The organism is Kribbella sp. NPDC058245, from assembly GCF_042882005.1.
Classification (GTDB): Bacteria; Actinomycetota; Actinomycetes; order Propionibacteriales; family Kribbellaceae; genus Kribbella.
This window is the reverse complement of sequence record NZ_JBHVWY010000006.1, coordinates 411486-468763: the sequence shown is the minus strand read 5'-3', so window position 1 is coordinate 468763 and position 57278 is coordinate 411486. Positions and strand designations below refer to the sequence as shown.

Sequence of the window (57278 nt, the reverse complement as noted above, 5' to 3'; positions counted from 1 at the left end):
TCCGCGCTACCGGTCGCTGGCCCGGTGCGGGCGGCGTAGCCGTCCAGGTTGTGGCCGGGCGGCGGTGTGACGTCCAGGGACGTCGCGGCCAGCAGTAGATCCGTCACTTGAGGGCTCCTGCGGTCATACCGGCACTGATCTGCCGATGGAAGACAAGGTAGACCGCGAGGACCGGAAGGATCGAGATCGTGAGTCCGGCGAACAGACCGGAGTAGTCGGCGTGGTATCCCTGGGTGACGGCGATGTTCGCCAGGCCCTGGGTGACCAGGAAGCGGCTCTCGTCGGTGTTGAGAACGAGTGGCAGCAGGTACTCGTTCCACATCCCGAGGAACTGGAAGATGCCGATGCTGACCAGGCCCGGCCGGGCCAGCGGCAGCATGATCCGGAACAGCACGCCCCAGTGCGAGCAGCCGTCGACGAGCGCGGCCTCGGCGAGCTCCTTGGACTGGGTCTTGAAGAACGCGGTCAGGAAGAACACCGAGAACGACATCCCGCCGGTCGCGTAGACCAGGATCAGGCCGAGATAGGTGTTCATCAGCCCGAGGTTCTGGACGACGAAGAACAACGGCACCAGGGCCATGAACCCCGGGAACACCATGCCGCCGACGAAGACGTAGTACAGGGCCTTGCTGCCCGGGAACTCGAACTGCGCGAGCACGTACGCGACCGCGGCCGACAGCAGCAGGCAGAGCACGACGCCGCAGGTCACCACGACCAGGCTGTTGAAGAAGTAGCGGCCGATGTGCGACTCGCCCCAGGCCCGGCTGAAGTTGTCCCAGTGCCAGACCGCCGGCAGCTTCCACGGGCTCTGGAAGATCTCCGAGTCGGTCTTGAAGGAGCTCACCAGCGACCAGAGCAGCGGGAACAGCACCATCGCGCCCCATACGAGCGCGAAGCCCTGGGTCGCCCCACCCAGCAACCGGCCGCCCACCTTCTGCGGCATCGAAGGCTCTTCCACACCGGAGAGCGGTGTCAGGTCCACCCGGGGCGGCTCTGTGACTGTGGCCATCAACGCACCTCCTTAGTAGACGACTCGCTCGCGGCGGGTGAGCCGGAACGTGAGCAGGGTCAGGATCATGTTCAGCAGGAACAGCGTCACGCCGATGGCCGACGCGTACCCGAACTTCCCGTACGTGAACGCGTTCGAGTACATGTACAGCGAGATCACCTGGGTCGCGTTGTCCGGGCCGCCCGGCCCGACCGACAGCACCTTGATCAGCGCGAACTGGTCGAGCGCACCGATCACCAGGAACGCGATCGCCACCTGGACGGTGTTCCAGATCAGCGGAAGCGTGATCTTGAAGAACGCCTGCACGGATCCGGCGCCATCCAGGAGTGCGGCCTCGTAGAGCTCCTTCGGGATCGCCGCCATCGCCGCGGTGAACAGCACCACGTAGAACCCGACACCGCCCCAGACCACCACCGCCATGATCGAGGCGAGCGCGGTGTCACCGTCACCCAGCCACGACTGAGCGAGCGCGTCCAGGCCGACCGCACGCAGGAACCCGTTCAGCAGACCGCCGCGGGGCTCGAAGATGAACTGCCACAGCACGCCGACCACCGCGATCGACAGCACCGCCGGGAAGAAGTAGACGATCTTGTAGACCTTCGCGCCCGGGATTCCGCCGCGGTGGTTGAGCACCGCGGAGAAGAACAGCGAGAGCGTGACGATGATCGTCGGCAGACTGACCAGCAGGAACAGGTTGTGCCGCATCGCCGTCCAGAACACCTCGTCGTGGAACAGCGCGACGAAGTTGTCGAACCCGATGTAGTCGTACGTCGCCGACAGGCCTTCCCAGTCGGTGAACGCGATCGGGAAGGCCTGCACGTACGGCGAGACCACGAACACGGCGTACAGGCCGAGTGGGATCAGCAGCAGGCCGATGACGAAGCGGTACTTACCGTGGTGCATGTCAGACGTGGAACTTCTTGATCGACGGGTCCTTCGCGGTGGCGTCGGCGTACTTCTGCATCTTCTTGCTCCACTCGTCCGGCGTCACTTCACGGTTCATCAGCGCCGCCATCGCGCCGTCGGAGTTGTCCAGCAGCTTCTTGTACCAGAGCCGGAACCCCCAGTCGGTGAACATGTTCGAACCGGCCGCGGCGATCGCCTTCTGCATCGACTCGGCGGCGTGGGTCAGCTTGACGCCGTCGGTGCCGCCCTTCACGACCACCGGCGAGTTGGTCAGACCGGCGAAGTTCTGCATGCACTTCTTCGAGAGGATGATGCGCAGCAACTCCAGTCCACCCTGCGGGTTCTTGGCCTGCGCGGGCACGATCAGCGCGCCGCCGGGGCCGCCGGTCAGCGTCTCGAACGGCGCCTTGTCGTCCTTCGACCAGCCGGGCACCGGCATCATCGTCATCGCGAAGTCCTTCGGCGCGTCCTGGCCGGACTCGTTCTCCAGCCAGCCACCGCAGGGGATGAACACGGCCTGGCCCTTCGCCCAGAAGGCCTGCGACTGCTTGTGGTCGATGGCCTGCGAGCCCTCCAGCAGGTAGCCCTTCGCGGCCAGCTCCTGGTAGCCCTCGGCGGCCTGGATCAGCGCGGGGTCACGCCAGGCGTTCGGCTCCAGGTTGTCGATCTTCTTCTTCAGCTCCGGACCGGCCGCCTTGTACGCCGTCATCAGCATCGGGCTGGTCAGGTACCCGGGGTACTTGCCCTGGTAGGTCCACGGCGCGATCTTCGTCGTCGTCTTGATCTCCTCGCAGAGCGCGAGCATCTCCGGCCACGTCTTCGGGTAGGTCCAGCCGTGATCGTCCATCAGCTTCTGGCTGAACCAGATGCCGCCGGTACCGATCACGTACGGCATCTCGTACTTGACCCCGTCGTACACGCCGGCCTCGGCGACCCCCGGCAGCAGCGTGTCCTTGAACTTCACGCCCGGCTGGTCGTAGGCCTCCATCTCGAGCAGCGCGCTGATGTCCATGACCTGCTTCTTCGCAGCCAGGGCGGCGCCGTCGAGGCCGACGTTCTCGATCAGGTCCGGCGGGGTGCCCTGGATGAACCGCGGCTGCAACTGCTGCTGGAGCTGCTGCATGCTGTTCAGCTTCACGTCGGCCTGCGGGAACTCCTTGCGGTACAGGTCGAGTGGCATCTCGGTCCACTTCTTGCCGTACCCGCCGTCGAAGTTGACGAACTCCAGCGCCTTGCTGCCGTCGACCTTCGCACCGACCGACTGCGCGGGTGCCGACTTGTCCACAACGGGCTTCGCACAGGACGCCAGCGCACCGACGGCAGGCGCGGCGAGCGCGACGCGGAGAAGGGTACGGCGGTCGACCTTGCCGTCTGTGCTCATGAGACGCGTCCTCTCCAGGGGATGGGTTGGGACATGGATACGCCCGCGCGACCGGACTGCGGAAGAGCATTCGACCTGGATCGACAAGGTGGAGTAGACCACTCCGATGGGTTATGAAACCTGGATCGCGCTGACCAGACGGGCGGTGATGTCCATCGGATTGGTGATCGCGTAGCCGACCACGACGGCGTACGCGCCCGCATCACACACGGCACGGACGTCGTCCGGCGTACGAACCCTGCCCTCGGCAACGACCGGGCAGTCCAGCTTGGCCACCAACTGCCGGACCAGCTCGACGTCTGGTCCGCTCGGAGTGTGGCCATTGGTATACCCGGACAGCGTCGAGGCGACCAGGTCGGCACCGCTGTCACGCGCTGCGATCCCGGCCTCGAGGGTGTCCACATCGGCCAGAACCGGTACGCCGAGCTCCGCGTGGATGCGGGTGATCTGCTGGTCCAACCGCTGTCCGTCGGGGCGCGGGCGGAGCGTGCCGTCCAGGGCGATCAGGTCCGCGCCGGCCCGGACGACGTCGATGGCGGACTCGAAGGTCGGGGTGATGAACACCCCGGCCGGGTCGCCGACCTTGTTGATCCCGATGATCGGGAGGTCGGTGACAGCGCGGATCGCAGCCACGTCGGCGGCGCCGTTCGCGCGGATCGCTCCGGCGCCACCGGCCTCGGCGGCGCGCGCCATCAGGGCCATCGACTCCGGAGCGTGCAGCGGATTGCCGGGGGCAGACTGGCAGGACACCACCAAGGTGCCCGGGGCAAGGACTCTCATAGCTTCCTTTGGATGACGGTGAGGGCGGTATAGGGTCCGGGATCGCTGGTCGCCAGGCGCTCGGCGCCGTCCAGCGCTGAGCCGGCAGCTTCGATCAGCTGAGCTCGTGCGGTCAGTAGCGCGCGGACCGGGCCGAGCAGTTGGTCTCCGGCACCGGCGAACAATCCGCCGACGCAGGCCACCGGGACCGGGCCGGTTCCGGTCAGTTTGTTGACCGCGGCATCGATCGTCTCGGCGATGTCTTGGGCCGCGCCGGTCAAGATGCCGTTGGCAACTACATCGCCTTCGGCCGCACACCGCAGTACGTCGGGAGCGAACCGCGCCACGTCGTCGACCAGCGTTGGCGATCGGTAGAGCGTGACGGGGTCGAGTGTGGTCTCGGCCAGCTTGGTCCCCGGCCCACGACCGTCCCTTGCCTTCTGTACGGCGGCCAGCCCGGCTCGGCCGATCGCGAAAGCGCTCCCGGCATCACCGAAGAGGTACCCGTGACCGTCGAGCTTGTGCCAACTACCGTCCCGATCGACCGCCAGGCACACCAACCCAGTGCCCGCGGCAACCACTACGCCGTACCCAGCAGGTAGAGCACCCGCGTGGGCCGTCACCATGTCCTGGGTCAGCCGCACCTCGTCCGCATCGAGCAGGTCGCGAACCCGTACGGCGAACGCCTCCGCGGCCCCCGGTGCTGCTGCGGGAAACCCGGTGAGCCCAAGCGCTGCGACGCCAATGCTGGCTTCGCCCACCCCCGCCTCGGTGACTGCTTCGCGGATCGCTTCCAGCATGTGGTCGGCGGCGTCGGCACCGTGGATGTAGCCGGGGCCGGTGCCTGTTTCACCCGTTGGGAGGACACGAAGGCGGAGGGCCGATTGGCCACCGTCGATCGCCACATTGATGCTCATGCGGTGATCCAGTGGGAGTAGTCCTGCCACGGCAGGTGCCAGCGGTTGACCTTGTGGGTACGGCGATCCTGGCCGGCGGTGTCGTTGGCGACCAGGCGGACGGTACCGAGCGTTTCGTCGTACATGACGGCTGGGGAGCCGGTGAAGTGCAAGGTGCCGACCTGCTCCCACGGGGTGTGGCCGCCGCGGACGTCGATCATCGAGCAGTGGTGGATGTGGCTGTCCTCGCCCAGGACGTAGACCTCGATCGCGTTGGCGCCCGGGTTGAACGCGGCGATGGGCTCGTCGGCCAGAGTGAGCTCGCCGATTTGTTGCCAGCGGCCCTGACCGACGCGGTCGTCGAGATACGTGTGGTGCAGGTGACCGTCGGCGCCGCGGACGTAGATCTCGTAGGACCCGACCGGTTCGTTGCGCGCCCAGACCGGCTCCCCGGCGGCAATCAAGTCCCCGAGCACTGCCTGTACGCCGTCCTGGGTCCGGATCACCCGGCCATCCTCGCGACGCGCGAAGTGGACCGGTACCGGCTGCCCAGCCTGGATCGCGTCGAATTCCGCCCGAATCGACGCGGGCAGGGTGGACAGACCGGCACCGGGTTCAGGGGGCGGCGGGAAGAACGTGTCGCCGGTCAGGTAGAGCATCGCGCCGATGATCGACGGTGCGACCGACCAGCCGGTCTCCACGCAGTACGGGCCCCAACCGAGATCGGCGTTCGAGCCGAAGTACTCCCAGGAGTCGAAGTCGAAGGCGCGTTGCCAGGTCCCGTCGAGCTGCTCGTCGTCCGGGTCGTCGATCTGGATCCGGCTCAAGTAGTCGAGCACACCGTGCGCCAACTCCTGGAACACCGGCTCGCCTGTCACGCGGTACGCCAGCGGCAGCGCCCAGGCCGCGAACGGCGTCCCGTACAGCTGGTCCGTGACGCTGTCTCCGTTGACGGTGAAGATCGAGGCCTCGTCCACGCCGTACGCCTCGTTGCTCGGCGGGCACTTCCCGTCCCACTCGGCGAACCCGCCGTCCGGGCCCTGCCTGCTCTTCAGGTAGCCGGCCAGCGACCGCATCGTCTCGAGGTACAGCGGCTTGCGGGTGTAGTGGTACGCGCCGACCAGCGGCAGCAGGAAGCGCCCGGCTTCACACGTCCGGCTCGTCTCCAACCGGGCTCGCGGGTGCTGCCGCGCCATGTGATCGAGCCCGCGCGTGGCCGTGTCGAGGTAGCGCTGCTCGCCGGTCAGGCCATAGGCGTAGAGATAGGCGCTCTGCGCCGAACTCTGCCAGTGCGACGTGAGGTCGAGCCCGTCCCAGATCGGCGACTGCGAGATCTCCTCCCATCCCTTGACCAGGAGCGTGGACGGCGTCCGCCACGGATCGACCTGCAGACCGAGCTCGGCGCTCGACGTACGGATCAGTGCCTCGACCCCGCGCAGACCGGACTCGGTGTGGCCCGACATCAGCGCGAACAGCGAGATCCAGCCGTTGTCGTCGGCAAACAAGTTGTTGGTACCGGTCAAGTCGGTCCGCGCACCTCGCGGTTCGAACGAGCCGAAGAGCTGGTTGCGGTCGGTGAGCTGCTCCTCCTCGACGACCAGCCGCATCAGGTTCGCGGCGATCGTCTTCCCGCGCGGGAAGTCGGCGAGGTCGGCGTACATCCGGAACGCGTGCGCGGTCTGGGTGAAGCAGTCGCCGCGCGGTACCGGCCGGAACGGAAGCTTGCCGTCGGCATCGATCTCGTTGGAGAACCCTTCGGCGACACCCTTCGAGCCGTCCGGTGCGTCGTAGAACATCCCGGCGCGGTCGTACCAGGCGATCGCCCGGTCGACCATCCGGCGGTACCGTTCCGCGCGCGGCCCGACCGCGACGGTGACGTGGTGGTCGCCGACCGCGAAGGTGTGCTCGCCATCGGCCAGGTACTGCGGATCTGACTCGAACCGGCCGGGTTGCGTCTCGGCCAGCTCCAGGTCGGAGGCCGGTGGTTTGGTGTCCGAGCGGACCACGAGCTTGACCGGCTCACCAGTGGCGACCCAGACCCGCGGCTCGGTGAACACCTCGATGTCCTCGGCAAGCTGTACGCCGGTCAGTTGCCCGACAATCACCTGCAGGAGGCGACGCCAACGCCGTACCGGCTTGTAGCGGCCCTTGATGTGGTGGCTGAGCGCGGTCGTCGCGTAGAGCAGCCGGCCGTCGCCGGCTGGGATGTCGAGCAGCGCTGGGAAGGTGACCTCCGACGGGCCGAAGACCGCCTCGTGGGTCCCGGCGACCGAGCCGTAGCTGCACAGCTCGACAGCGTTGCTGGGGGCAACCACCTGCTGGGCGCGCGAGGAGTGCTCGTCGAGGAGGTGCAGCGGTTCGATCCCGGGCAGCGCGGCGGTCGTGAAGATGCGTTCGATGTGCGCGGTGCGCAGCTCGCCTTGCGGGAGGAAGCCGGTGTCGTCGAGGGCGAACTCCACGTACGCCGAACCGCCCGCGCGCACGTAGTCGGCCAGGCCGGTCACGTCGAGGCGGTCGGGTTCGGGGTAGCCGGCGGCCACCACGATCACCGCTTGGTACGGCGAGAGGTCCACGGGCAGGGCGTCGTACCGGACGGAGGCGAGGCCTGCCTGGTCGAGGGCGGCCGTGAACGCGGCGGCCGGCTCCGGCGGCCCGATCACGGCGACAGGCGCAGATGCGGTCACCGCATTACTGTCCCCGACCGAGGGCAGCCGGTAAAGCACCTCAGGTAGACCACTGGGGCAGATCGGTCCACGGTGCGCCGGGTAGGTGGCAGGCTGAGGGAATGCGATTTGGACTGAAGGTCAATCCCGCCAGCTGGACCGACGCCACCTACTGGGCAAGCGTCGCCGAAGACGCCGGCTTCGACGGGTTGTGGACAGGTGACAACCTGCGGAATCCGCGCGATGCAGGCATACCCGTTCACGATGGGCCGACGGTGATCGCCGGCTGGGCAGCGACCACCCAGCGGATTCGTGTCGGCATCCTGATCGCGAACATGGTTTTCCGGCACCCAACCGTCCTGGCGAAGACCGCCACCACCCTGGACCACGTCTCCGGCGGCCGCTTCGACCTCGGGATCGGCTCCGGCGTGTGGCCGACCGACCACGGCATGGCCGGTACGCCGGTCTGGACGGCGCGCGAGCGGACCGAGCGGCTGGCCGAGTTCGTGGCGGTGGTGGAGCGGTTGCTGTCGGGTGACGTGGCCGACCACGACGGGCCGTACTACCCGTACTCGCTGGCGGCGATGGCGCCCGGGACTGTGCAGGAGCGGTTGCCGCTGATCGTCGCGGCGAACGCGCCGCGCGCCCTGGCCGTGGTCGCGGCCCACGCCGACGGGTGGGTCACGTTCCCCGGCGCGGCCTCGGAGGAGGAGTTCTACGCGAAGTCGGCCGAGCGGTCGCAGGCCCTCGACGCGGCGCTGGACGGGCGGAAGATCCGCCGGTTGCTGCTCGGGTACGGCGAGCTGGATCCGTGGGGTTCCGAGGACGGGTTCGCCCGGCTGGTCGAGCGGTACGCGGGGATCGGGTTCGACGAACTCGTGCTGTACACACCGAAGGACCACGAGAAAGTGGTCTTCGAGAAGGTCGCCAACAGGCTGGACAGCTACCGCTAGCCGCCGCCTAGGTTTGGCCCCATGGGTGACTTCAACGGGCTCGACGTCCATCTCGGGAATGTGGCGCGGCTGTCGCCGGCTCGCACGTTCTCGATCAGCGCGGAGAATCGGGACGGTGCCAAGGGCGGTGGGGCGCGGGCGACCGAGGGGACGATGTCGCGGCAGGCCCGCGACCTCGGCGTCGGCTGGAAGATGTCGCCGTGCATCCCGCTGCCGGCCGGCGCGACCACCACGCTGGCCGACATTCAGGGTTCTGGCGCGATTACGCATATCTGGATGACTGTCGACAAGTTGGTCTGGCGGTCGCTGATCCTGCGGGCGTACTGGGACGGTGAGGAGACGCCGTCGATCGAGGTACCGCTCGGCGACTTCTTCTGCAGCGGCTGGGGTGAGCACGCGCAGATCAGCTCGGTGCCGATCGCGGTGAACCCGTCGGGCGGGTTCAACAGCTACTGGCAGATGCCGTTCCGCGCCGGCGCCCGGATCACGATCGAGAACCTCCAGGAGGTCGACGTACCGGAGCTCTTCTACCAGGTCGACTTCGTGCGCACCGAGGTTCCGGATGACGCGGCGTATTTCCATGCGCAGTTCCGCCGGTCGAACCCGGTTCCGTATGGAGAAGTGCACACCCTGCTGGACGGCGTCCAGGGACAGGGACAGTACGTCGGGACGTACCTCGCCTGGGGCTGCAACAACACCGGCTGGTGGGGTGAGGGCGAGGTCAAGTTCTACCTGGACGGCGACGACGAGTTCCCGACCATCTGCACCACCGGGACCGAGGACTACTTCGGCGGTGCGTGGGGATTCATCCACCCGGAAGGCGTCTACGCGACGTTCACGACGCCGTACCTGGGGATGCCGCAGGCGATCCAGCCGGACGGGTTCATGAGGAACCAGCAGCGGTTCGGGTTGTACCGCTGGCACATCACCGACACCATCCGCTTCACGTCGGACCTGCGGGTCGAGGTCCAGGCCCTCGGGTGGCGGCGCGACGGCCGGTTCCTCCAGCTCCAGGACGACCTCGCCTCCACGTCGTTCTGGTACCAGACCGAGCCGCACGCGCCGTTCCCAGCGCTTCCCGACCGGGACTATCTCGAGGTCATCTAGCCCTCGATGTTCGACATCACGTGCTTGATGCGGGTGTAGTCCTCGAGGCCGTACATCGACAGGTCCTTGCCGTGGCCGGAGTTCTTGAAGCCGCCGTGCGGCATCTCGGCGACGATCGGGATGTGGGTGTTGATCCACACACAGCCGAAGTCGAGCCGTCGCGACATCCGCATCGCGCGACCGTGGTCCTTCGTGAAGACCGATGACGCGAGTCCGTACTCGACGCCGTTCGCCCACCTGAGCGCTTCTTCCTCGTCGGAGAAGCGCTGGACGGTGATCACCGGGCCGAAGATCTCGTCCTGGATCGCCTCGTCGTTCTGCTGCAGACCGGACACGACCGTGGGCTCGAAGAAGTACCCCCGGTCCCCGATCGCGTGTCCACCAGTCTGTACGGCGGCATGGTCGGGAAGGCGGTCCACGAATCCGCGCACCCGTCCGAGCTGGTCGGCGTTGTTCAGCGCGCCGTACGCGACGTCGTCCTCGGGCTGACCGGTCTTGGTCTGTTTGGCCTGCTCGGTCAGGGCGGCGACGAAGTCGTCGTGGATCCGCGGACCGGCGAGCACGCGGGTGGCCGCCGTACAGTCCTGTCCGGCATTGAAGTAGCCCGCACCGGCGATCGCCTCTGCGGCTGCCTCGAGGTCGGCGTCGTCGAAGACGACGACTGGCGCCTTGCCGCCGAGCTCGAGGTGGGTGCGCTTCAGCTTGCGTGCGGCCGACGACGCGACCTCGCGCCCGGCGCGGACCGAACCGGTGATCGCGACCAGCTGCGGGATGTCGTGCTCGACCAGCGCGCGACCGGTGTCGCGATCGCCGCAGACTACGTTCAGCACGCCCGGCGGGAGGAACTCGTTGCACACCTCGGCAAGCAGGACGGTCGAGGCCGGGGTGGTGTCACTCGGCTTGAGCACGATGGTGTTGCCGGCCGCGAGGGCGGGCGCGATCTTCCAGATCGCCATCATCAGCGGGTAGTTCCACGGCGTCACCTGGCCCACGACACCGATCGGCTCGCGCCGGATCCAGGAGGTGTGACCGGGCATGTACTCACCGGCCGAGCGACCCTCCAGGACGCGGGCGGCACCGGCGAAGAACCGCAATTGGTCCACACAGGGCGGTACTTCCTCGCTCGCGGTGAGCGCCAGCGGCTTGCCGGTGTTGCGGCTCTCGACCGCGGTGAACTCGTCCGCGCGTTGCTCGATGGCGTCGGCGATCTTGAGCAGCGCCCGCTGGCGATCGGCCGGCGTACTGTCCCGCCAGCTCTCGAACGCGCGCGCGGCCGCGGTGTACGCCTGGTCCACGTCCTCGGGCCCGGACAACGGCGCCTGGGTGTACTTCTCCCCGGTCGCGGGCGCGATCACGTCGTACGTCGCACCGCTCAGCGCGGCTACCGGCTTGCCGTCGACAAGGTTGGTGAGGGTCATGAGCGTCCTATCTGGTCGGGGCCGAAGACGAGCTCGCCTTCGACATAGGTGGCCCGGACTCGGGCGGTGTTGATCTCGTCGGTCGGGGCGGTGAAGAGGTCGCGGTCGAGGATCGCCAGATCCGCGAGGGCACCGACCGCGATCCGGCCGGTGTCGTCGGCGTGGTTCACCCAGGCGCTGCCTTGGGTGTAGGCGCTCAGCGCGGTGGCGAGGTCGATCGCCTGTTCGGGGAGGAAGGGATCATCGTCTGCGTCAGTACGGCGGTTGACGGCTACGTGAATGGCTTCCAGCGGGTTGGGACTGGACACGGGCCAGTCGGAACCTGCCACCAGCCTGGCTCCGGCCGCCTGGAGAGATTTGAACGGGTACTGCCAGCCCGTGCGCTCGGGACCGAGGAACGGGATGGTGAGGTCGTTCATCTGCGGTTCGTAGACGGCCCAGAGTGCCTGCATGTTCGCGGCGACGTTGAGCTTCGCGAATCTGGGGATGTCGTCGGGGTGGATGACCTGCAGGTGGGCGATGTGGTGCCGGTTGTCGTTGGATCCGTTGCTGGCTTGGGCTTTCTCGAACGCGTCGAGCGCCTCGCGGGCGGCGCGGTCGCCGATCGTATGGACGTGGATCTGGAAGCCTGCGGCGTCGAGGTCGGTCACATGCTGCTGGAGCTGGATCGGGTCGACGAACGAGATCCCACTGTTGCCGGTGCGGCAGCCACAACCATCGAAGTACGGGTCGAGCATCGCGGCGGTGTGGTTCTCGGCGACGCCATCCTGCATGATCTTCACGGTTCTGGCGCGGAACCTCGGATAGTTGAGTTTGTCGCGACGGTGAATCAGTTCAGGGATCTGTTCGGCGCCACGATCGCGTTCCCACCACAGCGCGCCGTTCACGCGCGCAGTCAAGCGACCATCCTCGGCGAGCTCGACGTACGCGGCAGTGGCGTCGCCAAGGTTGGCGTACGCGCCGAGGATCGCATCCTGCCAACCGGTGATGCCGAACGAGTGCAGGTAGGCCTGCGCATCGAGGAGCGCCGCGACGGCCTCGGAGTGATCGGCCGGCGGGAGCAGACGGCTGACCAGGCGCATCGCGCCCTCGTGGAGCGTGCCGGTGGGGTTGCCGTCGCGGTCCCGCTCGATCCGGCCGTCGGGTGGATCGGGAGTGGTGGCGTCGATGCCGGCTAGTTGCAGGGCTTTCGAGTTGGCCCAAGCGCCGTGATGGTCGGCGTTCACGAGGAACGCGGGGCGGTCGCCCGTCACCGCGTCCAGGTCGGTGGCGAACGGCGTACCGCCAGGAAAGTCTGGTTGCTGCCAGCCGCCGCCTTCGATCCAGGGGCGCTCTGGGTGGGCGGCGGCGTACTCGGCGATCTTCTGCTGGTACTGCGGGAGTCCGGACAGTGGGGAGAGATCGCAGTGAGCACGTTCGAAGCCGCCCTGGAGCGGATGGACGTGGGCGTCGACGAACCCGGGGAGCAGCAGGCCGCCGTCCAGGTCGACGATCTCGGCGCCCGCGCGCTGGCCGATGTCCGGGCCGATCGCGGCGATCCGGCCGTTCTTGACCGCGACCGCGAGACCACGGCGGTAGGTCGTGCCGTCGAACACGGCGCCGTTGACGAACAGGGTGTCCACGCGTCGGCCTCTCGTCGTACGGAATCCGAACCGTTTGAGCTTCTCGGCTGATGACATCGACACCCTATCGGCTCCTTGGGTACGAAATCACTTGCCAGAGAAGATTTTGCCAGGCAGGATGACGGGCAACGACCACGCTCCGAGACGAGGGATCCGACATGTCGTCCGACACGATCGGCGATGCCGAATTCGCCAAGCTGCAGCAGTCGGCGCGCGACCACCTGTGGATGCACTTCACCCGGATGTCGAGCTACGACACCGCCGAGGTGCCGGTGATCGTCCGCGGCGACGGCGCCTACATCTACGACGCCCACGGCAAGCGCTACCTGGACGCCCTGGCCGGCCTCTTCGTCAGCCAACTGGGCCACGGCCGCACCGAGCTCGCCGAAGCCGCCGCCAAGCAGGCGTCCGAGCTGGCCTTCTTCCCGCTCTGGTCGTACGCGCACCCGAAGTCGATCGAGCTCGCCGAGCGCGTGGCCGCTTATGCACCTGGTGATCTGAACCGGGTCTTCTTCACCAGCGGTGGCGGCGAGGCCGTCGAGACCGCGTGGAAGCTCGCGAAGCAGTACTTCAAGCTGACCGGCAAGCCGCAGAAGCACAAGGTCATCAGCCGCGCGATCGCGTACCACGGCACCACGCACGGCGCGCTGTCCATCACCGGGCTGCCCGACCTGAAGGCGCCGTTCGAGCCGCTGGTCCCGTCGACGTTCAGAGTGCCGAACACCAACTTCTACCGGGCACCCATTCACGCCGATGACGAGAAGGCCTTCGGCCGTTGGGCCGCCGACCAGATCGCCGTCGCCATCGAGAACGAAGGCCCGGCCACGGTCGCCGCCGTCTTCCTCGAGCCCGTGCAGAACGCCGGCGGCTGCTTCCCGCCGCCGCCCGGCTACTTCGAACGCGTCCGCGAGATCTGTGACGAGTACGACGTCCTGCTCGTCAGCGACGAGGTCATCTGCGCCTTCGGCCGCCTTGGCCACATGTTCGGCGCCGAACGCTACGGCTACCAGCCCGACATCATCACCTGTGCCAAAGGCATCACCTCCGGCTACTCACCCCTGGGCGCGGCCATCGCCACCGACCGCCTCTTCGAACCCTTCGCCAAGGGCGACACCACGTTCGCCCACGGCTACACCTTCGGTGGCCACCCCGTATCCGCCGCGGTCGCGCTGGCCAATCTGGACATCTTCGAGCGCGAAGGCATCAACGAGCACGTCCGGGATCACGAGGGGGACTTCCGGGCCACACTCGACAAGTTGCTCGACCTGCCCTTGGTCGGTGACGTCCGCGGCGCCGGCTTCTTCTACGGCATCGAACTCGTCAAAGACAAGTCCACCAAGGAAACCTTCAACGCCGACGAGTCCGAGCGTCTGCTCCGAGGTTTCCTCTCCAAAGCCCTCTTCGACGCCGGCCTCTACTGCCGGGCCGACGACCGCGGCGACCCCGTCATCCAACTCTCCCCACCCCTGATCTGCGACCAGTCCCACTTCGACGAGATCGAGCAGACCATCCGCGCAGTCCTGATAGAAGCCGAATCCAAGCTGTAGAAGGAGTTCTCCGGTTGCTCTCCGGCTAACGCCTGGCGGGATTGCCCTGCCGCGCACGAGATCGGCTGATCCCCTTCAGAGCGACGAAGGCGCCGGGGGGGCACCACGTGCACTCGCCGACTGGCGGTTCTCACGATTTGCGTGCAGCTACTGCCACAGACAGCCTGCCGAAAATTGAGGGGATCTCCAGTCAATGTGACCCTTCTCCCCTCTGGTCATATTTCGAGGGGAGAACCAGCAACTTGAGCGGAGCTCCCCTCATTTTCCGCGCAGCCCCACGGCCGGGTTCGCGGGCTTCAGGGGCGGTGGGCGAAGCCGGTTTCGTAGGCGACTACTACGGCTTGGACTCGGTCGCGGACGTTCAGTTTGGTGAGGACTCGGGCTACGTGGGTTTTGACGGTGGTCTCGGCTACTACGAGCTCGGCGGCGATCTCGGCGTTGGAGAGGCCGCGGGCGATCAGGCGCAGGACATCGCGTTCGCGTTCGGTCAGGGCGGTGAGTTCGGCGGGTAGGGCTTGTGGGGCGGTTGGTGCGACGAACTGTTCGACGAGGCGGCGGGTGATGGCTGGTTCGATCAGGGAGTCGCCGGTGGCTGCGGCTCGGACGGCTGCGATCAGGCGGGTTGCCGGGGAGTCCTTGAGGAGGAAGCCGGCCGCGCCGGCCCGGAGGGCTCGGTAGACGTACTCGTTCTGGTCGAAGGTTGTCAGCACGATGATGGTCGGCGGGTTCGGGCGCCGGCGGATCTCCTCGGTCGCGGACAGGCCGTCCAGCTCCGGCATCCGGATGTCCATCAGGATCACGTCCGGCTGGACCAGCTGCGCCTGCCGGATGGCCGCCGTACCGGTGTCGGCCTCGGCGACCACCTCGATGTCGCCCTCGGCCTCCAGGATCACCCGGAAGCCGGTGCGCACGAGGGTCTGGTCGTCGGCGACGAGCACACGGATCACACCGTGATTGTGCCCTCATCCGTACGGCGACCGCGTCATCCTCACGGAGGACGGGCGGACCAGAGAGTCGTCCTTGCGGCAGACGTGGACGACGGGCGCCGAAATCTACCTTCGCTGCATGGGTCAGGGAGGCCCGATGCGAAAGGACAATCCGATGAACGAGATCTTCAAGGGAATCCGGCCCCTCGACTACGTCCTGGCCGGGGTACTGACCGCGGCCGGCGTGTTCCTGATGTACGAGAACACCTCCGGGTCGAGCACGGACCTGGCCCATCCGCTCTCGACGACCACCGGAGCGATGATTCCGGCGTTCCTGCTGGTCACGCTGCCGATCCTCTGGCGCCGACGCAACATCCTCGGGGTCATCGCGATCACCGCCGTGACCACGCTGGCGCACGTTCTCGCGTTCGGCTGGATCACTCGGTGCGGTGTGCTCCTCCCGCTGGCGTTTGCTCTCGCGTACGGCGTCGCCCGGTTCGCGGGGTCGCTTCGGAACCACCTGATCGGGCTGGCCGGAATCGTCGTACTGGTGGTCGTGATGCTGGCCAGGGACGCCTCGATCGACACGGTCCTCGACGGCCTGATCATTGCCCTTCCGGGCACTGCGCTCTTCTACGGCATCGGTCTGCTCGTGCAGAATCGAGTCACCAAGCAGTCCGCGAGCATGGCCCCGGCCGACCAGCGTATGGCCGCCTGAGCAGTTGCTGCGAGGAGGAGCCGGCGATGGATGCGATCCAGCAGCAGCGAGGTCGGGGGATCAGGCCGGTCGACTGGCTCCTCGCGGGCGGGCTCACCGTGCTCGGTGCGCTCCTGATGCGGGAGAACGTGCAGATGTCCGACGCCGCGGTTCAGCAGGCCATCGCGGAGGGGTCGATGGTTCACGGGATGAGCTCGCATTCGCTCTGGATGATCCCGGTGTTCGCGGGTGCCACGGTTCCGGTGCTCTGGTGGCGGCGAGGCATCCTCGCCGTCACCGGCGTCTCGATCGCCGTGATGGCGTTGCACGTCGTCCTCTTCGGTTGGGTCACCCGCTGCGGTGCGGGTCTCCCGCTCGCCTTCGTTCTCACGTTCCTCGGAGCGTTGACGGCCAAGCGGTCGACAGCGTGGATCGTCTGCGGGCTCAACGTCGTACTGACCGGGCTGGTCCTGGTGGTCGACGCGACCACCGGCGCGGGCGCCATGCTGCTGGCCGAGCCGGTTGTGGTGATCGTCTTCGCCGTCGGGCTGGCGGCTCGGCATCGCAGCGTGCTGAATCAGGAACTCGCGAACCGTGAGGCGGAGCTGCGGCAGTTGCGTGACGAGCGTGCGGCGCTCGAGGTCGCGGACGACCGGGCCCGGCTGTCCCAGCAGCTCGACGGCCTCCTGCAGGACCGGCTCGGTGAGTTGACCACCGCTGCGGAGTCGGCCGACGGTCTTCCGCCGGCTGAGGCGAAGGTGGTGCTGGAGTCGATCGAGTCCGACAGCCGACGGACGTTGGACGACATGCGCGAGATCGTCGGGCTGTTGCGGGGTGACGATGTGGCGTTGGCACCGACGCCGACGGTCGCTCACCTCGACACCCTGCTCGCGCGACTGCGGACGACACACTCACGGTTGAGCGTGACGGGTGATCCGCGGTCGCTACCGGCCACGGTCGAGCTATCGGCGTACCGGATCGTTGAGCATCTGATCGCGGCGCTCGCCGATCATGCCGGTGCCCCGATCGAGGTCGCGGTGCGCTTCGAGGCTGATGCCCTGGAGATCCGGGTGAACGGGCAGGTGAATGAGAAAGCTGACCTGAAGGCTGCCGTGGCACGGGCGAAGGAGCGCGCGCGGCTGCTCGGGGGTTCGCTCGAGGTCAAGGTGAGCAAGGGCCGTGCCGGCGCCATTGCCCAACTGCCGGTCGTCGGCTGATCCGAGATGACGGCCGTGCGGAGGCTCGAGCAGTTGGCGATCGCGGCACTGGTGGTCGCAGCGATCGCGCTGCCGACGGCGTACCACGGCTGGCCCACGACTCTGATCGGCAACGTCTTCACCGCGTTGCTGCTCGGCTGCGGACTCACGCTGATCTGGTGGCGGACTCAGCCACGGCTCGTTGCCTTGCTCGGCGGGACGTTCTTGCTGGTGACTGCATTGCTTGGCAACTCCGGGTGGTTTCCGGATAGCGCGTTCGCGATCATCGCGCTGTTGACGCTGGTGGCTGCGCTGGGCTGGTCGGGCCGCGCCGCCTGGGTGGTGGCGGCGGGCCTGGTGGTCTACCTGTCGGTGCTTTGGCGGATTCTCGGCGACACCAGCGAGGTCGCGCTGGTGATGTTCAGCGTGCCGAGCTTCCTGGCTGGAACCGTCCTGCGGCTTCGCCGGGAGACGGCCGACGAGCTCGCGCGCCGGGGGCGCGAGCTCGAGGAGGAACGCGAACTGTTCGCGGAGATCGCCGTCCGCCATGAGCGGGCCCGGATCGCGTCCGAGCTGCACGACATCGTCGGGCACGCGATCAGCGTGATGGTCATCCAGGCCGCGGCGGGGCAACGGCTGATCGATCGCGACCCGGTCCAGGCCGAGCAGGTCTTCGCGGGGATCGCGGAGTCGGCGCGGCAGGGTCGTGACGACCTCCAGCGGCTCGTCGAGCTACTCGGCGGGACCGAGGTCGGCGGACCGGATCTGTCGCTGATCGGCGAGGTGGTGACGCGGGCCGCTCGTGGCGGACTCGATGTGTCGTGCCGCTTCGAAGGTGAACGCGACGGCTTCGCGGCGCCCACGGCTCACATCGCCTTCCGGGTGGTGCAGGAGAGCCTGACGAACGCCTTGCGGTACGCGCCCGGCGCCGCCGTACGGGTTCTGGTGAACGGGTCCGGTCGCGACCTGACGGTCAGCGTCGAGAACGATCACGCGACCCGTGAACACCCGCGGTTGGCGGGGACGGGTCGCGGGCTGGTCGGCTTGCGGGAACGCGTGCAGGACCTGGGTGGTCGGCTCGTCGCCGGACCGATCGCCGGTGGCGGCTGGCGGGTCGAGGCGACCCTTCCCGGCGGGCACTCCTAACTCAACATCGTGCGGCGTAAAGGCAGTTGCGATGGCAGCATGAAAGCGGGACAGTCGCCTCTATGCCAGCCATTGAGCCCCGCGATGCCGTCGACAACCCAGGGGACGAGACGGACCAGGGGACGATCCTCCGGGTCTACGACCAGCACGCGGCTGCGGAGTATGAGCGGCTGGGTCGCTCGCTGCTGCATCGAGTGGAGTTCGTTCTCACGGCCGAGTTGCTCGATGAGTTCGTCGTGCCAGGCGCCGAGGTTCTCGACGCAGGCTCTGGTCCTGGCCGGTACGCCGAGTATCTGCTCGGCAGGGGGTGCAGGGTGGGCCTGACCGACCTTTCGGCGGACTCGCTGCAACTGTTCGAGGAGCGGATCGAACCGCGACTGGCCGATCGGGTTCTGTTCTGCAGGCAAGGCACCGCAACGGACCTGGGGTGGTTGCCTTCGGGCTCGTTCGACGCGGTGCTGCTGATGGGACCGCTCTATCACCTCGTAGGGCACGACGAGCGTCGTACGGCGCTGCAGGAAGCCCGGCGCGTCCTGCGCCCCGGAGGAGTCCTGGTGGCCGCATACATCTCGCCGTACCGGCCTCTCATGCAGGCGGTCGAGGAGGGTGACCAACGCGAGGTCGAGCACCTTCGCGCTGGCGGCACGACGGTCCATCTGGGCATGCAGCAGCACCGGAGCTGGCCACGCGAGGCGCGCGCGGAGTTGGATGCGGCCGGCTTCGAGATCCTCCGGACGCGGAGCTTGCAAGGCCTTGCTGCACTGATGGACCGCGACACGATAGCTGCCCAGGACCCCGAGACGTTCTTCGCGATGCTCCGTGCCACGTGCGAGGTACCCGACTTGCTCGGGGCAACGTTGCACTTCGTCTGCGTCGCGCGTCGCCCGCCGGCCTGACCGGGCAGCCCCGTAGGGCGGGGCCACAGGGTTTCGGTGGGGGCGTTGACATCGTTGTACTGCGTGCGATGGTGGTGGTGCAGTCTTCCGCGTCCGCCCCCACTCTTTGCGGAGATCACATGCGAAAACTCTTTGCTGTGCTGGTTCCTCTCGCCCTTTTGCTGGGCCTTCCGGCGCCGGTCGCCGCGATCGCGGCGGATCATGCGCCGGCGACGATTCATACCGTGACGTTCGTCAACAACTCCGGGCAGACCTTGTGGGTCGGGGCTGCGGTGAACGCGGACAGTTCGGTCAACATGAGCGGGCTGCCGACGTTGGCCAACGGGCAGTCGGCGACTGTCACGATTCCGGAGGGTGCTTGGCCTTATCACTGGCGGGGGAAGTTCTTCGGTCGCCAGGGATGTACCGGGCAGTCCGGGTCCACGTTCAAATGCGCGGTGGGGGACTGCGGTCCGTATGCGGATCGGTGCAGTCTGGGTGAACAGCCGACGAGTTTGGCGGAGTTCAACTTCGATCAGAACGACGGCCTCGCCCCTTGGTACAACGTCAGCTATGTGAATGCGTTCTCGGTGCCGATCACGATTCGCGCCAACAACGCGCAGGGGTCACCACCTGAGTGCGAGACGATGGGGTGTCCCGAGAACCTGTTGCCCTATTGCCCGCAGGTCAACAAGCGGGTCGGCACGAACGGCACCACGCCGTACTGCCTGAATCTCGATCGCGACCACAAGACGCCGTACAGCGACGCTCTGAGCTCGCGGTGCCCGAAGGCCTACGCATGGTCCAAGCAGGACGCGGAAGGCGGGAACCAGACCGTGCGTCAGTGCCGCAACTGCAGCGGCTTCACGGTCACCTTCCACGCCGTGTAGTCACTCAGTCGGCTCGTCCTCCTGGTCCGCGCCCCCGGCCGGGAGGACGAGCTTCCCGTGCGCGTGGCTGCGACCGCCATCACCCACCAAGTGCGCGACACGCCGAGCGAACGGGGTGATCTGTCGGCGTGTCGCGAAGTTGGACGGTGATGGCGGTCCGCGTTCAGAAGTCGAAGCCGAGGCCTAGGCGGTCGAGGGTGCGCAGCCAGAGGTTGCGGTGGCCGGCGTGGGCGTCGGCTTGGGACATCGACCAGCGGGTCAGATGGATGCCGACCGAGCGGATGGGTTCGGGCGGGAAGGGGAGCGGGCGGGTGCGGACCATCTGGAGGGCGGTGCGCTCGGTCTGCTCGCGGTACAGGTGGTCGAGGATCACGTCGGCGCCGAAGCGAGTAGCGGCTACACCTAGGCCGGTGTAGCCGAGGGCGTAAGCGGTGCGCCCCGCGTGCGCCGTACCGAAGAAGGCGCAGAAGCGGGTGCTGGTGTCGATCACGCCGCCCCAGCGGTGGGTGAAGCGGAGGCCTTCCAACTGCGGGAAGGTCGTGAAGAAGTGTTCGGCGAGCATCGAGTGGATGGACGCCCGTTGCTCGTACGCCGGATTGATCCGGCTGCCGAAGTGGTAGAGCGGGGTGTATCCGCCCCAGATGATCCGGTTGTCGCGGGTGAGTCGGTAGTAGTGGAACAGGTTCGATGCGTCGCCGACGCCCTGGCGGTTCTGCCAACCGATGCTGGCGAGCTGCGTCTCCGACAGCGGTTCACTAGCTAGAACCAGGTCATAGACAGGAACGGTGAACAGCCGCAGGCGACGCAGCAGAGATGGGAACGCATTCGTAGCGAGCGCGATTCGGCTCGCCCGCACCGATCCCGACACGGTTGTGAGCCGTCCGGAATGGATTGCAGTGACTCGCGTGTATTCATGGATGCGAACGCCGAGGTCCAGGCAGGCCTGTCGCAGCCCCCACGCCAACCGCGCAGGCTCGACGAGTGCGGTGGCGTGTGGATCGGACAGCGCGCCGAGATACGTGGGCGAGTTGAGCTCCGCCCGTACGGCGTCCTGATCCAGCAGCACGGATCCTGGCCGGGTCGACACCTCCTCGGCCAGTTCGGCCAGGTGATGAGGTGAGGTGGCGACCGTCAGTTCGCCGGTACGGCGCCAGTCGCAGTCGATCCCGAGTCGGGCGATCGTGGCACCGATCGCGTCCAGGTTCTCGTTGCCGAGCCGCTCGATCGTGGGTAGTTCGTCGGGCCAGCGGGCCAATCCGTTGCCGTATCCGTGGGTGAGACTCGCGTCGCAGAATCCGCCATTTCGGCCACTCGCCGCAGAACCGCAGGTGTTGGCCTCCAGCAGAACGACGTCCAGGTTGGGGAAGCGTTCCTTGGCCCGGAATGCCGTCCACAGACCTGTATAGCCACCGCCGACGATCGCGAGGTCGGCGGTGATCGGGCCGGTGAGCGGAGGCATCGGGTCGGGCGCGGCGGGGTCGTCGAGCCAGAACACCTCGGGCGCGGCATCCGCCAGCGCCGGGTGCTCCACCCCGGGCATCATCTCCGGGCCCGGCTGCGGCGAGCGACCTCACCACCGAGGACGAAGATGAGGGCGAGCAGGAACATCGCCGTACCGACGACGTTGATCTGTGGCGGGATGTCGCGTTGGGCCGAACCCCAGACGTACATCGGGAACGTCACCGTGGTTCCGGCGTTCAGGTTCGTGATGATGAAGTCGTCGAACGACAGCGAGAAGCTCAGCAGCGCGGCCGCCATGATGCCGGGGAACACGAGCGGGAACGTGACCCGCCAGAACGTCTGCCACTCGTTCGCGTACAGGTCCATCGCCGCTTGTTCCAGCCGGCCGTCCATCCCGGCGAGCCGCGCCTTCACGGTCACCACCACGAACGACAGGCAGAACATCACGTGCGCGATCAGGATCGTCCAGAACCCGAGCTTGCCGCCGAACCCGCTCGACACGAACAGCGCCAGCAAGGACGATCCCAACACGATCTCGGGCGACGCCATCGGCAGGAAGATGAACAGGTTCGTCGCCGACCGCCCGCGGAACCGGTGCCGCACCATCGCGAACGCCATCAGCGTTCCCAGCGCGGTCGCCACAACCGTGGCAAGCAATCCGATCCGTAGCGACGTGCTGACCGCGTCACACAGTCCATAGGGCTGGCACGGATGCAGCCAGTTGTCCCAGGTGAACCCGTCGAACGTGTACGACAGCCGGCCCTTCGGCTTGTTGAACGACATCAGCATCACGACGACGATCGGCGCGAACAGGTACAGCAGCACGATGAGCCCCAGCACCATCACCAGGTGCCGGCCGATGAACCGCCCGAGACGCGTCATACGAGCTCATCCGTTCCAGCGCGGCGGACGTAGATCAGGACCAGTACGACGATCGCCGCCATCAGCGTCACAGACAGCGCGGCCGCGGTCGGGTAGGCGCCGGCTGCGAACAGGCGCTGAATGTCGTTGCCGATCATCCGCTGCTTCGGCGTACCGAGGAGCTGGGCATTGATGTAGTCACCGGCAGCCGGGATGAACGTGAGCAGCGTGCCCGCGACCACTCCCGGCATCGACAACGGCAGCGTGACCACCCGGAAGGTCGTCATCGGCCCCGCGAACAGATCGCCACCGGCCTCGATGAGGCGCCGGTCGATCTTCTCCAGACTCGCGTACAGCGGCAGCACCATGAACGGCAGGAAGTTGTACGTCAGGCCAGTCACCACCGCGGCCGTTGTCGCCAGCAACCGTCCGTCCGGTCCGAGGAGGTGCAGCCACTGCAACGTGCCCACGACGAACCCGTTGTCGCTCAGCAGCAGCTTCCAGGACAGCGTGCGGATCAGGAAGCTGGTGAAGAACGGCGCGATCACGAGTGCGAGCATCAGGTTCTTCCAGCGCCCGGCCTTCATCGCGATCGCGTAGGCGAGCGGGTACCCGAGCAGCAGGCAGAATGCCGTTGTCAGCAAGGCATACCAGAGCGAGCGCAGGAACGGCCGGGCGTAGTCGGCCATCGTCGTACCGAAGTTCTGCCAGTGCCAGGTCATCGAGAAACCGTTCTCGATCGACCCGTTCGGATCGTACAAACTTGCTGCTAGCAACGAAACCAGCGGGACGACGAAGAACAGCAGCAGCCAGAGCCCGCCCGGGAGCAACAGCAGGTACGCCGTCAGTCGCCGCCCGGACCGTTCGGGTGGCGGAGCGGGGGCCGCCTGACTCGCGGCGCCCAGCTGACCGACGGCGCTCATTCCACCTCCTCGACCCCGGCCAACGCATCCTGCGCGGCATCGAGCACGAAGCTGTGAGCCGGTCGCCAATGGAGGTCGACCCGGTCGCCGGCCGCGAACGCGTCGCGGGCGCCGGTGTTCTGCTCGAAGACCGTGAGCTCCTGCCCCCACGGGAGCTTCGCCAGGTACTGCGTGCTGACACCGACGTAACTGACATCCGTGACGACCGCACCGCGGAGCTGGTTCACGCCATCGCCCTCGTCCGAGCCGGCCGCGGCGAGGAACACCTTCTCCGGCCGGATCCCCAGCCAGACCTCGCCTTCGCTGACCCGGCAGCGCGCCGATGGGACGATCACCTTACGACCCTGGACCTCGACGATCAGGTTCTGATCGGAGTGGCCGATGATCGCGCCGCGGATCAGATTCGACTGGCCGAGGAAGTTCGCCACGAACGTGGTGGCCGGCAGGTCGTACAGCTCGGTCGGACTACCCAGCTGCTCGATCCGGCCGCCGTTCATCACCGCGATCGTGTCGGCCATCGTCATAGCCTCTTCCTGGTCGTGCGTGACGTGCACGAACGTGATGCCGACCTCGGTCTGGATCCGCTTCAGCTCCAGCTGCATCTGGCGGCGAAGCTTGAGGTCGAGCGCACCGAGCGGTTCGTCGAGGAGCAGCACCTGCGGCCGGTTGATCAGCGCGCGAGCCAGGGCGACTCGTTGCTGCTGGCCACCAGATAGTTGCCCGGGGCGCCGTTTCCCGTAGTCGTTGAGCTCGACCAGGTCGAGCATCTCCTGGACCTTCGGCTTGAAATCCTTGATCTTGCGGCGTTTCAGGCCGAAGGCAACGTTCTCGAAGATGTCGAGATGCGGGAACAGTGCGTAGTTCTGGAAGACTGTGTTCACCGGGCGCTTGTACGGGCGCAGGCCGGTGATCTCGTCGTCGCCGAGCCGGATGGTCCCGGCGGTCGGCTCCTCCAGACCGGCGATCATCCGCAGCGTCGTCGTCTTTCCGCAACCGGACGGACCGAGCAACGCGAAGAACGTCCCGGCGGGAACCGTCAGGTCCAGGTCGTCGACGGCGAGGTGACCCGCAAATTGCTTGCTGATGCCGGTGAGGACCAGGTCCCCCGACCGGGGCGGTGGGGTGGGGTCGGCAATGTTGACAGTCATCTATCAGCCCCCGATCGCGAGGTTGAAGTCGGTCTCGTAGAGCTTCGCCTTGGCCGTGTCCAGCGGCATGAACGACGACGTCTTCGAGAGCATGTCCTGGTCGGGGAAGACCAGCGGGTTGTCGACCAGGTCGGGGTCGATCTTCTCCATCTCCTGCCGGGCGCCGTCGACCGGACAGATGTAGTTCACCCAGGCGGCCAGCGTGGCCGCGACCTCCGGGTCGTAGTAGTAGTTCATCAAGGCTTCGGCGTTCGCCTTGTGGGTCGCCTTGTTCGGCACCAGCATGTTGTCCGACCAGAGGTTGAGGCCCTCTTCCGGTACGACGAACTTGATGTCGGGGTTGTCCGCCTGGAGCGCGAGCACGTCACCCGACCACGCCATACAGGCGGAGATGTTGCCGTCGTTCAGATCCTGGACGTAGTCGTTCCCGGTGAACTTCCGGATCTGACCGGAGCCGACGGCGTCCTCGAGCTTCTGCAGCGCCTTGCTCCACTCGGCGTCGTTGAACTTGCTCGGGTCGGCGCCGACGAGGCGGAGCATGAACGCCATCGTGTCGGGCATCTCCGACAGGAGGGTGATCTTGCCCTTGAACTCGTCTTTGCTCAGCAGGTCGGCGTAGCTGCCGACGCCCTTGGTCACCTTCGCGTTGTAAGCGATGCCGGTCAGCCCGCTCTGCCACGGCACGCTGTAGTCGCGATGCGGGTCCCAGCTCGGCGACTTGAGCTGCTTGAGCAGATGCTTTTCGACGTTCGGTACGGCGGCGTGGTCGAGCTTCTGCAGCCAGCCGAGGTTCACCATCCGGCCGGCCATCCAGTCGGTCAGCACGAAGATGTCGCGGCCGGTGGGCTGGCACGAGCCGAGCTGGTCGCGGACCTTGGCGTAGAACTCGGAGTTGTCGTTGACGTCGGCGGTGTAGGTGACCTGGATACCGGACTTCTTCTGGAACGCGTCCAGCGTCGGCAGCACCGTCTTGCCGTTGACCTTCTCGTCGGACTCGTCCATATAGCTCGGCCAGTTCGAGAAGTTCAGCGCCTTCTGCGTCCCTGACTGATCGGTGCTGAGGCACTGGTCCGCACTCTGCCGCGCCGGCGGGATACCGCACGCGGCCAGTGCGCCCGCACCCAGCGCACCCAGGCCCAGACCGCGCAGAACTGCCCGACGGCCGACGACCGGGGTAGGACGAGTTCGCACTGGAACCTCCCAAAGGCATGCCATCTCAAACGGCACTGACGCGGTGGATACTGTCAAACCTCTGGGATCGAGACAAGGGATTCCGTAGCAAACTTGGATTTTCACAACGAATTCCGATTCGGTAGCTTGCCTGTGCCCCGGTTTCGCTGACAGGATCACCGGGTGGCAGTACGAACGGGGCACCCCGAGAAGAACCAAGGTCTGCTCGACGAGACCTCGAAAGCGATCATCGAACAGCTGCAGGTCGACGGGCGACGCTCGTACGCCGCGATCGGTAAAGCGGTCGGGCTGTCCGAGGCCGCCGTCCGGCAGCGCGTCCAGCGCCTGACCGACGCCGGCGTGATGCAGGTGGTCGCGGTCACCGATCCGCTCGAGCTCGGCTTCGACCGGCAGGCGATGATCGGGATCAAGGCCGAGGGCGCGCTGGAACCGATCGCGGATCAACTGGCGGCGATGGACGAGGTCGAGTACGTCGTGATCACGGCCGGCTCGTTCGACCTCCTGATCGAGGTGCTGTGCGAGAGCGACGAGCACCTGCTGCAGGTGCTGTCCGAGCGCGTCCGCCAGATCGAGGGCGTCAAGAGCACGGAATCATTCGTGTATCTGAAACTCGTCAAGCAGACGTACTCATGGGGCGTCCGCTGAACCTCTGGAGCTCCGATCCGCAGGTGACCCGATCCCCGTTAGCTGGGGACCGGGACGCCGACGTGGTGATCGTCGGCGCCGGGTACACCGGGTTGTGGACGGCGTACTACCTGGCGAAAGCCGACCCGTCGCTGCGGATCGTCGTACTGGAGAAGGAGGCCGTCGGGTTCGGGGCATCCGGACGCAACGGTGGGTGGTGCTCAGCGCTGTTCCCGGCATCGGCACGGAAGCTGGCCGCGCTGCCGGGGTCGAGCCGGTCGGCGGCGATCGACATGCACCGGGCCATGCAGGATTCGGTCAACGAGGTCGGTCTGGTCAGCGCCCGCGAGGGGATCGACTGCGACTATCACAAGGGCGGCACGATCGTGCTAGCTCGCTCCGCGGCACAACTCGCCCGGGCGCGAGCTGAGGTGGCGGAGGCCCACGAGTGGGGTCCGGGTGATCTGCGGTTCCTCTCACGGGACGAGGTCGAGCAGCAGGTGCGCGCGACAAAGGTGCTGGGGGCAACGTTCACTCCACACTGCGCGGTCATCCATCCCGGCAAGCTGGTCAGGGGATTAGCCGCGGTCGTCGAGGACCTCGGCGTGACGATCCACGAGCAGACGCCAGTCACCTCCCTTGAGAGCGGACGAGCCATCACCCCGTACGGCGTGGTGCGGGCGGACGTCGTCGTACGGGCGACCGAGGGCTTCACGCCAGGACGGGTGGTCGCTCCGGTGTACTCGTTGGTGGTGGCAACTGAGCCGCTGAGCGACGCCACCTGGGAGCGGATCGGGCTGGCGGATCGGCCGTCGTTCTCCGATCACCGGCATCTGATCATCTATGGGCAACGGACGGCGGATGGGCGGTTGGTGTTCGGCGGACGCGGAGCGCCGTACCACTTCCGGTCGCGGGTGCAACCGTCGTACGACTCGGAGCCTCGGGTGTTCGCCAAGCTGCAGGCGACGCTGCGGGACCTCTTCGGACTGTCGGACGTGCAGTTCACGCATGCGTGGGGCGGCGCGCTCGGCGTACCGCGTGATTGGTGCGCGTCGGTCGGCCTGGAAGGTGGGCTGGCATGGGCTGGTGGGTACGTCGGCGACGGCGTCAGTACGACGAACCTCGCGGGCCGCACGTTGACCGACCTCATCCTCCGTCGCGACACCGCGCTGACCCGCCTCCCCTGGGTCGGTCATCACTCCCGCCACTGGGAACCCGAGCCCTTCCGCTGGCTAGGCATCAACGCGGGCCTCCGCGCCATGACCCTCGCCGACGCCGAAGAACGCCTGACCCACCGCAACAGCCAAATAGCCCGCCTGATGTCCCCCCTCCTCGGCCACTGACCCAAGCCGATTTCCCCCCACCCGCGCACTCCCGCCGGGCGCTGGCGCCATTTCAGGGGATATCCCCTCAAAGTCCCGGTTCTCCCGTCAAAATTTGAGCAGAGAAGGGTCAACCTCAGGGGAGATCCGTTCAAATTCCGGTACGCCGAGGGGCGGGGCGCGCCGCGGCGTGAACAGGAACCGGCGGCCCCGAGCGGCCGCGGACCTTGACTCAGCCCCGCCCGCCCTCACCCAGAACCGCGGTCGGACGCCCGAGTCCGCCCGCCCGGCGGCTAGCGCCATTTCAGGGGATCTCCCCTCAAAGTGCCGGTTCTCCCCCCAAAATTTGAGCAGAGAAGGGTCAACCCGAAGGGATATCCGTTCAAATTCCGGTACGCCGAGGTGGGGCGCGCCGCGGGAACTACTCGGCGGCAACGGGTTCGCGCGGACTACTCGGCGACCACAGGTTCCCGTTGGAGGGTTGCGAGGGGGTGGCCGGTTAGGTGGAGGGTGGGGTTCAGCCAGTCGTTGAGGATGGGGGCTGAGGTGGCTAGGTGGTTGGCGAGTTCGGTGCGGCTTAGTTCGAAGACGTGGGCCGGGTTGCCGGTGAGGTCTACGACGGTTTGCATGAGGCGGCTGGCTTGTTCGTCCCAGAGGGGGTCGCCGGTGTCTACCTCGTCGGGGCGGATGAGGAGGAGCTCGACGTCGCTCTCGAGGTCGCCGTCGTCGCGGGCGAGGGCGCCGTACAGGCTGGCGTGCACGGGGCGGATGCGCCAGGAGTCGAGTTCGTCGGCGATGCGGGTGATGAGGGCGGTGCGGAGGTCGGCGAGGAACTCGACGACGGGGGCCGCGAGGTGTTTGCGGTTCAGGCGGTAGAGGAGCGAGTTGCCGGCGTCGTCGACGTGGACGAGGCCGGTGGCGGCGAGGCGCTGGAGGACCAGGCGGACGCCGGCCACGCTGCCCTGACCTGCGAGTTTGTGGATCTGGCGGCCCGACAGGCCTTCGTCGGCGCGGGCCAGGACCTGGAGGACCGGGCCGTCCAGGGAGGGGATCACGGTGCTGATCGGCAACTTCAGGTCCATGACGAGACCCTAGTAACCGATCAGCTCCACAGAGTAATCATCCTGACGTTGCAACTTCCTGAGCTCCACCTTGAGCACCCCTCAACCACGAATCGGCTCCGCGAGTGGTTGGTGGGTGCACAAAGTCAGCCTTTGACGGCTCCGGTGAGGCCGTTGACGATGTAGCGCTGGAAGAGGAGAGCGAGCAGTACGGGTGGTAGCGCGGCCAGGACACCGCCGGCGGCTACCAGGCCGAAGTCGGAGGAGAATTTGCCGGTGAACTCGGCGATCGCGACCGGGATGGTCTTGGAGTTCGTGGTCGAGGTGAAGATCAGTGAGTAGAGGAACTCGTCCCAGGCGAGCAGGAAGCCGAACATCGCAGTCGCGACGATCCCCGGACGAGCGAGCGGGAGCACGATCCGGACCAGGGCTCCTAGCCGTGAGCAACCGTCGACGCGGGCTGCGTCTTCGAGTTCGGCGGGGAGGCTGAGGTAGAAGTTGCTCATCGTCCACAGGCAGAACGGCGTGACGATCGAGCAGTAGGTGATGATCAGGCCGAGCTGGGTGTCCAGGAGCTGCAGGTTCGCCAGCGCGAGATAGAGCGGGATCACCAGCGCGATCGGCGGCAGCATGTAGATCGCCAGGAATGCGAACAACGTCGTACGGCGAAAACGGAATCGCAACCGTGCAAAGGCGTACCCACCGAGACAGCCGACAACCAGCGAAATGATCGTCGTCGCGGAGGCGACCACCAGGCTGTTCAGCATCGAGACGCGGAAGGTCCCGGCGATCCCGTCGGCACCCGACGTGAAGATGTCTTGATAGCGCGACAGCGTCGGATGCGACGGTAAGAGCGAGCCGTTGTTCAGCTCGTCGGCCGGGGACAGGCTCGAGATGACCAGCCAGCTGAACGGCGCCAGTACGACGACCGCCAGCAGACCGCACATCGCGTATTGGAACTTGCGCATCAGACCCCCGCCAACTGGTTCTGCCGAAGGACACGGAGGTAGAACATCGCCAGCGCGCCGACCGCGATCACGATCAGGTAAGCGAGCGCAGCGCCGTACCCGAAGAGCTGGTTCGAGAACGCTTGCAGATACGTGTAGAAGGCGACCGTCTGTGTACCGGAGGCAGGTCCACCGCCGGTCATCACATAGACGATGTCGAACACCTTGAACGCCTCGATCGTGCGCAGGACCAGGACGACCGCGATGCTCGGCTTCAGCAGCGGTACGACGATCTGCCAGAAGGTTCGCCAGGTGGACGCGCCGTCCACCACCGCCGCCTCGCGCAGCTCACCGGGGATCGTCTGCAGACCGGCGAGCAGGAAGAACGCGACGATCGAGGTGTTCTTCCAGACGTCGGCGACGATCACCATGTTGAGCGCCAGGAACGGCGAACCCAGCCACTGGATCTCCGTGCCGAGCAGCTGGTTCAGGACGCCGTACTGGCCGTTGTCGATCCAGCGCCACAACGCGCCGTTGACGATCGTCGGCAGGGCCCACGGAAGCACGACCAGACTGCGCCACAACCACTTGAACCGAAGTGGTGCGTTGAGCAGCAGAGCCACGCCCATCCCGAGCACCAGTTCGGCCGCGGTCGACACGAGTGTGAAGTACGCCGTGTGGCCGAGCACCGGATAGAACGACGGGTCGCTGAAGACCTTGGTGTAGTTGCTCAGCCCGGCGAACGGATAGCTGCCGGGCATCGCGCTGTCGACCTTGTAGAAGGACATCAGCAGCGTCCGGAGCACGGGGTAGAGCACCACACCGAAGACGACTATTGCCGCGGGCAACAAAAGGAACAGCGCGAACCGTCCCTCACCGCGGACCCGCACCGGCTTCACGACTGCAGCAGGCTGTTCGCCTTGTCGGCCGCGTCGTCGAGCGCCTTCTGCGCCGGCTTGCGCCCGAGCAGTGCGTTCTGGAGCTCGGCCTGCAGAACCTGCGACATCGCGTTGTAATTGCGAGCTTGCGGCCGCAGGATCAGGTCGTCCAGCTGCTTCTTCGCCTGCGGTACGACGGCCGGGTTGGTCTTCACGACCGCGGGATCGTCGTACGACGACGTCCAGACCGGGAGCGAATCGAGCGCGTACTTGTCCTGCTCGGGCTGGCTGGTCAGGTGCGAGATGTACTTGAACGCGGCCGCCTGGTTCTTGCTGCCCGCGGTCACGCACAGCGCCATCCCGCCGTTGACACCCGGCCGCCCCGCGCTGCCCTTCGGCGTCTGCGCGACCTTGACCTTGCCGGCGATCTTGCTCTGCTTCGCGTCGTTGGCCGCGCCGTACATGTAGGTCCAGTTGAGCACCATGCTCGCCTGGCCGGCCTGGAAGACGCGCTGTACGTCGGCCTCTAGCGACTGCGTCGACGCCGGGTTGCTCAGCCCGTCGACGATCGTCTGCCGCATGAACTCCAACGCCTGGACCCCTCCACCGGCGTTGAAGGCGGCCTTGCCCGAGTCGTCGAGGAACTTGCCACCCATCGCGCCGAGCAGCTGCGCGTAGTCGCAGACCAGCGCCTCGGCCTGCTGCCAGGACCAGATGAACGGGTACTTCACGACACCCGACGTCTTCAGCTTCCGGGCACCCTGGAGGACGCCGTCCCAGGTGTCGAGCCACTGCGGGTTCACACCGGCGGCCTGGAGATGCGTGTCGTTGTAGAAGAAGTACTTGGTGTCCATGATCCACGGGACGCCGTACAGCTTCTTGTCGTACTCCGCGGTCGCGATCGCACCGGCGAGCATGTCGGTCTTCCATTCACCGGCCCACTGCCCGGTCACATCCGTGATCATCTTCTTACTGCCGAACTCGGCCGGCCAGATGACGTCGATCAGCACCACGTCGTACGTGCCGGCCGGGCCGGCGGCGACGATCTTGTCGTGCAGCGCCTCGTAGGCGACGAACTCCGGCGTCACCTTGATGCCGGGGTTCGCGGATGTGAACGCGGCCGTCATCTTGGTGACGTCGTCCTCGGTGTACGCCGCCTGTTTCATGAACAGCGCCCGGATCTCGCCGCTGCTGCCGCTGCCCTGGTCCCCCGTGGTCGCGCCCTTGCCCCCGCTGCACGCGGCCAGCAAGGCCGCCAGTCCGGCCCCACCGGCCGTCTTCAGTACGGTCCGCCTGTCGATCGCCACCATTGCCCCACTCCAGGTCTTTTATTTGTTAGGCAACTTTCCTAACATACGGGCAGTATTATCAGGGCCGACGAGGGAGTCAAGAAGTCCGGACGAGGTGAGCATGAACCGTGTTGTGAGCGGTACGCCGAGCGCGACCGTCGTACTGGCACGCCTGCTCGCGCAGCCGGGGCCGCAGACGCGGTCCGAACTCGCCGTCGCCTGCGCCCTCTCGCGCCCCACGGTCTTCGCCGCCGTCGAGCGGCTCGAGGCCCTCGGGCTGGTTGAGTCCCTCGGCCAGCGCAGCGGACTTCCGGGAAGAACTGCCACCCTGTACGGCGTGCCGACGGGCGCGGGTTGTGTCGCGGCGATCGATATCGGCGGGACCAACCTGCGGGTCGCGGTCTGCGATGTGAGCGGTACGCCGCTGGCCGAGTTGAAGCGGGCGACTCAGGCCCAGGGCGCGGAGAGCGTCGTACGGCAGGCTGTTGAACTGCTCGCCGAAGCACGAGCTGAGGCTGGACGAGCGGATGTGCCGCTGCTGGCGGCCGGCGTGTCGACGCCGGGTGCGGTGAATCTGACCAACGACCCGATGGTTCGGTATGCGTGGAACCTGGGGCAGGAGACGCCTTACGACCTCTACTCGCAGCTGGCCGCGGGGATCGACGGGCCGGTGCTGCTGGAGAACAACGTCAACCTGGCCGCGATCGGTGAGCACCGGCATGGTGCGGGGAGCTCGTTGTCGACCTTTGCGGTCATCGCGATCGGCGCGGGTGTCGGTGCGGGGATCATGCACAACGGCACGCTGTTGCGTGGCGCTCATGGGGCTGCCGGCGAGGTAGGTTTCCTGCCGACAATACATGCAAGACGCGGTACGCCGGCCGAACCGGACGAGGCAGGTGGTCTCGCCCTGCTGCGCGAGGCCCGCGCGTTGGATCCGGCGCTGCGCGACGTACAGGATCTGTTTGATCGGGCTCGCGCCGGTGACGACTACGCGCTGTCGCTCGTCGAGGACGAGTGCCGACGCATCCACGAAATCGTCGCCGCCCTGAGCGCGATCGTCGACCCCGAGACCGTCATCCTCACCGGCGGCATCGGCGACAACGAACTCCTCGCCGCCCGCGTCGCCGAACTAGCAGCCACCCTCCCGGTCCCCGTCGCCGTCCTCCGCTCGACCCTCGGCGACCGCGCCTCCCTCGTCGGCGCCATCGCCACCGCCACCGACCACGCCAAGGCCCACCTCCTCCGCCGCACCGAATCCACCCCCACCACCTCCGCCATCTGATGGGTTAACCCATCCCGTTGCGGGTTCTGCACCCTCATGCGGGTCCAAAACCCACAAGCTCGTGGGTCAACCCATGAGATGCGGTTGGCCAACGGCGTCAGTTCTGGGCCGCCAGCCACGTCAGGCCCTCCTCGGCGTGCTCGACGATCGTGAAGTGGCTCGCGCCTTCGTGGATCTGCAGCGTCGCGGTCGGGCAATGCGCCGCGAGCCAGCGACCGTGTGAGGGCGGGATGATGCCGTCCGCCGTCCCGTGCAGCAGCAGGATCGGCGCGGTGATCGCCCGCGGATCACAACCCCAAGGCTGCGTGTACGACGCGTCGTCGTCGATCTGCCCGTATGGACCTGCGTCGAGTCCCGGGCCGGCGACCTTGCCCAGCCAGCCCCACGGACCCTCGAACATCTGGAAGTCCGCCGGCATGAACCCGGCGTCGTACTCGAAACCGGAGTCATGCAAAGCAGCCCGCACGTCGGCACCCGCCGCGGCACAACCGAGCGCCGCGATCCCCGACGGCACCATGCCGGTGAACCAGTCGAGACCCTCAGCCCCGTACGGCGCGATCGCGGCCAGCGTCACGACCGCGCTCACCCGGTCGCCGAGCAAGGCCGCTGTCCCCAGCGCGAAGGTTCCACCGCCCGAATACCCGACGACGGCGAACCGGTCGAGCCCGAGGGCGTTGGCCACGGCCTCCGTGTCCCGGCCAACCGAGGCCACGGTCCGCCCGCGCGCCACGGTAGAACCGCCGTACCCGGGACGGTCGAAGGAGATCCAGCGCAGGCCGAGGCGCTCGGCCGCCGCGAACAAGGGTTCGGGTGGGGCACCGACGTTCGGGGTGCCGTGGTTCCAGATCACCGGTACGCCGGTCGATCCGGTGTCATAGACGTGGACCGTGCGGCCGTCGGGGAGTTGTACCTGCTGTTCGATCATCACGCCAAGGATGTCGGAGCCGGCCGAACTACCTCGACATTTCAGAAACTGGTGGCCCGCGCCCGCGGGGTCTGGGTCATCCGGAGCTCGGTGGTGAAGGCGTACCGGTCGCCTCGGTAGAGAGCTGAGGTGTACTCGAAGACGCGGTCGCGACTGTCGAAGCTGATGCCGTGCGTCGCCAGGCACGGCTGAGTGACCGGAATGTCGAGCCAGGCAGCAGTCTTGGCATCGGGCATCACGGGCTCGAGGCGCGACGTACCGCTGACCACCTCGATGCCGTAGCGGTTGGTCAGCAGGTCGTACATGGACCCGTTGAGGTCCTCGGCCTCCAGACCTGGGACGTACGCCGCGGGCAAAGTGGTCCGCTCGACCACCATCGGGAAGTCGTCGGCCAGCCGCAGCCGGGTGAACGCGATAATCGGATCCCCGACCGGGATCCGCAGCCTCCGAGCCGCCGCACGCTCAGCCTTCTGATGGCGGAACTCGAGCATCTGGTTCCCCGGCCGCATCCCGCGCCGGCGGATGTCCTCGGAGAACCCGATCATCCCCAGCCACCGGGCCACCTTCGGCCTGGTCGTGTACGTGCCGCTCCCGTGCCGGCGCACGAGCAGTTCCTCGATCACCAACTCGTCGACAGCCCGGCGCAACGTCATCCGTGCCACGTTCCAGCGCACGGCCAGCTCCCGTTCGGGCGGCAGCGCAGCGCCCTCCGGGAGCGTGTCGATCAAACTCAGCAACAACGCCCGGATCTCGGCGGCCTTCCCCGGCAGCGAACCATGCATGCTTCCTGGGTAACAGACCAGCATCCCCCAGCGAAACCTTTTCCACCGCCGTCGAACCCAACCTCAATAGACCACCGAAGTCTGGAACTACTTCCCCATGTCCCACTTCTGCTCGTACCCCGTGCCACAGCGCCAGTGGATCAGCTTCACGCCGTCACCCTTCTGGGCACCCGGTACGGCGAGGCAATCCCCACTGCTGTTGCTGTGCAACCGAAGCGCGTTGTCGTAGGACCAGCGCTGGTTGGCGCCATTGCTGCAGGGATACTGCCAGACCGGGCCGCCCGTGCGACCGGCGGACGTCAGGCACTGCTTGGTCTTGACGTTCTTGAGGATGTAGATCCAGTTGCCGTAGTGGTCCAGCCCCACCGCATGGCGGGACCACTGCCTGTTCGTGCCGAACGGATCGCAATTCCACTGGACGAGCTGCGTCTTCCGGGTGGCGATCCCGCCTGGGACGGCCGCACACTTCCCGCTGTGGAAGTTCTGAACGTACACGGTCACGTCCGGCGGCGCCGCGGCGGCGGCGGACGAGGCGACGCCGGCCGTCAGCAGAACGGCTGTTGACGCCACAGCGAGGAATCCGGTCGTCAGTCTGCCGAGAGGCATGGTCGTGCTCCTGTTCCGAGGTCAGCGAAGCCTCAGGAGATCCGATGCGCTCTGCCTTCGTCAACGCGGCGGGCGGGTCGTTGCAGCAACGCGCAACGGATGCAACGAAACTTCCTGCGGGCACCGTTGTCGATGGCCGGAATGAAAACAAGCGCGCTTGATTCTTTTTGGGGATCGTGTCAGTGTCGGTGGCACGATCTCCGTCGCTTGGGAGTGCGCGTGCATGTAGACGAGGTGCTGGCGGATCTTTGGGCCGAGAGTGCTGAGCTGGATCGGCTGGTGGGCGGGCTGGCGGCTGGCGAGTGGGCTCAGGCGACGCCAGCTGAGGGCTGGACCATCGCTCATCAGATCGGGCATCTGGCCTGGACTGATGAGGCGGCGCGACTGGCGGCCGCCGAGCCGGAGGGGTTCGCGGAGCTGCTGGAGCGTGGCGCGGCCAACCCGACTGGGTACATCGATGATGCGGCGGCCGAGGGGGCTGCGTTGCCGCCCGATCAGTTGTTGGTCTACTGGCGAGAGACGCGGGCGGACCTGGCCGAGGCGCTGAAGGCGGTGCCGGCTGGGGGGAAGATTCCGTGGTTCGGGCCGCCGATGAGTGCGACCTCGATGGCGACCGCGCGGTTGATGGAGACGTGGGCGCATGGGCAGGACGTCGCTGACGCTCTCGGGGTACGACGGCCGCCGAGCAACCGCCTGCGACACGTGGCGCATCTGGCGGTGCGGACGCGTGGGTTCGCCTACATGCTGCACGGGCGGACTGCGCCTGACGTCGAGATTCGGGTCGAGCTGACTGGGCCCGATGGGGATGTGTGGAGCTGGGGACCGGAGGATGCGGCGCAGCGAGTGAGTGGGTCGGCGCTGGACTTCTGTTTGCTGGCGACCCAGCGAAGGCATCGCGACGACCTGGATGTGGTCGCGGAGGGTGCCGACGCGGATGAGTGGTTGGGGATCGTGCAGGCGTTTGCGGGGATGCCGGGCAAGGGTCGTCAGCCGGGGCAGTTCGCATGACCGCGCCGATTCGGATCGGGAACTCGTCCGGCTTCTACGGCGACCGGTTCAGCGCGGTGCAGGAGATGCTGACCGGTGGGCCGCTGGATGTGTTGACCGGGGACTACCTGGCTGAGCTGACGATGTTGATCCTCGGGCGGGATCGCCTGAAGGATCCGTCGCTCGGGTACGCGCGGACGTTCCTGAAGCAACTGGAGAGCGGGCTCGGCGAGGCTCTCGATCGCGGCGTGAAGATCGTCAGCAACGCCGGCGGATTGAACCCGGCCGGGCTCGCGCAGGCGATCCAGGAGCTGGCGGACCGGCTCGGTCTGCATCCGAAGATCGCGTACGTCGAAGGCGACGACCTGCTGAACCGAGCCGCCGAGCTCGAGCTGGGCGAACCATTGACGGCCAACGCCTATCTCGGTGCCTGGGGAATCGCCGAGGCGCTACAGGCCGGGGCCGATGTGGTCGTGACCGGGCGCGTCACCGATGCGTCCGTGATCGTCGGCCCGGCTGCCGCGCACCACGGCTGGAAACGGAACCAGTACGACGAACTGGCGGGCGCGGTCGCCGCCGGGCACGTGATCGAGTGCGGATGCCAGGCGACCGGCGGGAACTACGCGTTCTTCAGCGAGGTCCACGACCTCGGTCGGCCCGGGTTTCCGATCGCAGAGATTCATGCGGACGGCAGCAGCGTGATCACCAAGCACGACAAGACCGGTGGTGCGGTCACGATCGACACGGTCAAGGCTCAGCTGCTCTACGAGATCACGGGCGCCCGGTACGCCGGTCCGGACGTGACCACGCGGCTCGACACGATCGAGCTGTCAGACGATGGCGCCGACCGGGTCCGGATCAGTGGGGTTCGGGGGGAGGCTCCGCCGCCGACGTACAAGGTGTCGTTGAACAGCGTGGGCGGCTTCCGCAACGAGGTGAACTTCGTGCTGACCGGGCTGCAGTTGGAGGAGAAGGCCGAGCTGGTTAAGGCGCAGCTCGAGCGTGGGCTCGCGAAGCGACCGGCTGAGGTGCGGTGGACGCTCGCGTGGACGGAGAAGCCGAACGCTGACTCCGAGGAGGAGGCCAGCGTCTTCCTGCGGTGCGCGGTCAAGGATCCGGATCCGAAGGTGGTCGGCCGCGGATTCTCCAGCGCGGCGGTCGAGTTGGCGTTGTCGAGCTACCCCGGCTTCCACGTGCTCGCGCCGCCTGGGGAGGGATCGCCGTACGGCGTCTTCCGCGCCGGGTACGTCGATATCCACGCGGTCGAGCAGGTCGTCGTACTGCCGGATGGGTCGCGATCGATCATCGAGCCGGCGGCGGAGACGCAGGAGCTGACCCCGGCTGAGGATGCGGGGTTGCCGATCCCGTTGCCGTCGCTGGCGTCTACCGGACGACCGCGGACGCGCGAGGTTCCGCTGGGGCGGATCGCGGGTGCGCGCTCGGGAGACAAGGGCGGCGACGCGAACGTCGGGGTGTGGGTGCGCGACGACAAGGCGTGGCGGTGGTTGGCGCACACGCTGACTGTTGAGTTGTTCCAGGAGCTCTTGCCGGAGACGAAGGACCTGAAGGTCACTCGACACCTGCTGCCGAATCTGTGGGCGGTGAACTTCGTCGTCGAAGGACTGCTGGGTGAAGGGGTTGCCGCGCAGGCGCGGTTCGATCCGCAGGCCAAGGCCGTCGGCGAATGGCTACGATCTCGATATGTCGACATTCCGGAGATGTTGCTATGAGCACCGACTTCAGGGAGAGCGTGCGGAGGTTCATGGCGGCTGAGGTGCTGCCGCATCTGGATCAGTGGGAGCGGGACGGCGAGCTGCCGCGCGAGCTGCACAAGAAGGCCGGTCAGCTCGGACTGCTCGGGGTTGCGTTCCCCGAGTCCGCTGGTGGTGGCGGCGGATCGCTGAGCGACATGCTCGCGGTGGTCGAGGAGATGCACTACGCGGGTGGTTCGGGTGGGCTGGTCGCATCGCTACTGACGTGTGGGATCGCCGTACCGCATATTGTTGCTGCGGGCAATCAAGAGCAGCTCGATCGGTGGGTGCGACCGACGCTCGACGGTGAGCTGATCGGTTCGCTGGCGATCACTGAACCTGACGGTGGTTCGGATGTCGCGTCGCTGCGGACGACCGCTCGGCGTGATGGGGACTTCTTCGTGGTGAACGGCGCGAAGACGTACATCACGTCGGGGGTGCGCGCGGATTTTGTGACGACCGCGGTGCGGACCGACGGGCCTGGCGCGCATGGGATCAGCCTGCTGGTGATCGAGAAGGGTACGCCGGGATTCACGGTGTCGCGGAAGCTCGAGAAGCTCGGGTGGTTGTGTTCAGATACGGCCGAGCTGGCCTTCGACGACGTACGGGTTCCGGTGGGCAACCTGGTGGGGGCGCAGGGTTCTGGGTTCGTGCAGCTGGCGATCAACTTCGTTGCGGAGCGGTTGATTCTCGCGGTGCAGGCGTACGCCGGAGCGCAGCGGGCGCTTGACCTCACGGTCGAGTGGTGCCGGAACCGGGAGACGTTCGGCAAGCCGCTGATCTCGCGGCAGGTCGTGCAGCACACGCTCACCGAGATGGCGCGGCGGATCGACGTCGCGCGGGTCTACGTGCAGTCGGTCGCCGAGCGGTCCGAGCGGGGTGAGGACGTGTTCACGGCGGTCTGTTTCGCGAAGAACACCGCGGTCGAGGCCGGCCAGTGGGTGTGCGACCAGGCGCTGCAGCTGCACGGCGGGTTCGGCTTCATGCGGGAGGCCGAGGTGGAACGTCAGTACCGCGACCAGAAGGTGCTCGCCATCGGCGGCGGCACCAACGAGATCATGACCGGTTTGGCCGCCAAGCGACTGGGGTTCACCAAATGACCACAACGTCCGAAAACACGCCGACGAGCGCCCGCGCGTCTTCGGACGCTAACCGGATGGCGATGCTGGAGAAGTTGGCGGCGCTGGAGGGTGAGCATGCGAAGGCGTTGGCGGGGGGTGGGGAGAAGTACGTCGATCGGCATCACAAGCGCGGGAAGTTGCTGGCGCGGGAGCGGATCGAGCTGCTGATCGACCCGGACTCGGCGTTCCTGGAGCTGTCGCCGTTGGCTGGGTGGGGATCGGACTTCACGGTCGGCGCGAGTCTGGTGACGGGGATCGGTGTGGTCTGCGGGGTCGAATGCTTGATCACGGCGAACGATCCGACGGTCAAGGGTGGCGCGAGCAATCCGTGGACGCTGCGGAAGGCGTTGCGGTCGGACGAGATCGCGCGGGCGAACCGGTTGCCGGTGATCAGCCTCGTCGAGTCCGGCGGCGCGGATCTGCCGACGCAGAAGGAGATCTTCATCCCGGGCGGTGCGATGTTCCGGAACCTGACCCGGCTGTCGGCCGAGGGGATTCCGACGATCGCGTTGGTCTTCGGCAACTCGACCGCGGGCGGTGCGTACATCCCCGGGATGAGCGACTACGTGGTGATGGTCGACGGCGGCGCCAAGGTGTTCCTGGCAGGGCCGCCGCTGGTGAAGATGGCGACCGGCGAGGACGCGGACGACGAATCGCTCGGTGGAGCATCGATGCACGCGCGGAAGTCGGGGCTGGCGGACTACTTCGCGGTCGACGAGCAGGACGCGATTCGGCTCGGCCGGCAGATCGTGTCGCGGCTCAACTGGCGCAAGAAGGGTCCCGCGGCAGCGCCGTCGTACCAGGAGCCCTTGTACGAGGCCGACGAGCTGCTCGACATCGTTCCGGGTGATCTGAAGATCCCGTTCGACCCGCGGGATGTGATCGCGCGGGTGGTTGACGGGTCGGTGTTCGACGAATTCAAGCCGCTGTACGGCTCGTCGCTGGCGACGGGATGGGCTTCGGTGCACGGGTATCCCGTCGGGATCCTCGCGAATGCGCGGGGGGTGTTGTTCAGCGAGGAGGCGCAGAAGGCGGCGCAGTTCATCCAGCTGGCGAACCGGTCAGACACTCCGCTGATCTTCCTGCACAACACGACCGGTTACATGGTCGGTCGCGAGTACGAGCAGGGCGGGATCATCAAGCACGGCGCACAGATGATCAACGCGGTCGCGAACTCGAAGGTCCCGCATGTGTCGATCCTGATGGGAGCGTCGTACGGGGCCGGACACTACGGGATGTGCGGGCGGGCGTTCGATCCACGGTTCCTGTTCGCGTGGCCGTCGGCGAAGTCGGCGGTGATGGGACCGCAGCAGCTGGCCGGCGTGCTGTCGATCGTCGCGCAGGCAGCCTCCGAGGCGAAGGGCATGCCGTACGACGAGGACGGCGACGCGAAGATGCGCGCGTACGTCGAGGGCCAGATCGAGGCGGAGTCGCTGCCGATGTTCCTGTCCGGACGCCTGTACGACGACGGTGTCATCGATCCCCGGGATACCCGAACCGTGCTCGGTATCTGCCTGTCCGCCATGCACTCGGCACCCGTGGAGGGCACGTCCTCCTTCGGCGTTTTCAGAATGTGAGTCCGATGATCTCGTCGATTCTTGTTGCCAATCGCGGGGAGATTGCTCGTCGCGTGTTCCGGACTGCTCGGTCGCTCGGGTTGTCGACGGTTGCCGTGTACTCCACGGCGGACGCGGCGGCGCCGTACGTGAATGAGGCTGACGCGGCGGTGCACCTGCCGGGGAACACGCCTGGGGAGACCTACCTGCGCGGCGAGCTGGTGATTGAGGCGGCGCTGCGGGCTGGTGCGGACGCGGTGCATCCGGGGTATGGGTTTCTGTCGGAGAACGCCGGGTTCGCGGCGGCGGTGATCGAGGCGGGGCTGACGTGGATCGGGCCGCCGGTGGACGCGATCTCCTCGATGGGATCGAAGATCGAGTCCAAGAAGCTGATGGCGGCCGCCGGGGTGCCGGTGCTGGCCGAGCTGACGCCGGCTGAGGTGTCCGAGGCTGAGCTCCCGGTGTTGGTGAAGGCGTCGGCCGGGGGCGGTGGGCGCGGGATGCGGGTGGTCTCGCGGCTGGAGGATCTGGCGGCGGAGATCGACGCGGCATCGGCGGAGGCGTTGTCGGCGTTCGGCGACGGGACGATGTTCTGCGAGCGGTATCTGCCGGCTGGACGGCATATCGAGGTGCAGATCATGGCCGATCAGCACGGGACGATCTGGGCCGCCGGTGAGCGGGAGTGTTCGATTCAGCGGCGGCATCAGAAGGTGGTCGAGGAAGCACCGTCGCCGTTGGTGGAGCGGATTCCGTCGATGCGGCCGCTACTGTTCGACGCGGCGCGGAAGGCTGCGGCGGCGATCAGCTACGTCGGCGCGGGGACGGTGGAGTTCCTTGCCGATGAGGACGGGAACTTCTACTTCCTCGAGATGAACACGCGGCTCCAGGTGGAGCACCCGGTCACGGAGGAGACGACGGGGCTCGATCTGGTGGAGCTGCAGATCGCGATCGCGGATGGTTTGAAGCTGCGTGCGGATCCGCCGCCGACGGTCGGGCACGCGATCGAGGTGCGCCTGTACGCCGAGGATCCGCAGAAGGACTGGCAACCCCAAACGGGTGTGCTGCGGCGAGCGTCGCTTTGTGGAACATCCTTGTCGCCTGGTGACAGAAATGTTCCACAAAGCGGGCTGCGGGTGGACTCCGGCGTCGAGGACGGGTCGGTGGTTTCGCCGTTCTATGACGCGATGCTGGCGAAGGTGATTGCTTACGGCCCTGATCGGAGGGCGGTGGCTCGGCGGCTGGCCGGAGAGCTTCAGCGGGCGACTCTTCATGGGGTGGGGACCAACCGGGATCTGCTCGCTTGGATTCTGCGGCATCCGGCGTTTCTGGCGGGCGATACCGACACCGCGTTCTTTGAGACACACGGTGTCGGCAGCCGATCCAGCAGTGCGGCTCAGCAGTTGTCGGCGGTGGCTGCCGCCCTGGCCGATGCGGCCGGACGCGTTGGGCCGGTGCGGGTGCCCAGTGGGTGGCGGAATCTGGCGTCGCAGGCGCAGCGGAAGAGCTACCGGGTCGGCGAGACCGCTTATGACGTTGACTATCGGCACACCCGGGACGGATTGGTTGTCGAGGGCAACATTCGGCATCTCGACAGTACTCCGGAACGCGTGGTGCTCGAGGTGGACGGCGTACGGCGGGTGTTCGACGTGGCGGCGTATGACGGGCTGGTGTGTGTGGACTCGGCTCTCGGGTCAGTGGCGTTGACACCGGTGCCGCGGTTCGTGGACCCGTCGCAGCAGGTGGCGGCCGGGTCGTTGGTGGCGCCGATGCCGGGGACGGTGATCCGGGTCGGTGTGCAGGTCGGTGAGGTGGTGAAGCAGGGGCAGCCGTTGTTGTGGCTGGAGGCTATGAAGATGGAGCACACGATCGCTGCGCCGGCTGATGGTGTTGTCGGTGAGCTCAATGTCGAAGCGGGTCAACAGGTCGAGGTCGGCGCCGTACTGGCTGTCGTTGGGGAGAACGCATGAGCTTCGTAGAGAGTGAAGAGCGTCGGGCGCTGCGCAAGGCGGTCGGTGAGCTGGGGAAGAAGTACGGCTACGAGTGGTTCGACCGGCAGGCGCGGAGCGGCGGGAACACCTCCGAGCTGTGGCTGGAGGCCGGGAAGCTCGGTTATCTCGGCGTCAACCTGCCGGAGGAGTACGGCGGCGGTGGCGGCGGCATGGGTGACCTGTCGATCGTGCTGGAGGAGCTCGGCGCGGCCGGTTGTCCGCTGCTGATGATGGTCGTGTCGTCGTCGATCGTCGGCACGGTGATCACGCGGTTCGGGACCGACGCGCAGAAGCAGCGCTGGCTGCCCGGGCTGGCCGACGGGTCCACGACGATGGCGTTCGCGATCACCGAGCCGGATGCCGGGTCGAATTCGCACAACATCACCACGACCGCCCGCCGTACCGAGGACGGCTGGTCGCTGTCCGGGCGCAAGGTCTTCATCTCCGGCCTCGATGTGGCACAGGCGATGCTGGTCGTCGGCCGGACCGAGGACGCCCGGACCGGCAAGCTGAAGCCGGCGCTGTTCGTCGTCCCGATGGACACGCCGGGGATCGAGTTCCAGCAGATCGAGATGGACCTGATCAGCCCGGACAAGCAGTTCACGCTGTTCCTGGACGACGTACAGCTGCCGCGCGAGGCGCTGGTCGGCGCCGAGGACGCGGCGCTGATGCAGCTGTTCGCGGGGCTGAACCCGGAGCGGATCATGGCGTCCGCGTTCGCGCTCGGGATCGCCCGGCATGCCCTCGGCAAAGCGCTTGCCTACGTCAAGGAACGCCAGGTCTGGAAGACCCCGATCGGCGCCCACCAAGGCATCGCGCACCCACTCGCGCAGGTCAAGATCGAGCTGGAACTCGCCCGGCTGATGATGCAGAAGGCGGCCGCCCTGTACGACGCCGGCGACGACCTGGGCGCGGGTGAGGCCGCGAACATGGCCAAGTACGCCGCGGGAGAGGTCGCCGTACGGGCCACTGATCAGGCAGTCCAGTCGCTCGGCGGCAACGGCGTCACCAAGGAGTACGGCGTCGCCGCGCTGTCGGTCGCGGCTCGGGCGATCCGGATCGCTCCGGTGAGCCGGGAGATGATCCTGAACTTCGTCGCCCAGCACAGCCTCGGGCTGCCGAAGTCGTACTGAGGTCTGGTGCAGATACTCGGTAGTAAGCGACAGTTCCTGGCACGAGTGGGCTGGGTTAGGAGGTCGGCGAGTGCTGGAGGTGTCCAGGTGCGTGCATCGCAAGGCGGAGGAGCGTCCTCGATGCGGTGTTCATCGTGGATGCTCCTCCAACGCAGCGAGGTGCGTGCCTGGGCGCCTCCAGTGCCGCTGAAGTCCTAACCCAGCCCACTAACTCCGCTCAGAGAGGCCGGCCGATGATCATCACCAGCCAGTACCCGCCCGTCGAGCTGCTCGACGTCCCGCTGCACGAGGCGGTCCTCGGACGTGCGCAGGAGTACGGCGACCGCCCGGCCCTCGTGGACGCGGTCAGCGGCCGCGAGATCAGCTACGCCCAGCTGGACGGGATGACCCGGCGGCTGGCGGCCGGGCTGGCCGAGCTCGGCATCCGGCACGGTGACGTGGTCGCGCTCTACAGCCCGAACACGATCCTCTACCCGGTCGTCTTCTACGGCGCCATCCGGGCCGGCGCGACCGTGACCACGGTCAACGCGCTCTACACCGCCGACGAACTGCACAAGCAACTGGTCGACTCGAAGGCCAAGATCCTGGTGACGATCTCGTTGTTCCTGCCGGTCGCGACGGCCGCGATCGAGGGCACCGAGGTCGGGGAGATCTTCGTCTGCGACCAGGCCGAGGGCTATCGGTCGGTGCAGGAACTGCTGGCCTCGACCGCACCCGAGCCATCGGTCACGATCGATCCGGCCTCCGATGTCGCGGTGTTGCCCTATTCGAGCGGTACGACGGGTGCGGCCAAGGGTGTGATGCTGACGCACCAGAACATCGCGACCAACCTGGTGCAGGCCGAGGCGACCTTCCAGATGGGCGACGGGGAGCGGATCATCGCGATCCTGCCGTTCTTCCACATCTACGGCCAAGCGGTGTTGATGAACCTGCCGTTCCGCCTCGGCGCGACTGTCGTCGTACTGCCGAAGTTCGAGCTGCAGCAGTTCCTGACCACGCTGGACGAACAGAAGATCACGCGGGCGTTCGTCGCGCCGCCGATCGTGCTGGCGCTGGCGAAACACCCGGCGGTGGATGGGGTGGATCTGTCGGCACTGAAGTACCTGACGTCCGCGGCGGCTCCGCTCGACGCGGAGCTGGCCGAGGCATGCGCGAAGCGGCTCGGGCTGGTCTCCGTGCTGCAGTGTTACGGGATGACCGAGCTGTCGCCGGGCACGCACGCCGTACCGCAGGACGATCCGGAGCCGCCGCCTGGTGCTGTCGGCAAGCTGTTCCCGTCGACCGAGCAGCGGCTGGTCGGTGCCGACGGCAACGATGTGGCCGAGGGTGAGGTCGGCGAGATCTGGATTCGCGGACCGCAGGTGATGAAGGGGTACCTGGGTCGGCCGGCGGAGACCGATGCGACGGTTGATCGCGAGGGCTGGTTGCACACCGGCGACCTCGGCCGCGTCGACGACCGCGGCTATCTGTACGTCGTCGATCGGGTCAAGGAGCTGATCAAGTACCACGGCTACCAGGTGCCGCCGGCCGAGCTGGAGGCCGTGCTGCTGACCGACGAGCGGATCGCGGATGCGGCCGTGATCGGCGTCCTGGCCGACGGGAACGAGGTACCGAAGGCGTTCGTGGTGCCGATGCCGGGGTCCGGGCTGACCGAGGCCGACGTGCTCGAGTACGTCGCGGCGCGAGTGGCGCCGTACAAGAAGGTGCGGCTGGTCGAGTTCATCGAGGCGGTACCGAAGGCAGCGTCGGGGAAGATCCTGCGGCGTGAGCTCAGAGCGCGCGAGGCCGCCCGTGAGTGAAGCCAGTTTGAAGGAACCCCGCGAGCCACAGCAGGACCGCAGCCGGGCCACCCGGCAGCGGTTGCTGGAGGCTGCGGTCGAGTCGCTCGCCGACGTCGGGTACGCCGCGACCACGGTGGCTGTGGTCGCGGCCCGGGCCGGAGTGTCGCGGGGCGCGGCCCAGCACCACTTCCCGACGCGGGCGGACCTGTTTGCGGCTGCGGTCGAGTACATGACCGAAGTGCGGCTGGCGGAGATCAGGGCGGCCACGTTGCCCACCGGACCGGGACGGACCGAGGCGATCGTCAGCCTGCTCGTGGACGTCTACACCGGTCCGCTGTTCCGGGCCGCCCTACACCTGTGGGTTGCGGCCTCGACTGAAGAGGCGCTGCGCGCGCAGATCGTCCGGCTGGAAGAGCGGGTCGGGCGGCGAGCACACCGGGCGCTCCTCGACGTACTGGATGTTTCGGAGCGGACTCCCGGCGTACGGGAGACGGTGCAGGGCGTGCTGGACATGGCACGTGGTCTGGGCCTGGCTGACCTGCTGTCGGATGACAGCGCCCGCCGACGCGGCATCGTCCGCCAGTGGAGCCGCATCCTCGATCAGGCCTTGCTAGCGCCTGGGGTGTGACCGAACGACCTTCTGAAGGTGTCGATGAACGCACTGGTCGACGCCCAGCCGCACTGGTGCGCCACTCGGGTCACTGACTCACCGTCGGCGAGCAGCCTGAGTGCTGTGTGCAGTCTGAGTTGGGTGCGCCACTGCGGGAACGTCATGCCGAGGTCTGCGCGGCACAGTCGGCTCAGCGTGCGTTCACTCGCGCCGACGTGGGTGCCGAGCTCGGTGAGGGTGCGGTTGTCGGCAGGGTCGTCGTACAGGAGTGCACAGAGCGCAGCCAGCCGCGGGTCACGCGGTGTGGGCAGGTAGGTAGGGCGCTGGGGTGAGCGCTTCAGCTGGTCCAGCAGTACGTCGTACAGCCTGCTGCGCTCAGGTGACTCCGGCAGTGGTGTGGTGTAGGTGAGGATCAGCTCTCGGAGGAGTGGGCTCACCACTAGAGCGGACGGGAGGTCTAAGGCGAGCGGGTTCTCGGTGAGGCCGATGGTGTGCAGGGCTGTGTAGCCGTAGGCGCGGTGTTCGTGGACTGTGCCGGCCGGGACCCAGATGGCGCGGTTGGCCGGGGCGATCCAGCTGCCGGCGTCGGTAGTAACGGAGAGGACGCCCTGACCGGCGTACACGATCTGGTGCTGGTCGTGCCAGTGCGCGTCGATCGCACCACCGGCCGCGATCGGCAGGATTCCGGTGGTTGCGTCGGAGTGGCGGGTTTCCGGCATAGGTTGGCATTTTATCGGAAGCCAGACAGGTAGCCCGGCGGCGACGATCTTTGGATGAGGAGAATCCGGCCGATCGGGCTGATGGCGATCGGGCACGCGTGCGTTGACATCTACCAGGGCTGTGTCCCGGCGCTGGTGCCGTTTCTGGTGGCTGAGCGCGGCCTCGGGTACGTCGCGGTCTCCGGGATCACGCTGGCCGCGACCTTGCTCTCGTCCGTGGTGCAGCCGGTGTTCGGCGTACTGACGGATCGACGGCCGCTGGCCTGGTTGATCCCGGTGAGCATGACGACGGCCGGGCTAGGGATCGCGTTGATCGGGGTCGGCGACGCCTACTGGCTGGCGTGGTTCGCGGCCGCGTTGTCGGGGCTCGGCGTCGCGGCGTACCACCCGGAGGCGGCGCGAATGGCCCGCGCGGTCAGCGGGGCCAGTCACGTCGGGATGAGCTGGTTCTCGGTCGGCGGCAACGTCGGGTTCGCGCTGGCGCCGGCCATGGTCACGCCGATCATCGCGTCCGGTGGACTGCGGTGGACTCCCGTGCTGATCGTGCCCGCGCTGTTCGGTGCGGTAATCACCAGACTGGCGGTGCGATCCGCCGAAGTTGTTGCTGCCCGCAACCATGTCGCGCCCGGGTCCGATGACTGGCCGTCGTTCCTGCGGTTGTCGGCGATCATGATCTGCCGGTCGATCGTGTTCGTCGGGCTGGGCACGTTCATCGCCCTGTACGCCGGTCAGCGGGTCGGTGGCGGTTCGACGACCGGCGGGATCGCGTTGTTCGTGCTGTTCGCGTGCAGCGCGTTCGGGACGTTGCTCGGTGGCCGGTTCGCCACCCGATTCGGCCGCGTCCGGACGTTGCGCGCGGCGTACGGCGTCGCCGTACCGGCTCTTGCTGGCCTGGTGTTCGTCCCGGGCCCGGCCTTCTTCGCCTTCCTCGGACTGACGGCGATCGCGATGGCGATCCCGTTCTCGCTGCATGTGACGCTCGGCCAGGACTTCCTGCCCACCCGCGTCGGCACCGCCGGCGGCATGACGCTGGGCCTCGCCGTCAGCATCGGCGGCATCGGCACCCCGATCCTCGGCACCCTCGCCGAACACACCTCCCTGCACCTCGCCCTGTCCACCCTGATCGCGTTGCCCCTGGCCTGCGCCCTGATCGGCTACGCCCTCAAAGAACCCGTCACGGAGTATTAGCGCACGCGGGTTGTCGTGCGGTGATCGACCTTGGCAGCCAGCTCGTCGGGGTCGCAGTCGGCCAGGTGATCGCGGACGAGCAGATGGATGAACGAGTACTCACCGGGTGCGGTCCGTGCCAGCACGAACCGGTCGGCGGCGTACTGCAGGAAGGCGCGACGGCGCCAGGGAACGTTGCCGGTCCAGGGCACCAGGAAGTCGTAGAGACGGCGAGACACGAGACTCGCCACCCCCCACCTCTCGAGCGACCACGCTCTGCCGAGCACGAGACCGACCGGGAAGCCCGCAACCACTTCCTCAGTTCCTGGGAACAGGTCGGCGCCCAGCGCGACGGCGACCGCGATCCCTGACATGGCACCACCGAGCACCCACCACGCCATCCGCGTCCAGGGCCGGCCAGCGCCAGCCGGAGGGGGCCAAAGATGACTTTCAGCAATCTGATGCCGCGAGCAACGATCAGGCCGATCGCTGCGCCCGTGAGGAGGTCGCCCAGGTCCAGCCCAAAGCCGGTCCACCGCGGCAGCGCCTCCACTACGCCGATCGCGGCAGCGGTCATCAGGAGCGCGGCTACGGCACCCGCGGCGAACGCCAACCCCAGAAGTGCTGCGCGGCGGGGCGCCGGGTTACTCACGGCAACGGGATACCACCACTCGACGGGCGGCCAGAGCGCGTAGAGGAACGTCAATCCGCCGACCACCACTCCAGGGACTACGCCGTATTGCCCGGCCGTTGCAGCCGTTGACCCTGCCGTGAATCCCGCGAACACCGCCGGCGCGCAGGCCATCTGCGCCAGATAGTCCACCTCAGGGCGGCTTCGGTCGCGAATGTTCGGAGGAACAAGAAAAGGTGGTATTTCAGTTCGGTCGCCGGCCAGTTGACGGGTGAACCACGCCAGGCACCAGAGGGAGCGCACCGCCGTGCGCGCGTCGTACTGGCGGCTTGTCGGACGGTGCCTGGAAAGGACCTCGGCGATGAAGGTGTCGAAGAGGTCGCGGCGGACATCCTCTGTACCGCTAGCAGCGATGTCTTCGGGGATTCGGTCTTGGTAGGCCAGCAGGAGGACGTTGAGCATCAGAGGTGAGGTGACGAGGTCCCAGAGCTCGTCGTCTTGTTCGATGGCGGCGCGCGCCCCGTCCAGTGCAGGGCCTGCTGCTTCGAAGTACTCGAGGACCTGTTGCCTGGTGAGTGGTCTGATGTCCACAGCACCGTTCAGGATGAGCTTGTTGGTCAGCTGACCGTAGTCGTGAGCGCGGCAGGTGACGGCGAGTTTGGGGATCGTGTAGTGCATCTGCAGCTCAGTGAGGACGCCTGCCAGTTTGTCGTGGTGCGAGCGGTCGATTTCGTCCAGGCCGTCGAGCAGCAGCGCGAGGCGCCCGTGCAGCAGCCAGCTTCGGCCTACGGCCGCTGGGATGCCGTAACGAAGTCTCAGTTCGCCGAGCAGCCAGCGGACGAAGCCAGCCAGCAACGGACTGTCACGCGGGTGGTCATCCCTCTTGGCCGACGGTGTGGCCGTCCAACTGGCCAGGTCGACCAGGACCGGGATCGGTGCCCGCTCGTCGATCGCCGCCTGCTCGGCCAGGGTGCGGGCGAGGCTGAGCAGCAGAGTGGTCTTCCCGGCTCCGGGCGCACCCAGGATCAACATCGAGTCCTGGAGTTCGTCGAAGACGGCGGCGATCTCCGCGTTCTCCGGGAGTTGCCGCGGTTCCCGGTCGATCGGCTGGACGAACAAGTCGTACGGCCGGACCACCGCCTGCGGACGCTCGTCGAGCGCGAGGGCGATCCGGGTCCGGGCTGCCAGCGAGACGGCAACCCGCTGGTTCAGGTAGCCGTCGACGTTGCGCAGGAGGAGCAGCCGGTTGGCCGGTACGTCGGCCGAGCGACTGGAGATGGTCGGCTGTTGGCGGCTGCGGACCTCGGCCAGGGCGGTTCCGACGAGGATCAGCCAGAGGACGCCGATCACCGGCCACGCCCAGCCGACGTACGGGGTGAGGAAGGCGGGCGCGGTGCCGCCGGTGGCTACGTTGATGGCGATCGGGAGGAGGACCAGGCTCGACGAGGCGGTCAGCACGATCACGACAGCACGCAGCACAGAGTCCCGGATCCTCACGCTCCGGAGCGTATCGGTCCTTGGCTGTATCGGTCTTTGGATCGGCACTGCAGGAATCGTTCAACGATCACGCAACTTGAGCTTTGTCATGACTACTGAGCGGGATCACCCTGTCAAGGGATCCCGATTCAGGCGCTGCCGAGTATCCCCCCAGCCTGTGGATAACTTCCGGGCCCGGGCTGGCGACGGCTATGGCGCGTTCGGCGGACCGGCAATTCCGCGTGCCGCGCGGAAATGGTCCCGAGCCGCGCGGGCAGTCACCGCGCTGCTCCGGACGAGGTCGAGTGTGCGGAACAAGGTCCGCGTATCGATGACGAGTCCGTTGTCTTGCGCGAAGCCATCCACATCCTCATCCCTGCCGTTGAGGATTGGCTGCCTTGTGGCTGGGTCATGGTTGCGGAACTGGTTTGCGATGTACCACTCGCCGGACGGCAGGTTTCCGGTTCGTTGGAGGTAGCGCTTACTGAACCGCGCCAGCTGCTGGATCCCGACCGTCGAGGCGCCTTTTGTGAAGCCCTTCACCTCGGCAATCACCAACCAGCCAGGCACGCCGGGGTCGCTGATGTGGAGATCCTCTACCTTGTCGTCGGCCTTCGCGAGCCGATCGGCATCGACCACGGCGAAGCCGAGCTCGCGTAGCGCTGTGATTACGGCGTCGACCAGATCCTCAGAGTCCGCGGTCAGAAGTGCTCGTTCGTAGGTATCGCCGGCTGTCTTGGCCGCGTCGAGCAGAGCACGGAGGGTTTTCGCCCGCTGCTCGAGGTGGGCTTCGATGTGTCGCTTCTCGGCCTCGAAGAGAGAACGGTTGGCCAGGCCTTTGCGTTCGGCCGGTGTTTGCCACTGCTGCTCGTCTGCCCAATCCGGCAGACTCGGGAATCGATCTGGGGCGATCTTGTGCCACTCCGTCAGCGCCGCTTTCACCCACGGGACAATGTCTGGAATATCGCCAGGGAGAACCCAGACCTGCGCGCCGCCCGGTCGGGTGTACGAGCCAGCGAGCACATGCCTATCACCGGTCGCCAAGAACGGTTGAAGCTGAGGGGAGTAGCTGCCCGGCGCTAGTGGAGCGAACGCTTCAATTCCACCCCCCGAGGTGATCCGCGGCTGCTTTACGAGGCCCTCGCTGAAGGTCGTGTGCTTACCCCTACGCTTTGCGATCGGCTCGAGAATCTCGTGTGCGAGTCTCTCGACGCTCTCGGGGAGCCCGGGGTAGCGCAACAGCTCCTCAGATACGTTGTGGTTATCGGCCCGGATGGACCAGCGACTATCAATCGCTTCAACCGTCCACTCGGACTCCAGCGTCCGGGGTGCCTGAACCACTCCGAACAGATGGTTCGCGGTATAGCTGATCGGTCCGGAAGCCACCACCGCATCCCATTCGGACTGGCGCACCTCCTGCGGGAACTTCTCGACCACCCGCACGGAGGGCACGAACTCCCGGATCCGGTCGACCACTCCCTCACCGAATCCATAGATAAGTACGCGTGGCCGGGGCCGGCTGTTGATCAGCACCGCGGCGGCGGGTGGACGTGGATCTATCATGCAATCAGTTTCGAGGATGCGCGGCGCCGAATGGAACAGCCTCGCCCGCGCAGCAACTGCCGGACAAGTAGCGACTTCCGCAATCGCCCTTCCAGACGCGAAACCCTCTGTCATGACGCAGAAAATGGGGGGTCGCCCCGGCGCGGCCGTTCTAGTGGGGTCGTGTTGCTCGTCGGCTTCGGAGTTGGAGCGGTGCTGGTGCGGTCCGGCCGTGAGACGCCGGTCAGCGATCAGGCGAGGACGCAGATGTCGAGTTGGGTGACGCCTGCGAGAAGGCGGCACAGGCGAGGCTCCAACCCTTCGTCGTGCTGTCATCGGACAAGGTCGAGCACAAGCCGATCGACGGTACCGACTGGGACATTCGTACTCGGATGAATCACAAGACGAAGTTGCAGGACAACTGGTACGACGTGGTCTGCGTCGTCAACTGGACGGCGCCGGAGATCAAGGTGAAGTCGGTGGAGACGACCGCCCCATAGGCGCTAACCGGTGCAGCATGGCGTCAGCCACCATCGTCCACTGCGGGCAGTTCCGCCAAAGCGCTCATGATCAGCCGGCGGGCAGCTGCGCCGTACGCGGCCAAGCTCGACAGAGCAGTAAAGGTTTCCGCGTACATCGCGATTTCGCGTGGGTGCGTGATCGTGAGGAATCCGGATACAAGCTCGACGTTTGCCTGGCTGTTGTCGAACATGTAGAAATCCTCGACTGGCCAACGCGACGAGCGGTCTACGGTCGTCGGTATGACTCCGAGAGTGACCGACGGAAGCGTCGATATGTCTAGCAGGTGGCGGAGCTGGTCAGCGAGAACGGCGTGACCGCCCACCTGGTAGCGCAGTGCCGCCTCCTCGAGCACGAAAGCGAAGGTGTGATTGCCTTCGCGGAGAATGTGCTGACGCTCTACGCGTTCAGTGACTGCAGCGGCTACGTCGTCGATTGCTACTTGTCGACGGTCCCGCACCGATGTCAGGACCGCGGTGGTGTACTGCGGTGTCTGCAGCAGGCCGGGGATCATAGTCTGGCAGTACGACCGAAACTTGCGCGTGCGTTCGTAGATATCGCGAACGGCGACGTTTAGTTGTTTCAGCCCGGTTCGCTCAGCCCGTCGCCAGTCGAGCCACATCGAGTTAACTGCTCTGACCTCGGCAATGAATTCGGGTATTAGCTTCGGGACGGAGCAGACGTAGCACCAGGCTCGCAGGTCGTCTTCGCTGGGCCGCTGTTTGGCGTGCTCGATTCGCGACGTCTTCGCCTCATGCCAACCGGCCGCAGCAGACAGCGCCCGCGCTGTCAGACCAGCATCGAGTCTGATCTCCTGCAGCCGGTTGGCGAGAGCTTGATGCGCGCTCTGAGCGCTTGAAAACTGTGACTCAGACATCGCAAACCTACGAGCGGACGGACTAGTCGGCTGTCACCCGGTCTGCGACATAGTCGCTGTGGTCGATCCCGAGCTCCCAGCAGGCCTCAAACGCCGCCTCGCTCAGTTTGACGGCTTCTGGATCGGTGGTCACTTGGTCGCCCATGTATCGCCCGTCACCAGCGAAAAAGTAGAACTGGAGGAAGGCGCCGTCGAAGACCCACACATCGTTGCCCGGCAGCGCGAGCGTAGACACTCGCTGCCTCGGTACCCACCGGATTCGCTCCCCCGCGTCGATGTTCACCCGCTGGGTCACCGCGTGCTCGAACCGTATGTAATCCGACACCGGTACACTGACGACTCGCACACGCCTCACCTCGACTCCTCGGGCGGTCGCCTGTCGAGCGGTATCAGTCCACTCGGCGTACGCCCGGACGGCTTCATCGAGGTCGCCGGCCTTCCACGCGAGATGACCTGGGTCCTCGGTCATGTACTGGTCGCGGAACTCCAGCTTGAGAGCAGTCCTCGTCGTCCTGGCCAGCAGATCAGCGAACGACTCCGGCACGACACGCCTCCAAGATGATGTCGACCATTCTGGCCGGTAGCTTCACGACGGACTCCGTATCCAGCAGTGGGCTGTCCGTCGAGATCCTCGCGAGCAGCTCGGGGTCGATGACCGTCTCACCCTGGAAGTAGAAGTCGCCCGTCTCCTCGTCCCGGAAGACGGCGGGACAGGTGTTGCCGGGATTATCTGGGTCTTTCCCATGGAACTTCAAAGCCATGATGACCTCCCATATCGGATGACTTGCGTCGGCATGCACCGATGACGCCCAATTCTTCGTCGGGTCACGGCTACCAGCCAACCCCTCAGCGGGTACTGCCGCAAGTTTCCGCAAGTTTATTGCCAGCAGATGCGACATGGGGAGGCCGTACGCGCCTGCGAGGGCTCCCGATACCGGGTTCCGGCGGGCGGCGTATCGAATCTTGGTGATTCATCGCGCAAGTTGCTGCAAGTCGATGGATGGCGACAGTTCGCGAGCCCTACGTTCGCTGGACGGTCAGGGCGGTGGGTGAGCCTTGAGCACGCGGCAAGCGGTGCGTTGTCTCCCAGCCCCGTCGCCCTGGCCGTTCCAACGTAACGAACGGGGTGGAGATGGACCATTCGCGCGACTGCGAGACGTGTGCGGTACATCAAGACATCAGGGTGATTCTGCAATCCAGCCGACCCCGCACGAGAAGATCCGCGAGGTCGAACTGGCACTGCAGCCGAAGCCCCCGGGCCGGCCGCGCCTTGCTGGACAGGCTTACCCGCTCGGGCGCACCCGCGACTGGCCGACTCTCGGTACGCCATGGGAGCGTCACGAGGATCAGGAGGTTCGCCGGTAATGGCGATGGACAAAACCGAGGCGCAGCCTGTTGTACCGGCGACAGAAGCGCCGGTTGTCCATGGATACTTCCGCGAGCATATGTTCATGGGCCCTCGGGAGAAGGCCGATCTCCGGGCGCGGCTGGATCGAGCCGCGCGGCAGCACGGGTACCGACTGGGCAAGGTGTTCGAGGAGCGGGTCGAGACAACACCTACGGCATTTGAGGCTTTGATCGCTGCGGCGGTCGAGGACGGTGCCGCCGTGATCGTGCCGGGCATCGACCATCTAGCGATCCACGGTCACGCCACGATGATCCGAGACAGCCTTGCCGCTTGTGTCGGCGCGCCCGTCCTCGTCGCCGAGAGGTACTGAGAAGCCAGCGCGAGGCCCCACGCCTCGGAGCGTATCGGTCCTTGGATTGACACTGCAGGAATCGTTCAACGATCACGTAGGTTGAGCTTTGTCATGACTACTGAGCGGATCGACCAGTCGGGTGTGGGTCTGCGGTCGGAGCGGGGCCCGATCCTGCTGGCGGTGATGCTGAGCACCGGGCTGGTGGCGCTCGACGCGACCATCCTGGCGACCGCCGTTCCGTCGGTGGTCGACGATCTGGGCGGCTTCACGCAGTTCCCTTGGCTGTTCAGCATCTATCTGCTGGCCCAGGCCGTATCGGTGCCGATCTACGGCAAGCTGGCCGATCTGCGCGGGCGGAAGCCGATGATTCTGTTCGGGGTCACGCTGTTCGTGGTCGGGTCGGTGCTCTGCGGGTTCGCGTGGAGCATGCCCGTGCTGATCGCGTTCCGGCTGATCCAGGGGCTGGGCGCGGGCGCGATCCAGCCGATCGGGATGACGATCATCGGCGACATCTACACGGTGGCCGAGCGGGCCAAGGTCCAGGGCTACCTGGCCAGCGTGTGGGGGATCTCGTCGTTCGTCGGGCCGACGCTCGGTGGGGTGTTCTCCGACTACATCTCGTGGCGCTGGATCTTCTTCGTGAACGTGCCGCTCGGGGTCGCGGCGGCGTTCGTGCTGCGCAAGCGGTTCGTCGAGAAGGTCGCCGAGAAGACGAAGGTCCAGATCGACTACGCGGGCGCCGTACTGCTCGCCGTCGGTGGTTCGCTGCTGCTGCTCGGGTTGCTCGAGGGTGGCGTGATGTGGGCCTGGGATTCGCCGGTCAGCATCGCGATCCTGGCCGTGGCGGTGCTGCTGGTCATCGCCTTCGCCCTGGTCGAACGGCGGGCGGCCGAGCCGATCCTGCCGCCGTGGGTGCTCGGTCGGCGGGTGCTGAACTCGGCCAACGCGACCGCGTTCCTGATCGGGCTGCTGATGATGGGCCTGTCGACGTACGTGCCGGTCTTCGCGCAGGGCGTGCTCGGTACGACGGCGCTGATCGCCGGATTCGCGTTGGCCTCGATGACGATCGGTTGGCCGATCGCGGCCTCGCTGTCCGGGCGGATCTACCTGCGGCTCGGGTTCCGGTGGACCATGTTGCTGGGCTCGGCCTTCGTCGTACTGGGGTCCGGGATTCTGCTGACGGTCTCGGCGACGAGCAGCGTCTTGCAGCTTGCGGCCGCTTGTTTCGTGATCGGCGTCGGGCTCGGGTTCTCCTCCGCACCGGCCGTGGTCGCGGCGCAGTCGTCGGTCGACTGGCAGCACCGCGGAGTGGTGACCGGAGCGAACATGTTCTCCCGCTCGGTCGGTAGCGCGGTCGGCGTTGCCGCCTTCGGTGCGGTCGCGAACGGCGAGATCGCCGCCCGGCTCGGCGGTGCGCACAAGGACCTCGGGAAGCTCCCCGCCAATGTGCTGGCACCCGCGATCCACGACGTCTTCTACGTCGCCGCCGGCGCCGCCGTACTGCTCATCGTCGCCGTCGCCTTCATCCCCAACCGCATCCCCGAACAGCCCCTCGCCGCTCGTCCGTAGATCGCTGGGCCAGACGCCGGCGCCATCGGGGTAGCCATCGACGAGTCACCTTGAGCACCCCTCAACCATGCGACACCCACCTCGATGGTTGAACCGTGCTCAAGGTCGGATGGCCGGCCCACCTTGTGCACCCGCCAACCACTTTTGGGGCGGACAAATGACTGGGCCGTGCTCAACGTCGTACCGGCTCACGGCTGGGAGGGGCCCTCGCGGGGACGGTTAGGTTGGGTTGATGCGCGACGTGGATTGTGTTGGGGCTTTGGTGACGGATGCGCGTGGGCGGGTCTATGTGCATCGGCGATCGGCGGACCGGCGGTTGTTCCCCGGACTGTGGGACGTCGTCGGCGGACACCTCGACGAGGGCGAGACCCCGGAGGAGGCGCTCGCTCGGGAGGTCGAGGAGGAGACGGGGTGGACAGTCCGCGAGATTTTGACGCCCGTCGCGGACTGGGAGTGGGAGTGGGAAGGTCGGGTACGGCGTGAGCTCGACTACCTGATCGCGGTGGACGGGGACCTGAGCCGGCCGCGGTTGGAAGAGGGGAAGCACGACGCGTCGGCCTGGATCGGGGTGGACAACCTGGACCTGCTGATGGTCGGGCGGACCGATGGGGACCGGCGACTGCGGGACATCGTGGCGCACGTCGTACGGATGCGGTTGACCGAGCGGTTGCGGCTCGAGCCGGTCAGTGGACCGGGTGCGGTCCTGAGCGGACATGAAGCGGACCTGGTCCGGATCTTCGCGGACCCGTGGGTGTCGCGCTGGTACGGCGGGGAGTGGTCACCCGAGGTGGCTGCGGAGCGAGCGGCCGAGATGGGAGCCGCTTGGGAACGCGACTCGGTGAGCAAGTGGATCGCATACG

General features: G+C 66.8%; 52 protein-coding genes (2 of these 52 cut by a window edge). 24 read left to right on the top strand and 28 right to left on the bottom strand.

Annotated elements, in window-relative coordinates; genetic code table 11:
- From ACFVWG_RS17275 to ACFVWG_RS17245, 7 genes are all read right to left on the bottom strand, one after another.
- On the bottom strand, positions 1–107 hold the start of the coding sequence (locus tag ACFVWG_RS17275) for a hypothetical protein (protein ID WP_391544275.1). The gene continues 1138 nt to the left of window position 1, outside the view; 107 of the gene's 1245 nt are visible here — the first part of the coding sequence; it begins with the start codon at positions 105–107; its stop codon lies beyond the left edge, outside the window.
- The gene (locus ACFVWG_RS17270; protein ID WP_391544274.1) at positions 104–1009 is read right to left on the bottom strand and encodes a carbohydrate ABC transporter permease; all 906 of its coding nucleotides are present in this window, start codon (positions 1007–1009) and stop codon (positions 104–106) included. Before ACFVWG_RS17270 ends, ACFVWG_RS17275 begins: the two co-directional genes overlap by 4 nt.
- Before the next feature lie 12 nt (positions 1010–1021).
- On the bottom strand, positions 1022–1912 hold the full coding sequence (locus tag ACFVWG_RS17265; RefSeq protein WP_391544273.1) for a carbohydrate ABC transporter permease: 891 nt from the start codon (positions 1910–1912) through the stop codon (positions 1022–1024).
- A gap of 1 nt (position 1913) precedes the next feature.
- Positions 1914–3296: an N-acetylglucosamine/diacetylchitobiose ABC transporter substrate-binding protein gene (gene ngcE / locus ACFVWG_RS17260; RefSeq protein WP_391544272.1), complete on the bottom strand. Its 1383-nt coding sequence runs from the start codon at positions 3294–3296 to the stop codon at positions 1914–1916.
- A gap of 111 nt (positions 3297–3407) precedes the next feature.
- Positions 3408–4076, bottom strand: coding sequence for an N-acetylmannosamine-6-phosphate 2-epimerase (locus ACFVWG_RS17255; protein ID WP_391544271.1), 669 nt, complete (start codon positions 4074–4076; stop codon positions 3408–3410).
- Positions 4073–4972, bottom strand: a complete 900-nt coding sequence (locus tag ACFVWG_RS17250) for an N-acetylglucosamine kinase (protein WP_391544270.1) — start codon at positions 4970–4972, stop codon at positions 4073–4075. Before ACFVWG_RS17250 ends, ACFVWG_RS17255 begins: the two co-directional genes overlap by 4 nt.
- A complete protein-coding gene (locus tag ACFVWG_RS17245) occupies positions 4969–7635 on the bottom strand; it encodes a hypothetical protein (protein WP_391544269.1) in 2667 nt (888 codons plus the stop codon). The genes ACFVWG_RS17250 and ACFVWG_RS17245 overlap by 4 nt, the downstream gene beginning before the upstream one ends.
- Positions 7636–7736: 101 nt before the next feature.
- On the opposite strand from ACFVWG_RS17245, the gene ACFVWG_RS17240 reads away from it, so the two are divergent.
- Positions 7737–8567, top strand: coding sequence for an LLM class flavin-dependent oxidoreductase (locus ACFVWG_RS17240; RefSeq protein WP_391544268.1), 831 nt, complete (start codon positions 7737–7739; stop codon positions 8565–8567).
- A gap of 21 nt (positions 8568–8588) precedes the next feature.
- Positions 8589–9674 (top strand): glycoside hydrolase family 172 protein, encoded by a 1086-nt coding sequence (locus tag ACFVWG_RS17235; RefSeq protein WP_391544267.1) that lies wholly within the window; start codon positions 8589–8591, stop codon positions 9672–9674.
- Here ACFVWG_RS17235 and ACFVWG_RS17230 read toward each other — a convergent pair.
- On the bottom strand, positions 9671–11092 hold the full coding sequence (locus ACFVWG_RS17230; protein WP_391544266.1) for a gamma-aminobutyraldehyde dehydrogenase: 1422 nt from the start codon (positions 11090–11092) through the stop codon (positions 9671–9673). The genes ACFVWG_RS17235 and ACFVWG_RS17230 overlap by 4 nt on opposite strands.
- Positions 11089–12771 carry an amidohydrolase gene (locus ACFVWG_RS17225; protein ID WP_391544265.1) on the bottom strand — a complete coding sequence of 561 codons (1683 nt, stop codon included), beginning with the start codon at positions 12769–12771 and terminating at the stop codon, positions 11089–11091. Before ACFVWG_RS17225 ends, ACFVWG_RS17230 begins: the two co-directional genes overlap by 4 nt.
- Positions 12772–12872: 101 nt before the next feature.
- On the opposite strand from ACFVWG_RS17225, the gene ACFVWG_RS17220 reads away from it, so the two are divergent.
- Positions 12873–14261, top strand: coding sequence for an aspartate aminotransferase family protein (locus ACFVWG_RS17220; RefSeq protein ID WP_391544264.1), 1389 nt, complete (start codon positions 12873–12875; stop codon positions 14259–14261).
- 296 nt (positions 14262–14557) lie between these two features.
- Here the strand turns inward: ACFVWG_RS17220 and ACFVWG_RS17215 are convergent, their stop codons facing one another.
- Complete coding sequence (locus ACFVWG_RS17215; RefSeq protein WP_391544263.1) at positions 14558–15208, bottom strand: response regulator; 651 nt, start codon at positions 15206–15208, stop codon at positions 14558–14560.
- A gap of 136 nt (positions 15209–15344) precedes the next feature.
- Here ACFVWG_RS17215 and ACFVWG_RS17210 point away from each other — a divergent pair, with 136 nt between their 5' ends.
- From ACFVWG_RS17210 to ACFVWG_RS17190, 5 genes are all read left to right on the top strand, one after another.
- Entirely contained in the window at positions 15345–15905 is a 561-nt protein-coding gene (locus tag ACFVWG_RS17210) for a hypothetical protein (protein WP_391544262.1), read from the top strand.
- 26 nt (positions 15906–15931) lie between these two features.
- Positions 15932–17101 carry a sensor histidine kinase gene (locus ACFVWG_RS17205; RefSeq protein WP_391544261.1) on the top strand — a complete coding sequence of 390 codons (1170 nt, stop codon included), beginning with the start codon at positions 15932–15934 and terminating at the stop codon, positions 17099–17101.
- 15 nt (positions 17102–17116) lie between these two features.
- Complete coding sequence (locus ACFVWG_RS17200; protein WP_391544260.1) at positions 17117–18226, top strand: sensor histidine kinase; 1110 nt, start codon at positions 17117–17119, stop codon at positions 18224–18226.
- A 62-nt stretch (positions 18227–18288) separates the two neighbouring features.
- Entirely contained in the window at positions 18289–19122 is an 834-nt protein-coding gene (locus tag ACFVWG_RS17195) for a class I SAM-dependent methyltransferase (protein ID WP_391544259.1), read from the top strand.
- Between the two features lie 119 nt (positions 19123–19241).
- Positions 19242–19991: a thaumatin family protein gene (locus ACFVWG_RS17190; RefSeq protein ID WP_391544258.1), complete on the top strand. Its 750-nt coding sequence runs from the start codon at positions 19242–19244 to the stop codon at positions 19989–19991.
- A gap of 163 nt (positions 19992–20154) precedes the next feature.
- On the opposite strand, the gene ACFVWG_RS17185 is transcribed toward ACFVWG_RS17190, so the two are convergent.
- From ACFVWG_RS17185 to ACFVWG_RS17165, 5 genes are read right to left on the bottom strand one after another with little or no spacing between them, the layout of a single operon-like run.
- The gene (locus tag ACFVWG_RS17185) at positions 20155–21522 is read right to left on the bottom strand and encodes an NAD(P)/FAD-dependent oxidoreductase (protein WP_391544257.1); all 1368 of its coding nucleotides are present in this window, start codon (positions 21520–21522) and stop codon (positions 20155–20157) included.
- An 8-nt stretch (positions 21523–21530) separates the two neighbouring features.
- Positions 21531–22334 (bottom strand): ABC transporter permease, encoded by an 804-nt coding sequence (locus ACFVWG_RS17180; protein ID WP_391544256.1) that lies wholly within the window; start codon positions 22332–22334, stop codon positions 21531–21533.
- Positions 22331–23236 (bottom strand): ABC transporter permease, encoded by a 906-nt coding sequence (locus ACFVWG_RS17175; protein WP_391544255.1) that lies wholly within the window; start codon positions 23234–23236, stop codon positions 22331–22333. The genes ACFVWG_RS17180 and ACFVWG_RS17175 overlap by 4 nt, the downstream gene beginning before the upstream one ends.
- Positions 23233–24384, bottom strand: a complete 1152-nt coding sequence (locus ACFVWG_RS17170) for an ABC transporter ATP-binding protein (protein ID WP_391544254.1) — start codon at positions 24382–24384, stop codon at positions 23233–23235. Before ACFVWG_RS17170 ends, ACFVWG_RS17175 begins: the two co-directional genes overlap by 4 nt.
- A 3-nt stretch (positions 24385–24387) precedes the next feature.
- Positions 24388–25575 carry a spermidine/putrescine ABC transporter substrate-binding protein gene (locus ACFVWG_RS17165; protein WP_391544253.1) on the bottom strand — a complete coding sequence of 396 codons (1188 nt, stop codon included), beginning with the start codon at positions 25573–25575 and terminating at the stop codon, positions 24388–24390.
- A 162-nt stretch (positions 25576–25737) separates the two neighbouring features.
- On the opposite strand from ACFVWG_RS17165, the gene ACFVWG_RS17160 reads away from it, so the two are divergent.
- The gene (locus tag ACFVWG_RS17160) at positions 25738–26220 is read left to right on the top strand and encodes an Lrp/AsnC family transcriptional regulator (RefSeq protein ID WP_238161510.1); all 483 of its coding nucleotides are present in this window, start codon (positions 25738–25740) and stop codon (positions 26218–26220) included.
- Positions 26205–27542, top strand: a complete 1338-nt coding sequence (locus tag ACFVWG_RS17155; protein ID WP_391544252.1) for an NAD(P)/FAD-dependent oxidoreductase — start codon at positions 26205–26207, stop codon at positions 27540–27542. Before ACFVWG_RS17160 ends, ACFVWG_RS17155 begins: the two co-directional genes overlap by 16 nt.
- 428 nt (positions 27543–27970) lie before the next feature.
- Here ACFVWG_RS17155 and ACFVWG_RS17150 read toward each other — a convergent pair whose 3' ends face one another.
- The 4 genes from ACFVWG_RS17150 to ACFVWG_RS17135 form a co-directional block, all read right to left on the bottom strand.
- Positions 27971–28603, bottom strand: a complete 633-nt coding sequence (locus tag ACFVWG_RS17150) for a hypothetical protein (protein ID WP_391544251.1) — start codon at positions 28601–28603, stop codon at positions 27971–27973.
- Positions 28604–28728: 125 nt separating this feature from the next.
- Positions 28729–29550 (bottom strand): carbohydrate ABC transporter permease, encoded by an 822-nt coding sequence (locus ACFVWG_RS17145; protein ID WP_391544250.1) that lies wholly within the window; start codon positions 29548–29550, stop codon positions 28729–28731.
- On the bottom strand, positions 29550–30428 hold the full coding sequence (locus tag ACFVWG_RS17140; protein ID WP_391544249.1) for a carbohydrate ABC transporter permease: 879 nt from the start codon (positions 30426–30428) through the stop codon (positions 29550–29552). Before ACFVWG_RS17140 ends, ACFVWG_RS17145 begins: the two co-directional genes overlap by 1 nt.
- The gene (locus ACFVWG_RS17135) at positions 30425–31714 is read right to left on the bottom strand and encodes an extracellular solute-binding protein (protein ID WP_391544248.1); all 1290 of its coding nucleotides are present in this window, start codon (positions 31712–31714) and stop codon (positions 30425–30427) included. The genes ACFVWG_RS17140 and ACFVWG_RS17135 overlap by 4 nt, the downstream gene beginning before the upstream one ends.
- Before the next feature lie 103 nt (positions 31715–31817).
- Here ACFVWG_RS17135 and ACFVWG_RS17130 point away from each other — a divergent pair, with 103 nt between their 5' ends.
- The gene (locus tag ACFVWG_RS17130; protein ID WP_391544247.1) at positions 31818–32978 is read left to right on the top strand and encodes an ROK family protein; all 1161 of its coding nucleotides are present in this window, start codon (positions 31818–31820) and stop codon (positions 32976–32978) included.
- 97 nt (positions 32979–33075) lie between these two features.
- Here the strand turns inward: ACFVWG_RS17130 and ACFVWG_RS17125 are convergent, their stop codons facing one another.
- The 3 genes from ACFVWG_RS17125 to ACFVWG_RS17115 all read right to left on the bottom strand — a co-directional run bounded on the left by ACFVWG_RS17125 (position 33076) and on the right by ACFVWG_RS17115 (position 35291).
- Positions 33076–33903, bottom strand: a complete 828-nt coding sequence (locus tag ACFVWG_RS17125) for an alpha/beta fold hydrolase (protein ID WP_391544246.1) — start codon at positions 33901–33903, stop codon at positions 33076–33078.
- A 41-nt stretch (positions 33904–33944) separates the two neighbouring features.
- The gene (locus ACFVWG_RS17120) at positions 33945–34685 is read right to left on the bottom strand and encodes a GntR family transcriptional regulator (protein WP_391544245.1); all 741 of its coding nucleotides are present in this window, start codon (positions 34683–34685) and stop codon (positions 33945–33947) included.
- An 87-nt stretch (positions 34686–34772) separates the two neighbouring features.
- Entirely contained in the window at positions 34773–35291 is a 519-nt protein-coding gene (locus ACFVWG_RS17115; RefSeq protein ID WP_391544244.1) for an RICIN domain-containing protein, read from the bottom strand.
- Positions 35292–35510: 219 nt separating this feature from the next.
- On the opposite strand from ACFVWG_RS17115, the gene ACFVWG_RS17110 reads away from it, so the two are divergent.
- From ACFVWG_RS17110 to ACFVWG_RS17075, 8 genes are all read left to right on the top strand, one after another.
- Positions 35511–36299, top strand: a complete 789-nt coding sequence (locus ACFVWG_RS17110) for a TIGR03084 family metal-binding protein (RefSeq protein WP_391544243.1) — start codon at positions 35511–35513, stop codon at positions 36297–36299.
- A complete protein-coding gene (locus ACFVWG_RS17105) occupies positions 36296–38008 on the top strand; it encodes an acyclic terpene utilization AtuA family protein (protein ID WP_391544242.1) in 1713 nt (570 codons plus the stop codon). The genes ACFVWG_RS17110 and ACFVWG_RS17105 overlap by 4 nt, the downstream gene beginning before the upstream one ends.
- The gene (locus ACFVWG_RS17100; RefSeq protein WP_391544241.1) at positions 38005–39129 is read left to right on the top strand and encodes an acyl-CoA dehydrogenase family protein; all 1125 of its coding nucleotides are present in this window, start codon (positions 38005–38007) and stop codon (positions 39127–39129) included. Before ACFVWG_RS17105 ends, ACFVWG_RS17100 begins: the two co-directional genes overlap by 4 nt.
- Positions 39126–40727, top strand: a complete 1602-nt coding sequence (locus ACFVWG_RS17095; protein WP_391544240.1) for an acyl-CoA carboxylase subunit beta — start codon at positions 39126–39128, stop codon at positions 40725–40727. The genes ACFVWG_RS17100 and ACFVWG_RS17095 overlap by 4 nt, the downstream gene beginning before the upstream one ends.
- A gap of 5 nt (positions 40728–40732) precedes the next feature.
- Positions 40733–42673, top strand: a complete 1941-nt coding sequence (locus ACFVWG_RS17090; protein WP_391544239.1) for an acetyl/propionyl/methylcrotonyl-CoA carboxylase subunit alpha — start codon at positions 40733–40735, stop codon at positions 42671–42673.
- Positions 42670–43827, top strand: a complete 1158-nt coding sequence (locus tag ACFVWG_RS17085; RefSeq protein ID WP_391544238.1) for an acyl-CoA dehydrogenase family protein — start codon at positions 42670–42672, stop codon at positions 43825–43827. The genes ACFVWG_RS17090 and ACFVWG_RS17085 overlap by 4 nt, the downstream gene beginning before the upstream one ends.
- A gap of 233 nt (positions 43828–44060) precedes the next feature.
- Positions 44061–45626, top strand: a complete 1566-nt coding sequence (locus ACFVWG_RS17080; protein ID WP_391544237.1) for an AMP-binding protein — start codon at positions 44061–44063, stop codon at positions 45624–45626.
- Positions 45619–46236, top strand: coding sequence for a TetR family transcriptional regulator (locus ACFVWG_RS17075; protein WP_391544236.1), 618 nt, complete (start codon positions 45619–45621; stop codon positions 46234–46236). The genes ACFVWG_RS17080 and ACFVWG_RS17075 overlap by 8 nt, the downstream gene beginning before the upstream one ends.
- Here the strand turns inward: ACFVWG_RS17075 and ACFVWG_RS17070 are convergent.
- Positions 46209–46937, bottom strand: coding sequence for an AraC family transcriptional regulator (locus ACFVWG_RS17070; protein WP_391544235.1), 729 nt, complete (start codon positions 46935–46937; stop codon positions 46209–46211). The two genes, ACFVWG_RS17075 and ACFVWG_RS17070, sit on opposite strands and share 28 nt — an antisense overlap.
- Before the next feature lie 54 nt (positions 46938–46991).
- Between ACFVWG_RS17070 and ACFVWG_RS17065 the strand changes: the two genes are divergently transcribed.
- The gene (locus ACFVWG_RS17065) at positions 46992–48125 is read left to right on the top strand and encodes an MFS transporter (RefSeq protein WP_391544234.1); all 1134 of its coding nucleotides are present in this window, start codon (positions 46992–46994) and stop codon (positions 48123–48125) included.
- Here the strand turns inward: ACFVWG_RS17065 and ACFVWG_RS17060 are convergent.
- A complete protein-coding gene (locus ACFVWG_RS17060) occupies positions 48112–50232 on the bottom strand; it encodes an NACHT domain-containing protein (protein WP_391544233.1) in 2121 nt (706 codons plus the stop codon). The genes ACFVWG_RS17065 and ACFVWG_RS17060 overlap by 14 nt on opposite strands.
- A 189-nt stretch (positions 50233–50421) precedes the next feature.
- Entirely contained in the window at positions 50422–51687 is a 1266-nt protein-coding gene (locus ACFVWG_RS17055) for a hypothetical protein (protein ID WP_391544232.1), read from the bottom strand.
- A gap of 341 nt (positions 51688–52028) precedes the next feature.
- Here ACFVWG_RS17055 and ACFVWG_RS17050 point away from each other — a divergent pair, with 341 nt between their 5' ends.
- Positions 52029–52253 carry a hypothetical protein gene (locus ACFVWG_RS17050; protein WP_391544231.1) on the top strand — a complete coding sequence of 75 codons (225 nt, stop codon included), beginning with the start codon at positions 52029–52031 and terminating at the stop codon, positions 52251–52253.
- 23 nt (positions 52254–52276) lie between these two features.
- On the opposite strand, the gene ACFVWG_RS17045 is transcribed toward ACFVWG_RS17050, so the two are convergent.
- The 3 genes from ACFVWG_RS17045 to ACFVWG_RS17035 are packed head-to-tail and all read right to left on the bottom strand — an operon-like array spanning position 52277 to position 53910.
- Complete coding sequence (locus ACFVWG_RS17045; protein WP_391544230.1) at positions 52277–53149, bottom strand: helix-turn-helix domain-containing protein; 873 nt, start codon at positions 53147–53149, stop codon at positions 52277–52279.
- A gap of 22 nt (positions 53150–53171) precedes the next feature.
- The gene (locus ACFVWG_RS17040) at positions 53172–53693 is read right to left on the bottom strand and encodes a DUF6879 family protein (RefSeq protein ID WP_391544229.1); all 522 of its coding nucleotides are present in this window, start codon (positions 53691–53693) and stop codon (positions 53172–53174) included.
- Positions 53674–53910, bottom strand: a complete 237-nt coding sequence (locus ACFVWG_RS17035; protein ID WP_391544228.1) for a hypothetical protein — start codon at positions 53908–53910, stop codon at positions 53674–53676. Before ACFVWG_RS17035 ends, ACFVWG_RS17040 begins: the two co-directional genes overlap by 20 nt.
- Positions 53911–54600: 690 nt before the next feature.
- Between ACFVWG_RS17035 and ACFVWG_RS17030 the strand changes: the two genes are divergently transcribed.
- The 3 genes from ACFVWG_RS17030 to ACFVWG_RS17020 all read left to right on the top strand — a co-directional run.
- A complete protein-coding gene (locus ACFVWG_RS17030) occupies positions 54601–54867 on the top strand; it encodes a hypothetical protein (RefSeq protein WP_391544227.1) in 267 nt (88 codons plus the stop codon).
- A 93-nt stretch (positions 54868–54960) separates the two neighbouring features.
- The gene (locus ACFVWG_RS17025; RefSeq protein WP_391544226.1) at positions 54961–56418 is read left to right on the top strand and encodes an MDR family MFS transporter; all 1458 of its coding nucleotides are present in this window, start codon (positions 54961–54963) and stop codon (positions 56416–56418) included.
- 232 nt (positions 56419–56650) lie between these two features.
- A protein-coding gene (locus ACFVWG_RS17020; protein WP_391544225.1) for a GNAT family N-acetyltransferase crosses the window boundary here: on the top strand, positions 56651–57278 show its 5' portion. It continues 380 nt past the right edge of the window; the window shows 628 of its 1008 coding nt (coding positions 1–628); the start codon lies at positions 56651–56653; its stop codon lies off the right edge, out of view.

Coding starts and splice junctions, on each gene's coding strand:
- ACFVWG_RS17045 (WP_391544230.1), bottom strand. CDS start 53,149: ATGTCTGAGTCACAGTTTTCAAGCGCTCAGAGCGCGCATCAAGCTCTC.
- ACFVWG_RS17030 (WP_391544227.1), top strand. CDS start 54,601: ATGGGCCCTCGGGAGAAGGCCGATCTCCGGGCGCGGCTGGATCGAGCC.
- ACFVWG_RS17025 (WP_391544226.1), top strand. CDS start 54,961: ATGACTACTGAGCGGATCGACCAGTCGGGTGTGGGTCTGCGGTCGGAG.
- ACFVWG_RS17070 (WP_391544235.1), bottom strand. CDS start 46,937: ATGCCGGAAACCCGCCACTCCGACGCAACCACCGGAATCCTGCCGATC.
- ACFVWG_RS17095 (WP_391544240.1), top strand. CDS start 39,126: ATGACCACAACGTCCGAAAACACGCCGACGAGCGCCCGCGCGTCTTCG.
- ACFVWG_RS17190 (WP_391544258.1), top strand. CDS start 19,242: ATGCGAAAACTCTTTGCTGTGCTGGTTCCTCTCGCCCTTTTGCTGGGC.
- ACFVWG_RS17115 (WP_391544244.1), bottom strand. CDS start 35,291: ATGCCTCTCGGCAGACTGACGACCGGATTCCTCGCTGTGGCGTCAACA.
- ACFVWG_RS17230 (WP_391544266.1), bottom strand. CDS start 11,092: ATGACCCTCACCAACCTTGTCGACGGCAAGCCGGTAGCCGCGCTGAGC.
- ACFVWG_RS17225 (WP_391544265.1), bottom strand. CDS start 12,771: ATGTCATCAGCCGAGAAGCTCAAACGGTTCGGATTCCGTACGACGAGA.
- ACFVWG_RS17100 (WP_391544241.1), top strand. CDS start 38,005: ATGAGCACCGACTTCAGGGAGAGCGTGCGGAGGTTCATGGCGGCTGAG.
- ACFVWG_RS17270 (WP_391544274.1), bottom strand. CDS start 1,009: ATGGCCACAGTCACAGAGCCGCCCCGGGTGGACCTGACACCGCTCTCC.
- ACFVWG_RS17130 (WP_391544247.1), top strand. CDS start 31,818: ATGAACCGTGTTGTGAGCGGTACGCCGAGCGCGACCGTCGTACTGGCA.
- ACFVWG_RS17195 (WP_391544259.1), top strand. CDS start 18,289: ATGCCAGCCATTGAGCCCCGCGATGCCGTCGACAACCCAGGGGACGAG.
- ACFVWG_RS17180 (WP_391544256.1), bottom strand. CDS start 22,334: ATGACGCGTCTCGGGCGGTTCATCGGCCGGCACCTGGTGATGGTGCTG.
- ngcE (WP_391544272.1), bottom strand. CDS start 3,296: ATGAGCACAGACGGCAAGGTCGACCGCCGTACCCTTCTCCGCGTCGCG.
- ACFVWG_RS17090 (WP_391544239.1), top strand. CDS start 40,733: ATGATCTCGTCGATTCTTGTTGCCAATCGCGGGGAGATTGCTCGTCGC.
- ACFVWG_RS17155 (WP_391544252.1), top strand. CDS start 26,205: ATGGGGCGTCCGCTGAACCTCTGGAGCTCCGATCCGCAGGTGACCCGA.
- ACFVWG_RS17235 (WP_391544267.1), top strand. CDS start 8,589: ATGGGTGACTTCAACGGGCTCGACGTCCATCTCGGGAATGTGGCGCGG.
- ACFVWG_RS17085 (WP_391544238.1), top strand. CDS start 42,670: ATGAGCTTCGTAGAGAGTGAAGAGCGTCGGGCGCTGCGCAAGGCGGTC.
- ACFVWG_RS17120 (WP_391544245.1), bottom strand. CDS start 34,685: ATGCATGGTTCGCTGCCGGGGAAGGCCGCCGAGATCCGGGCGTTGTTG.
- ACFVWG_RS17240 (WP_391544268.1), top strand. CDS start 7,737: ATGCGATTTGGACTGAAGGTCAATCCCGCCAGCTGGACCGACGCCACC.
- ACFVWG_RS17035 (WP_391544228.1), bottom strand. CDS start 53,910: ATGGCTTTGAAGTTCCATGGGAAAGACCCAGATAATCCCGGCAACACC.
- ACFVWG_RS17105 (WP_391544242.1), top strand. CDS start 36,296: ATGACCGCGCCGATTCGGATCGGGAACTCGTCCGGCTTCTACGGCGAC.
- ACFVWG_RS17220 (WP_391544264.1), top strand. CDS start 12,873: ATGTCGTCCGACACGATCGGCGATGCCGAATTCGCCAAGCTGCAGCAG.
- ACFVWG_RS17150 (WP_391544251.1), bottom strand. CDS start 28,603: ATGGACCTGAAGTTGCCGATCAGCACCGTGATCCCCTCCCTGGACGGC.
- ACFVWG_RS17265 (WP_391544273.1), bottom strand. CDS start 1,912: ATGCACCACGGTAAGTACCGCTTCGTCATCGGCCTGCTGCTGATCCCA.
- ACFVWG_RS17125 (WP_391544246.1), bottom strand. CDS start 33,903: ATGATCGAACAGCAGGTACAACTCCCCGACGGCCGCACGGTCCACGTC.
- ACFVWG_RS17255 (WP_391544271.1), bottom strand. CDS start 4,076: ATGAGAGTCCTTGCCCCGGGCACCTTGGTGGTGTCCTGCCAGTCTGCC.
- ACFVWG_RS17175 (WP_391544255.1), bottom strand. CDS start 23,236: ATGAGCGCCGTCGGTCAGCTGGGCGCCGCGAGTCAGGCGGCCCCCGCT.
- ACFVWG_RS17250 (WP_391544270.1), bottom strand. CDS start 4,972: ATGAGCATCAATGTGGCGATCGACGGTGGCCAATCGGCCCTCCGCCTT.
- ACFVWG_RS17065 (WP_391544234.1), top strand. CDS start 46,992: ATGAGGAGAATCCGGCCGATCGGGCTGATGGCGATCGGGCACGCGTGC.
- ACFVWG_RS17080 (WP_391544237.1), top strand. CDS start 44,061: ATGATCATCACCAGCCAGTACCCGCCCGTCGAGCTGCTCGACGTCCCG.
- ACFVWG_RS17205 (WP_391544261.1), top strand. CDS start 15,932: ATGGATGCGATCCAGCAGCAGCGAGGTCGGGGGATCAGGCCGGTCGAC.
- ACFVWG_RS17170 (WP_391544254.1), bottom strand. CDS start 24,384: ATGACTGTCAACATTGCCGACCCCACCCCACCGCCCCGGTCGGGGGAC.
- ACFVWG_RS17145 (WP_391544250.1), bottom strand. CDS start 29,550: ATGCGCAAGTTCCAATACGCGATGTGCGGTCTGCTGGCGGTCGTCGTA.
- ACFVWG_RS17210 (WP_391544262.1), top strand. CDS start 15,345: ATGCGAAAGGACAATCCGATGAACGAGATCTTCAAGGGAATCCGGCCC.